Origin of the sequence: Flavonifractor sp. An112 (assembly GCF_904377885.1) — a bacterium.
Lineage (GTDB): Bacteria > Bacillota > Clostridia > Oscillospirales > Oscillospiraceae > Flavonifractor > Flavonifractor avicola.
The window spans coordinates 1-49,111 of the sequence record NZ_CAJFGT010000023.1; the positions used below are offsets into that span (position 1 = coordinate 1).

Genomic DNA, 49,111 nt, shown 5'->3' on the forward strand with positions numbered 1-49,111 from the left:
GGGTGCAGGCCGTGGACGTTGGTCTCGAAGACGGCCCGCTCGCCCTCGGCCTTGATGGTGGCGTCCACCTCCCGCTTGGCCTTCTCCACCATCTCCTCGATGCGGGTGGGATGGATGCGGCCGTCCTGGATCAGCTTCTCCAGGGCCAGCCGGGCGATCTCACGGCGGACGGGATCGAAGCAGGAGACGGTGATCACCTCGGGGGTGTCGTCAATGTTCAGGTCCACACCGGTCAGGGTCTCCAGGGTGCGGATGTTGCGGCCCTCGCGGCCGATGATGCGGCCCTTCATCTCATCGTTGGGCAGGGGTACCACAGAGACGGTGGCTTCCGCCACATGGTCCGCGGCGCAGCGCTGGATGGCCAGGGACAGGATCTCCTTGGCCCGCTGGTCGGCTTCTTCCTTGAACTGGGCCTCGATCTCCCGCACCTTCATGGCCGATTCGTGAGTCACTTCCTCGGCCAGCTGGTTGATCAGGTAGTCCTTGGCCTCCTCGGCGGTAAAGCCGGAGATGCGCTCCAGCACCTCCATCTGGGTCTTTTTGACGGTGGCCACCTCTTCCCGGGCCTCTTCCAGCTCGGCCAGCTTGCGCTGCAGGGTGTCCTCCTTCTTCTCCATGTTCTCGGTCTTGCGGTCCAGGTTCTCTTCCTTCTGCTGCAAGCGCCGCTCCTGCTTCTGCAGGTCGGCCCGGCGCTCTTTTACTTCCCGTTCGTACTCGTTGCGGGCCTGGAGGATCTCCTCCTTGGCCTCCACCAGGGCCTCGCGCTTCTTGCTCTCGGCGCTCTTGATGGACTCGTTGATGATGCGCTTGGCCTCCTCCTCCGCGCTGGAGATCTCCTTCTCTGCCACGCGGCGGCGGTACTGGATGCCGAGCACAAAAAACACCACAGCCGCGACCACGAACGCGATGACGGCTGCTAATATGACAGGCAACATGAGCCGGGTTTACACCTCCATCTGTTTTGATTTTTGTTTCAATCGTTTTGTTCAATTCCCGTGTGGGCGGCGGGCACGGATTTGTCCGACCCGCACAAAAATTTGAAGAGCGTACCCCTTGCTCTTCAAAAAATGCACCGAATCTATTTTAAGGCTGTCCGCCCCTTCTGTCAAGAAAATTCGTCTCCGGAAGAATCCATTCCTGCCTGATTTCCCGGGAAAAGGGAGGACGCGCCGCAATTTTGCAGCGCGTCCGTCAATTTTGTGCCATGGCGCCAGGGGCAGGGGGCTCCTCCCGCTGAAATTCCGTCATGGTGCCCCAGTAGCGTTTGGGCATCTGGGTCATGCGGCATTTGGGGTTATAGCGGCCCTCAATGGCGATGGTGTCGTAAAACCGCCGCCACAGGGCCCGGTAATCCAGTTCGCCCGCCCCGGGCGGGGCCAGGTCGAACCGGTCCAGAGGCACAATGGCCCACTTCCCCTTCTGGCAGAACAGGGCCTCCCGGTGGGTGCGGTCGTAGAGCACCAGGGTCTCGCCGGGGTAGCGGGCGGCAAAGTGGGGCCGCAGCAGGGGAAGCACCCGGTTTTTGGGCTCGATCTCTCCCACCAGGGCCCCGTCCTGGTCGGAGAAGCGGGTAAAGCCCTTGAGCAGGTGGGCCTCGTGGGTCAGGTGCTGGACCGCCTTGCCCAGCACAGCCACCCGGGGGTCGGTGAGATCCCGCACCACCGACGGCCCCCGCTCATAGCCCAGCCGGAGGAAGTCCCACAGGGCCAGCTCCCGCTCCTCCAGGCAGGTGAGAAAGCCGTAGGTCACCAGACGGCGGCCCTGCTGGCCCATGCTCCGGTCCAGAGATCGGTACACCCGCCGGGCCTTCTGGTCGTCGGTGTCCACCGTCCGCTGGGGCCACAGGGTCACCCGGCCGTCCCCGTAGGTGAGGAAACAGGCAGGCTCCTCCTTGTTGGCGTAGGCCATAAACACACAGGTAAGGAACCCGGCAAAACTGCCGTCATAAGAATAGGAAAACCTGGGCCAGTCCATGGGGACCTCCTTTCACACTGCTGTCATTGCCAGCCAGTGGGCACACTGGCTCGGCAATCCGTATTTCCCGCTCCTCAGAACAATGACAGCTGCTCCGGCTCGTAGCCCGCCAGGGCGGGCTTCTCCAGAGCCACCAGATGGCGGAGCACCCCGTCGGGGTTTACTCTTAACCCCTCCAGCATCTTCCCCGAGCAGGTGATGAAATACTGGGCCCGTTTCAACACCACCCCCAGGGTTTTCAGGCCCGAGAAGGTGAGGGGCCCCACCCGCCTGGCGGTAAGAATCCGCTTGGCGGACACCACCCCGATGCCGGGCACCCGCAGCAGAGTCTCGTAATTGGCCCTGTTCACCTCCACCGGGAACTGCTCCATATGCCCCAGGGCCCAGGCACACTTGGGGTCCACCCGGGTGTCGAAGTTGGGGTGGGCCTCGTCCAGCAGCTCCTCCGCCCGGAAGTGGTAGAACCGCAGCAGCCAGTCGGCCTGGTACAGCCGGTGCTCCCGCAGCAGGGGCGGCTTGAAGTCCTGCCGGGCGGGGAGGAGGGAACTGTCGGACACCGGCATATAGGCGGAGAAAAACACCCGTTTCAGCTTGTACTGGTCATATAAAGCCTGAGTCAGGGTCAAAATGTGCTTGTCACTCTCGGGCGTGGCGCCAATGATCATCTGGGTGGACTGGCCCGCCGGGGCAAACCGGGGAGCGTGCTTATACTTCACCAGCTCCCCCTTGGCCTGAGTGATGCCGTCCCGGATCTGGGCCATGGGGGCCAGAATGGCCTTTTTCTCCTTGTCGGGGCACAATTTATGGAGGCTGTCCTCGCTGGGCAGCTCAATATTCACCGAAAGCCGGTCGGCCAGCTGACCCAGCCGCTGGGTAAGGAGCGGGTCGGCCCCGGGGATGGCCTTGGCATGGATATAGCCATGAAAGCCGTACTCCTGCCTCAGCAGGGTGAGGGCAGATATCATCTCCTCGGTGGTGCGGTCGGGGCTGACCCACACCGCGGAGGAGAGAAACAGCCCCTCAATATAGTTGCGCCGGTAGAATCCGGTGGTCAGCTCCGCCAGCTCCCTTGGGGTGAAGGCCGCCCGGGGCAGGTCGTTGGACCGGCGGTTGACGCAGTAGGCGCAGTCGTAGATGCAGCGGTTGGTGTACAGTACCTTCAAAAGGGAGATACACCGGCCGTCGGCAGAGAAGGAGTGGCAGCACCCGGCGGCCATGGTGCTTCCCATGCCCTTGCCCCCCCGCCGGTCCACCCCGCTGGAGGTGCAGGCGGCATCATACTTGGCCGCGTCCGCCAAAATGGTCAGCTTATCCATCAGGTCCACCGTACTCCCCCCTTTGGCCCCATTATATATCGAACAAACGTACCAGTCAAGAGGATTGTTCTGGAACTTTTGTTCCTCACGCCGTTCTGCAATCCTCATTGCTTTTTCCTATTACAAGGTGTATAATTGCATAGATTAACCTTTCATAGGACCGAAAACTTTTACTTTCATCCGCTGTTAAGGAGGATCTGTTATGCACTATACCTTTGCGCAGTATCAGGAGAGCGCCGACTACATCCGCAGCAAGATCGGCACCTTTGCCCCCAAGGTGGCCATGATCCTGGGCTCCGGCCTGGGCTACATGGGGGATATTGTAGAGAACGCCGTGGCCGTGCCCTACGGGGAGATCCCCCACTTCAAGGCCTCCACCGCCCCCGGCCACAAGGGCCGCCTGGTGTTCGGCACCCTGGAGGGCCAGAGCGTGGCCGTCATGCAGGGTCGGATGCACCACTATGAGGGCTACTCCTATGAGGAGGTGGCCTACGCCGTCCGGGTGCTCAAGCTGCTGGGCTGCGACACCCTCATTGTCACCAACGCCGCCGGCTGCGTCAACACCAGCTGGAAGGCGGGCGACCTGATGCTCATCACCGACCAGATCAAGATCTTCATGGAGTCCCCCCTGCGGGGTGAGAACCTGCCCGAATTCGGCGTCCGGTTCCCCGACTCCTCCCACCTGTACACCCCCGCCCTCCAGGACGTGGCCCGGAAGGCCGCCGGGGAGCTGGGCATCGAGCTGAAGGAAGGGGTGTATATGTACTTCCCCGGTCCCCAGTACGAGACTCCCGCCGAGGTGCGCTTTGCCCGCATCGCCGGGGCCGACGCGGTGGGTATGTCCACCGCCCCCGAGGTCATCGTGGCCGGCCACTGCGGGATGCAGGTGCTGGGCTTCACCCTGCTCTCCAACATGGCCGCCGGCATCCTGGATCAGCCCCTCTCTGAGGAGGAGGTGCTGGAGGCCGCCGAGGCCTGCAAGGACAAGTTCTCCAAGCTGGTGCTGGCCTGCCTGAAGCAGATCGGGTAAGACGGGGCTTTCTTCTGTATCACAAACAAAGGAGATCAACAGTTTATGTCCATTCTCATTCACAACTGCACCGCCGTGCTGATGGACGAGGCGGGCACCGTAATGCCCGGCGCCTATGTGGCGGTGGAGGGGACCCGCATCGTCTCCGTGGGCACCGTCCGCCCCCAGGGGACCTTTGACCAGGAGATCGATGGCAAGGGCAACGTGCTCATGCCCGGCTTTGTCAACGCCCACACCCACGTGCCCATGACCGCCATGCGGGGCTACGGCGACGGCAACAACCTTCAGGACTGGCTGAACAACTACATCTTCCCGGTGGAGGCCAAGTGGGACGACCGGGCCGTCCGGTCCTGCACCGCCCTGGGTCTGGCGGAGATGATCGCCTCCGGCGTCACCACCATTGCCGATATGTATATGCATACCGACATCATCGCCCAGGAGGCTGCCTCCGCCGGCATCAGCGCCAACCTGAGCGTGGGCGGCGTCCTCTTCGGGGAGGGCTTTGATCCCGACACCAACCACGACTGCGTGGCCCAGCGGGAGCTCACCGAGAAGTGGCACAACTACAACGACGGCCAGATCCGCATCGACGCCTCCATCCACGGGGAGTACACCTCCCATAAGGAGCTGTGGCAGTGGATGGCCGGCTACGCCCACGACCACGGCCTGGGAATGCACGTCCACATCTCCGAGACAAAGGCGGAGCACGAGGCCTGCATGGCCCGCCACGGCAAGACCCCCATCCAGGTCCTCAACGACTACGGCGTGTGGGACACCCGGGCCATCGCCGCCCACTGTGTGTGGACCACCCCGGAGGACTGGGCCATCATGGCCGAGAAGGGGATCTCCGCCATCCACAACCCCATCTCCAACCTGAAGCTGGGCAGCGGCATCGCCCCGGTGCCCGCCATGAAGAAGGCGGGGGTCAACGTGTGTCTGGGCACCGACGGCGTGTCCTCCAACAACTGCACCGACTTCTTCAGCGACCTGAAGTTTGCCGCCATCCTCCACAACGGGGCGGGCTGCAACCCCCTGGCCCTGCTGCCTCTGGACGCTCTGAAGATGGCCACCCGGGACGGCGGCGTGGCTCTGGGCCGCCAGACCGGCGTCATCCAGGCCGGGTATGAGGCCGACCTGATTCTGGTGGACTTCTCCCACCTGAACCTGACCCCCTGCCACAGCGTCATCTCCAACCTGGCCTATGCCGCCCACGGCTCCGATGTGTGCATGAATATGGCCCGGGGCAAGGTCATATACAAGGATGGGGACTTCCTCACCATCGACCTGGAGCGGGTGAAGCGGGAAGTGGCGGACTACGCCCTGCCCCTGCTGTTCCAGAAAAACTAAGGGGGACTACCGTTGTCAAACCAGCAGAAAAAAAATACCTTCTACGGCGCGGCGGCCTTTTTGGCCATGACCACCATCATCGTCAAGGTCATCGGCGCCATCTACAAGATCCCGCTGACCGCCCTGCTGCCTGACGAGGCCTACGGCGACTTCAACGCCGCCTACAATATCTATACCTTCTTCCTCACCATCTCCACCGCCGGCCTGCCTGTGGCCCTGTCCAAGACGGTAAGCGAGTGCAACACCCTGGGCCGCCAGAACCAGAAGGCCAAGGTGTTCCAGGTGGCCTTCTTCGCCTTCCTGTTCATGGGCCTGTTCAGCTTCGTGTGTATGTCGGTGTTCTCTCCCATTGTGGCCAAGTATGTGCTGCAGAACGAGAAGGCCGTCTTTGCCGTGCTGGCCCTGTCCCCGTCGGTGCTGTGCACCTGCATCTGCTCCGCCTTCCGGGGCTACGCCCAGGGCCACATGAACATGGTGCCCACCGGCATCTCCCAGGTCATTGAAGCCCTGTCCAAGATGTTCCTGGGCCTGGCCCTGGCCTTCCTCATCCTCAACTCCACCATCCCCGACCAGGATCTGAAGAGCCGGCTGTCCGCCTCCGGCGCCCTGCTGGGTGTGTCCATCGGCTCCATTTTGTCGGTGGCCTTCCTGGCCTTTAACCACATCCGCACCAACAGGCGGGAACAGACTACCTCCAGCGATACGCCCGACACCTCCAAGCAGATCCTGTCCCGGCTGCTCAAGCTGGCCATTCCCATCACCCTCAGTTCCTGCACCCTGACCATCGTCAACCTCATCGACACCGGCCTGGTGCAGAGCCAGCTGCAGACCGTATTTATCGCCATTCAGGACGGCCTCACCGGCATCTCCAACAGTGTGCTGGACATCTTCCCCAAGGCGGTGGCGATCTTCCAGGACAACCTGGCCGCCTTCCAGGCGGAGGTGCTGGTCAATCCGGGCACCCAGCTGGACCCCATCCTGGACTCCGCCCGGGAGCTGTACGGCGTGTACAGCAAGACCATGAGCATCTACAACCTGCCCTTCAACCTGATGGTACCGCTGACCGCCTGCATCGTGCCCGCCGTGTCCGCCTGCATCGCCCGGCGGGACCGGCGGGGCGCCCAGCGCACCACCGAGTCCGCCATGCGCATCTCCGCCCTCATCGCCCTGCCCTGCGGCTTCGGCCTGTTCGCCCTGGGCACCCCTATCATCCAGCTGCTCACCGTGGGCAACGTGGATGAGACCATTGCCGGACCCCTGCTGTCCATCCTGGGCATTGCCGCCCTCTTCGTGTGTATCCAGGTGGTGGCTTCCGCCATCCTCCAGGCCAACGGCATCGTCAACCTGCCCATCATCACCATGGTGATCGGCGGCGTGGCCAAGGTCATCGTCAGCTACACCCTGGTGGGCAATCCCAAGTTCATGATCTTCGGCGCCCCCATCGGCACTCTGACCTGCTTCGTGATCGTGTCGGTGCTCAACCTCATCGTCATCAAGCGCATGGTGCCCAATCCCCCCCGGCTTATCCCCGTCTTTGTCAAGCCCCTCATCGCCTCGATCTTAATGGCGGCTGCCGCCTGGGGCTGCCAGGGCCTGCTGGCCCGGTATTTCTCCGGCTCCTTTATCAAGAACGCCATCTCCACCGGCGGCGGCATCCTGGCCGGCGTGGTGGTGTACGTCATCCTCATCGTGGTGCTGAAGGTGCTGTCCAAGGAGGACCTGGAAATGATGCCCAAGGGTGATAAGATTGCGAAACTCTTGCGGATTCGCTGACTTTTTTGAAAAAGAGGTTGCAGGAGGCTTTGAAATATGGTAGATTTTCAGTATAAAGATTTCTATGACGTTCGGGACCTGGAGGAGATCGTCCGCATTCTCCGCGCCCCCGGCGGCTGCCCCTGGGACGCGGAACAGACTCACGAGTCTATCCGCCGCAACTTCCTGGAGGAGGCCTATGAGGCCGTGGAGGCCATCGACGAGCAGAACCCCGACCACCTGAAGGAGGAGCTGGGGGACGTGCTGCTCCAGGTGCTCTTCCACGCCCGCATGGAGCAGGAGGCCGGCCGGTTTAATCTGGACGATGTGGCCGACGGCGTGTGCAAAAAGCTCATCTACCGCCACCCCCATGTGTTTGGGGACGTGAGCGTGTCGGGCACCGGCGAGGTGCTCACCAACTGGGAAGAGCTCAAGCGCAAGGAAAAGGGCCAGGCCACCAACACCGATGCCCTGGACGCCGTGGCCCGCTCTCTGCCCGCCCTGTGGCGGGCCGAGAAGGTGCAGAAAAAGGCCAAAAAGGCGGGCTTCGACTGGCCGGATATCTCCGGCGCTCTGGACAAGCTGTCCGAGGAGCTGGAGGAGCTGAAAACCGCCGTGGCTGAGGGCACCAACGTGGAGGAGGAGCTGGGCGACCTGCTCTTCTCCGCCGTCAATGTCTCCCGTTTTTTGAAGGTGGACCCGGAGGTGGCGCTGGGCAAGGCCACCGACAAGTTCATCGGCCGGTTTGCCAAGGTGGAGGAGCAGGCCGCCGCCCAGAATCAGTCCATGGAGGGCATGACTCTGGAAGAACTGGACAAGCTATGGGAGCACGCCAAGGAAACTTAAAGGCACACTGCCTTAAGTAAATATCAAGTACAACAGAGCAAAACAGGAGGAACGCACCAAATGAACAAGGCTGAACTGATCAATGCGGCCGCCGAGAAGGCCGGCCTGTCCAAGAAGGATACCGAGAACGCCATCAACGCCGCCATCGAGGTCATTTCCCAGTGCCTGGCCGAGGGTGATAAGGTCCAGCTGGTGGGCTTTGGCGCCTTTGAGGTGAAGTGCCGTGCCGAGCGCACCGGCCGCAACCCCAAGACCAAGGAGAGCATCAAGATCCCCGCCTCCAAGGTGCCCGTATTTAAGCCCGGCAAGGCCCTGAAGGACGTCGTGGCTCAGTAATCTGACCTGATAAAAAGTGCCAGTCCGGAAGGACTGGCACTTTTGTAATATTACGTTTTTATATAACAAGGAGGACTCAATATGCGCCTGGATAAATGGCTCAAGGTCTCCCGGCTCATCAAGCGCCGGACGGTGGCCAACGAGGCCTGCGACAACCAGCGGGTCACCGCCAACGGCCGGCCGGTAAAGGCCAGCTACGACGTGAAGGTAGGCGACGTGCTGGAGCTGCGCTTCGGCGAGCGCACCGTGAAAGTGGAGGTGCTGTCGGTGGCCGAGCACGTGGGCAAGGCCGATGCCCCCGCCCTGTACAAGGAGCTGCTCAGCTGAGGGGCTCCTCCAGCAGCCCCGCCAGCAGCAGGGCGTAATCCGCCAGCCCCGCCAGCGGCGCCCGCTCGTCCACCGAGTGGGCGTCCATGATATCCGGTCCCGTGGAGGCCATCACCAGTCCCGGCGCTTTCGCCCGGAACACCGAGGGCTCCAGCCCCACATGGACCATATTGATTTCCAGCCCCCGCCCGGTCTGGGCCCGGTACACCCGGTCCAGCACCTGGGCCAGGGGGTTGTTTTTATCTCCCGGCCAGCCGGGATAGCCGGTGACAGTGAGGGAGAAGCCGGCCTGTTCCGCCAACCGGCAGTTGTCCGCCGCCATAGCTCCCTCATCCTCCTCCCGGGCAGCCCGGAGGAAGAGGCGGACGGCGAAGGTATTTTCCTCCCGCCGGGCCACGCCCAGATTGACCGAGGCCCCCACCACGCCGGGGAACTGGGGGTCCATGGCAAACACACCGTGGCGCAGGGCGGTGAGCAGGTCCAGCACTTCCCGGCGGAAATGGGCCGTCCACACCGTCTCGGGCCGGGAGGCGGGGGACAGGTCCAGTTTCAGGTTGGGATCGGTGGTCCGAAAGGGGAGAAGGGCCTCCTCCAGCGCTCCCAGATCGGGCTTCTGACCCACCACCACAGCCTCTGCCCCGGCGGGGATGGCGTTGAAAGCGGAGCCGCCGGTGAAATCGGCCACCGCCAGGGCGGGCCGGTCCTTCAGATAAGCGGCCAGCACCTTGATAGGGTTGATGCGGCCCAGGTGGATGTCGTCGCCGGAGTGGCCGCCGGTGCCGCCGGTAATGGAGATGCGCCACGCCTCACCCGCCGGGGCAGGGCAGGTGTCCAGGGCCCGGGTCCAGCATTCCCGCCGCCCTCCGGCGGAGCCCACAATGGCTCTGCCCAGATGGAAGCCGTCGGTGTTGAGCAGCCAGGCCGCACCCGCCAGCCAGGCCGGGTCCACCACCTTGGCCCCCTCCAGGCCCATCTCCTCGCCTACGGTGAAGAGGAAGCGCAGGGGGCCGTGACTTATCCCCCGGCTCACCACCCACAGGGCGGCGGCATTGCCCAGGTTGTTGTCCGCCCCCAGGGATGAGCGGCGGTCGGTACACAGATATCCGTCCTGTTCCAGAATGGTCACCGGATCGGTGAGGGGATCGAACCCGCTGCCGGGAGAGACGGCGCACACCATGTCCATGTGGCCCTGGAGGATGAGCAGAGGCTCGTCCTCCCGGCCGGGGGTGGCGGGGCAGTCCGCCATCACGTTGCCCGCCTCATCCCGGACGGGGGAGAGGCCCAGGCCCCGGAGAAACTCCATGTAGTCCTGACCCACTGCCTCCTCGTGGTGAGAGGGGTGAGGATGGCGGGACAGGGTGCGGAAGGTAGTAATCACCCCGGCGGTGATGTCCGCCCGGGAACCGAGACGATCAGATAATGTCATATGCGTTCTCCCTTTTTCTCTGGCGTGTTTTCTTCATTGTACCACATTCCCCCAAAGGGGGCATCTTTTCCTTGACAAAATTTCTTCCCTCGTTATAATAATGTCTATTGAATAAACCGTAAATCGGTTTATTCGCGCGGCGATAGCCGCGCAATTCCATAAAAACGGCTTAAGAAAGCCGCTTTTATGGAATTCAGCCATTGTTACAATGCGTATTTCCGCTGGTGCGTCTCAACGCATCAGCGGAAGGTGCAAGGTTTTTGAAATATTTTGTCCAAAAACCTTGCACCTGAACAAAGCCAGGGCTTTGTTCAATACGCATTATAATAGTGCATTAAGGTGTCATGATACCTGTAATGACTTTTTGACAGAGGAACTGGTTATGGGACAGATTTCGGCATTTCTCAAAAAGAAAAACATTGTAATTTCCGCCAAGCGGTACGGCGTGGACGCCCTGGGAGCCATGGCTCAGGGTCTGTTCTGCTCCCTGCTCATCGGTACCATCCTGGACACCCTGGGCAAACAGCTGGGGCTGGCCTTCCTGGTGGAGGTGGGCGGTTACTGCTCGGCCATGAGCGGCGCGGCCATGGCGGTGGCCATTGGCTACGCCCTCCAGGCGCCCCCTCTGGTGCTTTTCTCCCTGGTGACGGTGGGCTATGCCGCCAACGCCCTGGGCTCCACCACCCTGGACGGCGGTAAGGGAGCCGGCGGACCTCTGGCGGTGCTCTTTATCGCTATCATCGCCGCTGAGCTGGGCAAGGTGGTAAGCAAAGAGACCAAGATTGATCTGCTGGTTACCCCTCTGGTGACCATTCTCTCCGGCGTGGGACTGTCCGCCCTGTGGGCCCCCGCCATCGGCACCGCGGCCTCCGCTCTGGGTGACTTCGTCAAGTGGGCCACCGTCCTCCAGCCCTTCTGGATGGGCATTCTGGTATCGGTGGTCATCGGCATCGCCCTCACCCTGCCCATCTCGTCGGCGGCCATCTGCGCCGCCATCGGCCTCACCGGACTGGCGGGCGGCGCCGCGGTGGCGGGCTGCTGCGCCAACATGGTAGGCTTTGCGGTGCTCTCCTTCCGGGAGAACCGCTGGGGCGGCCTGGTGAGTCAGGGCCTGGGCACCTCCATGCTCCAAATGGGCAACATCGTGAAAAACCCGAAAATCTGGCTGCCTGCCATTCTCACCTCCGCCATTACCGGGCCTCTGGCCACCTGTGTCTTTGGATTCCAGATGAACGACCCGGCCTCCGGCGTGGCCTCCGGCATGGGCACCTGCGGCATGGTGGGCCCCATCGGGGTATACACCGGCTGGGTCAACGACGTGGCCACCGGGGCCAAGGCCGCCATCACCGCCTTCGACTGGACGGGAATGATCCTGATCTGCTTTGTGCTCCCCGCCGTCCTCACCTGGCTGTTCGGCCTGTTCTTCCGCAGGATCGGCTGGATCAAAGAGGGAGATCTGAAGCTGGACTGACGTAAAGCCGAATTAGCCCTCATTAACACAAAAAGCGCGCCTTTCGGCGCGCTTTTTTCTTATTTTCGGCTTTTACCGCACATAATAGACGTAGTTGTCCTTACGGGCGGCGGGGGCGGGCTTCTCGTCGGCCCGGTAGCCCAGGATGCAGTGGCCGATGCCCTCGTAGTCGCCCTCAATGCCCCACTTTTTCAGCAGAGCCTTGCCCTCGGCGGACTCAAACTCCTCCTTGGCCCTGTGAATCCAGCAGGAGCCCAGCCCCACGGCCTCGGCGGCGTTGAGCAGGTTGTCCATGACGCAGCAGCCGTCATAGAACCAGGTGGGGAACTGCTTGTTGGCCAGCACAATGAGCACGGTAGGGGCGCCGTAGAAGGGGTCCATGTCCGGGTTGCCCATGATGGCGGCGTTCTGCTTGCTCAAAGCGGCGATGATCTCCTTGTCCTGCACGGCCACAATGATGGGGGACTGTCTGCCCATGCCGGTGGGGGCGTAGGTGCCCGCCTTCAGCACCGCCTGCAGCTCCTCCTCGGTGATCTGCTCCGGCTTGTAGGCCCGGCAGCTGCGCCGCTCTTCCAGTACCTTCAGCGCTTCCTGATTCATAATCCAACTTCCTTTCCGCCTCTGGGGCTGTGATTACTAAACTCAGTATACTCGTTTCCAGCCCCATCGTAAAGCAGGCGATTTTCACAGAATTTTCTAATTTGTACCCTGGGCCCTTTGTTTTTCGGCTGACAAGCCATTTCAGGTATGATATAATGTCGTGCAGGGCAATCTGAGGAGAGGAGCGGCACGGCATGAAAATGAAAGTCATCGGATACCTGGCCCTTGTCCTGGCGATCACCGGGGTGGTACTGCTCCTGATCGCCCTCCGGGGTTGATCCCCACACAAATGAATGTGAGGTCCTTTTGTTTGAAGTATGAAAAACGGACGCTCCCCAACGGGGTGCGTATTCTCACCGAGCAGGTGCCCGGTGTGCGCTCGGCCTGCCTGGGCATCTGGGTGGGCACCGGCTCCCGCCACGAAAAGCCGGGGGAGGGGGGCGCCGCCCACTTCATCGAGCATATGCTCTTCAAGGGCACGGCCACCCGCACCGCCGCCCAGCTGGCGGAGGAGATGGACGCCATCGGCGGGCAGGTCAACGCCTTCACCACCAAGGAGTGCACCTGCTTCCACGCCCGGGTGCTGGACACCCATCTGCCTATGGCCACCGACATCCTGTGCGATATGTTCTTCCACTCCAAATTTGACGACGGCGACGTGGAGACCGAGCGTGGGGTCATTTTGGAGGAAATCGGAATGTACGAGGACAACCCCGAGGACCTGTGCGCCGAACGGCTGGCCGGGGTGGTCTTTCAGGGTTCTCCTCTGGCCCGGCCCATTTTGGGCAAAAAAGCCACCCTGGAACAGATGGACGGGGCCTGGCTGCGGCAGTACAAGGACAGCCACTACGGCCCGGAGTCCATTGTGGTGGCCCTGTCGGGCCGGTTTACCCAGGCCGGCGTGGATGATCTGGCCGCCCGGTTCTCGGTGCTGGAGCCCCGCAAGCCCGTTGCCAGCAAGCCCGCCGCCTACCGCAGCGGCATTGTGGTCAAGAAGAAGGCCATTGAACAGAACCACCTGACTCTGGCCTTCCCGGGGCTGTCCTTCTCCGACCCCCGGCGGTTCACCCTCCAGCTGCTGTCCTCCATTCTGGGGGGCGGGATGTCCTCCCGGCTGTTCCAGCAGGTGCGGGAGCAGAAGGGGCTGTGCTACTCCGTCTATTCCTACGGCACCTGCCACGACGACGCGGGCTACTTCGGCATCTACACCGCCCTGGGCAAGGAGACCGAACGCCAGGCTCTGGACACCATTCTGGCCGTCATCCGGGATTTCAACGAACACGGCGTCACCCAGGAGGAGCTGGACCGGGCCAGGGAGCAGTCCAAGGCCAATGTGCTGATGGGGCTGGAATCCACCCAGGCCCACATGAGCAGCCTGGGCCGGGGAGAGATGCTGGTGGGCCGGGTACTGGACGAGGAGGAGATCATCGCCGCCTACGACGCCGTCACCCGGGAGGATGTGCGCGCCCTGGCGGAGGAGCTGATGGACCTGTCCAACGCCTCCCTGTCCGCCGTGGGCCGGGTGGGCAAGGCCGAGGAGTACCAGGCCCTGCTGAACTGATCATTGTGGAAAACCCTGTGGATAATGTGCAAAACTCTTTTCTTAGGTAAATAGAAGGGGCGCCGCTGCGCGGCGCCCCTTCTTTCTGTTTTTCTTTCAAACCTTTGTGCCCCAATGGGTTGGGGCAATCATGATCTGGCAGGTTGGAAAATGAGCCGGAGTTAACCCCGGCCCTTTCGCCGGTGGAAAAACGGCCCTGTGGAGGGACAGCTTTACACAAAGACGGCCTGGACCAGAACCATGTACAGGATGGTGCCGCCGAAGATACTCAGCAGGTTGTTGTGCTTCCACAGGTGGAGGACCACTACCGCCGCCACTGAGATGAGCTGGGGGACCCAGCCTCCCGCCTGGGCAAAGGAGATGTCCTTCAGGCAGTAGATGATGAGCATGGCAATGACGGCAGGGGGCAGCACCCGGCCCAGGTAGAGGATGATCTTGGGAGGCGCGCTCCCCCGGTCAAAGAGCAGGAAGGGGAGGGCCCGGGTGAGAAAGGTAACGACGGCCATAACCGCGATGGCGGCGATGGCCCCGGCAGTAGTCAGCATTTTTCTTCCTCCTTTTCCTCCAGCTTATCCCGCAGGATGAGCAGCAGCAGCACGATCACACCCAGGGAGACAATGAGCATCTGCTGCTGGCCGAAGATCTGGCCCAGAATGATGAGAAATACGATGGTAACCCCAAATCCAAGCAGGGCGGGCAGGTGCCTGCGGTAGGCCTTCCACTGGTCCACGGCGATGACCACAAAGAGGGCGGTCATGGCAAAGTCGATGCCCTTGGTGTCCACCGGGATGAGAGCCCCCGCCACGGCGCCGATCACCGAGCCGATGATCCAGTAGCTCTGATCCAGCAGGGCGATGGCAAAATAAAAGTTTCTGGGGTCCACCCCCACCGGGGCCTGGGCGGAGGAGAGCAGGGCGTAGGTCTCATCGGTGAGGGAGAAGATCATGTAAAATTTCCGCCAGCCCATGCCCCGGAATTTCTCCAGCATGGACAGGCCGTACACCAGATGGCGGAAATTGATGAGCAGGGTCATGAGGGCCACCGTGCCCAGGGAGGCGGCGGTGGCCAGCAGGGTCACCCCCAGGTACTGGCCCGACCCGGCATAGATGGTGAGGGACATGAAAAAGGCCCAGATAAAGTTATAGCCCACGGCCTGGAGCATGAAGCCGAAGGCCATGCCGATGGCCAGATAGCCCATCAGCACCGGCACCGTCACCGGAAAGGCGGCGGACAGGGCTTTGCGGTCCATAGCGTACACTTCCTTTGCGCTGAGATCGAATCCATATTTTACACACTTTAGCGCAGAAAAGCAAGTAGGGCCGGGAATTTTCCTGTTTTTGAAGGAATGCAGGCGGTTTCTCTGCAAAAGAGTTGTGTTTTCCCACTGTGGCGGTATATAATATGGAACAATGTTATGTTGGGACCCACCGGCGTCCCGTTTTGGAGCGAGAAAGATGAAAAAGCTGTTATTTATCTACAATCTGTACGCGGGCAAGGGCACCCTGCGGGGGCGGCTGGCCCCCATTCTGGACGCCCTGACGGAAAAGTGGGATGTGACCGTCCATCCCACCCGTGGGGCGGGGGACGCCACGGCGGTGGCCCGGGACCGGGCGGGGGAGTTTGACCGCATCGTATGCTCCGGCGGCGACGGCACCCTCCACGAGGTGGTGACCGGTCTGATGGAACTGCCTCCCGAGGCGCGGCCCACGGTGGGCTACATACCCGCCGGGTCCACCAACGACTTTGCCAAGAATCTGGAGCTGCCCCGCACCCTGGAGGAGCTGGCGGTAGTGGCGGCGGCAGGAAAGCCCAGGCCGGTGGATGTGGGGAAGTTCAACGATCAGGATTTCCTCTATGTGGCCGCCTTCGGGGCCTTTACCGACCTGTCTTACAACACCCCCCAGCAGTTCAAACACATCTTCGGCCACATGGCCTACCTGATGGGGGTGCTCTCCCGGCTGGGGTCCATCAAGCCTTACTCCATGACAGTGGAGCACGACGGCAAGGTGGAGCTGGGCAGCTACTGCCTGGGGTTTGTGTCCAACACCCACTCCATTGCCGGTATCCAGGCCAATCCCGCCCGGCCCATCGCCCTGGACGACGGCCTGTTTGAGGTGATGCTGGTGCGTCAGCCCAAGACCCTGCTCCAGCTCCAGCGGATCTTGAAGGCCCTCACCAATGTGGAGAGCGACGACAAGGGGCTGGTGACCTGCTTCCGGGCCAACAAATTGCGCATCATCAGCGACCAGGATCTGGCCTGGACCCTGGACGGGGAGTACGGCGGGGACCACCGGGTGGTGGAGGTGGCCAACTGCCACCAGGCGGTGACCATCGTATACGGGGCGTAACGCCTGTCCCCACGATTTTATTTTGGAATAAAAGGACTTGGACCTAATATGACGACTTACGACGCTGGAACCTTTGATATTGCTGTGATTGGAGCGGGCCACGCGGGCATTGAAGCTTCGCTGGCCGCCGCCCGGCTGGGCCTGCGTACCCTGTGCTTTACCGTCAATCTGGACGCGGTGGGCAATATGCCCTGCAACCCGGCCATCGGCGGCACCGGCAAGGGCCATCTGGTCCGGGAACTGGACGCCCTGGGCGGAGAGATGGCCAGAGCCGCCGACCAGGCCTGTATCCAGTACCGGCTCCTCAACCGGGGCAAAGGCCCGGCGGTGTGGTCCCTCCGGGCCCAGGCCGACCGCCGCCGGTACCAGGAGGTCATGAAGCACACCCTGGAAAACCAGGACAACCTGTGGGTCAAGCAGGCGGAGGTCACCGATATTCTGACGGAAAACGGCCAGGTCACCGGCGTGCGCACGGTGTACGGCGCAGAATATCAGGTCCGTGCGGTGGTGGTGGCCTCGGGTACCTTCCTGGGAGGCCGCACCATTATCGGCGAGGTGACCCGTGATTCCGGCCCCGACGGCCTGGCCGCCGCCCTGCCCCTGACCGACAGTCTGAAAGGGCTGGGGGTCACCCTCCGCCGGTTCAAGACGGGCACGCCTCCCCGCATCCACGCCCGCAGCGTGGACTTCTCCCAGCTGGAGGTCCAGCCGGGAGACCAGCAGGTGGTGCCCTTCTCCTTTGAGACCAAAACACCCCCGGAAAACAGGGCCATCTGCTGGCTGACCTACACCAATCAAAAAACTCACGACATCATCCGGGCCAACCTGGACCGCTCCCCCCTGTACGACGGCACCATCGAGGGGGTGGGCCCCCGGTACTGCCCCTCCATTGAGACCAAAATCGTCCGCTTCCCTGACAAGGAGCGGCACCAGCTCTTTCTGGAGCCCATGGGGCTGAACACGGAAGAACTGTACCTTCAGGGCTTTTCCTCCTCGCTGCCCGAAGACGTGCAGATCCAGATGCTCCACACCATTCCCGGCCTGGAGCACGCCGAAATGACCCGGCCCGCCTACGCCATCGAGTACGACTGCGTAGACCCCACCGAGCTGCTGCCCACCCTGGAGCACAAGAAGGTAAGGGGGCTTTACGGCGCGGGCCAGTTTAACGGCTCCTCCGGCTATGAGGAGGCCGCCGTCCAGGGCTTTGTGGCAGGTGTGAACGCCGCCCTGAAGCTGCTGGGGCGGGACCCCCTCATCCTGCGGCGGGACCAGGGGTACATCGGGGTGCTCATCGACGACCTGGTGACCAAGGGCACCAACGAGCCCTACCGGATGATGACCTCCCGCACCGAGTACCGGCTGCTCCACCGGCAGGACAACGCCGACCGGCGGCTGTGCCCCATCGGCCACGCCATCGGGAACGCATGGCGGCGGTGGAGGAGAAATACGCCGCCGTGGACCGTGAGATACGCCGCCTCACCCACACCGGCACGGCGGAGGGCCGTCTGGTGGACCTGCTGCGCCGACCGGAGAATACTTACCACAGTCTGGCCGCGGTGGACCCCAACCGCCCGGAGTTATCCACAGAAGTGACTGAGGCGGTGGAAATCTCGGTAAAATATCAGGGGTACATCGACCGGCAGCTGCGGCAGGTGGCCGAGCAGCGGAAGATGGAGGACAGGCCCCTGCCTGCCGACCTGGACTACCTGTCCATGGAGGGCCTGCGGCTGGAGGCCCGGCAGAAGCTGGACCAGATCCGGCCTTTGAACCTGGGCCAGGCCTCCCGCATTTCCGGCGTCAGCCCGGCGGATATCGCGGTGCTGATGGTGGCCCTGGAGAAATAAGGAGTTTATATGGAAAAAATCGTTCTGGGCCTGTCCGGCGGGGTGGACTCCGCCGTGGCGGCCAGCCTGTTGAAGGAGCAGGGCTTTGCCGTCACCGGCCTCTACCTGGACATCGGCCTGGGGGGCACCGGAGCTGAGGACGCCGCCGCGGTGGCGGAGCGCCTGTCCATCCCCTTTGAGGTGGCCGACATCCGGGCCGATCTGGAGGAGCAGGTGTGCGCCCCCTTTGCCGCCGCCTATCAGAGCGGCCGCACGCCCCTGCCCTGCGCCCTGTGCAACCCCACGGTGAAATTCCCCGCCCTCTTCCGGCTGGCTGACAAAATCGGGGCCCGCTATGTTTCCACCGGACACTACGCCAATGTGGAAAACGGGGTGCTGAAAAAGGGGAGACCCGCCAACGATCAGTCCTATATGCTGGCCCGATTGACCAGAGAACAATTACAGAGAGTTATTTTTCCGCTTGGAAATTACGAAAAGACAGAGGTTCGGGCCCTGGCCCACAACTTCGGCATTCCCGTGGCCGACAAACCGGACTCCATGGAGATCTGCTTCATCCCCGACGGAGACTACGCCGCCTGGCTGGACCGCCGTGGGTTTTCCACACCGGATGGCAATTTTGTGGACAAAGAGGGCAAGGTACTGGGCCGCCACAAGGGGGTCCACCACTACACCCTGGGCCAGGGGAGAGGGCTGGGTGTCTCCGGCCCCCACCGGTACTTCGTCACCGCCCTGCGGCCCGCTACCCGCGAGGTGGTACTGTCCGACGGCTCCGACCTGGGCAAGTCCACCGTGTTTGGCTCTTCCCCCAACTGGATCGGGGTGGAGGGGCTGACGGAACCTCTGGAGGTCACCGTCCGCCTGCGCCACTCCCGCACCCAGGCGGAGGGCATCCTCTATCCCCACGAAAACGGGGTACGCATCGAGATGAAGGACCCCGCTCGTGCCCCCACGCCAGGCCAGCTGGCGGTGTTCTATCTGGGGGACACGGTAGCCGGGTCCGCCTGGATCGAGGGGGCCATGTGATGATGCCCCACAAAGGAGGGAAACCCTGTGGAAAACACGCCGCTGTATGACGCCCTGACTTCTTTCGCGGCTCAAAATCCCCTGCGGATGCATATGCCCGGCCATAAGGGCAAGCCCCTGTTGGGGCTGGACAATCTGGCCGCCATCGACTTCACCGAACTGCCCCCCACCGGCAACCTGTTTGACGGAGGCGGGGCCATCGGGGAGGCTGAGGAACTGTGGGCAGAGGTATTCCACATGGACAGCTGCCTCTTTCTCACCGGCGGCTCCACCCAGGGAGTGCTGGCCGCCCTCACTCTGGCCTGCAACCCGGGGGACACCGTACTGCTGGACCGGGGAAGCCACCGCTCGGCCTACAATGCTCTGGCCCTGCTGGACTTAAAGCCGGTGTACCTGGACCGGCCCTGGCTGGACCAGGCGGGGGTGACCGGTCCCATTTCCCCGGAAAGGGTGGAGGAGCTGCTGGAGTCCAACCCGGAGATCAAGGCCTTGTGTCTCACCTCTCCTACTTACTACGGCGTTCTGTCCGACCTGCCCGCTCTGGCAGAAGTGATGCACCGCCGCGGTGGCGTGCTGGTGGTGGACGGAGCCCACGGGGCCCATCTGCCCTTTCTGGGGGATTACGGGCTGAATGCCGCCGATCTGCTGGTGGTGTCCGCCCACAAGACCCTGCCCGCCCCGGGACAGACCGCCCTGTTGTTCTCTAACGGCACCTTCTCTCACGCCGACCTGCGGCGGGCGGGAAGCATCTACGGCTCCTCCAGCCCCTCCTATGCCATGATGGCCGCACTGGACCTGTGCCGGGCCCATATGCTGGAGGGAGGGGCGGATGCCTACCGCAAAACGGCGGAGGAAGTGGACCGGCTGCGGAATACCTTCCCCGCCCTCACGGAGGAAGTGGCCCCTCTGGACCCCACCCGGCTGGTGGTGTGCGCCCCCGACGGCTACGCCGCCCAGGATGCTCTGGAGGGGCGCAACGTATGGCCCGAGATGGCCGACGGAGGCCATGTGGTGTTCATCCCCACCTGTGCCGACAGCCCTGAGGACTTTACAAGGCTGGAGGAGGCTCTGAGGCAGGTGGATCTGGGGCCATGCCCCGGTTATCCCGCCCCACCGGAGCCGCCGGAGATGGTGCTTACCCCCCGGCAGGCCCTCTTTGCACCCCGGAAAAGTCTCCCCCTGGAACAGGCGGAGGGACAGGTGGCCGCCTGCCAGGTAGCCCCTTATCCCCCAGGGGTTCCCGTCATTGCGCCGGGGGAGCGGGTGGACAAAAAAAGTATCGCATATTTGAAACAAATAGGTTATAATACACTGGAAGATGTTTCTGTGGCCGTCCTGTGAAAAGCGGCCTCAGCGCCGGACTTCCGGCATCTTTGAGCAGGAGGGATACCCATGAAACTGGTTCTGGCTATCATCAATCACGACGACGCCAACACTGTCACTCAGGCCCTGACCAAGAAGGGCTTTTCGTCCACCAAGCTGGCCACCACCGGCGGCTTTCTGATGGCGGGCAACGTAACCATCCTCATCGGCGTGGATGAGGAGAAGGTGCAGAACGTCATCGACATCATCAAGGAGCACTCCCACTCCCGCAAGCAGATGATCCCCACCACCACCGAGATGAGCTACGGCTACTATCCCAGTATGCCCGTGGAGGTTGTGGTAGGCGGCGCCACCATCTTTGTGGTGGACATCGAGCGATTCGAGCGGGTATAAGATGGACCTTTCCTTATTGGCAGGCAATTCCCCTCTCAAGCGGCAGCTCTCCCTGGAGACTGCCCGGCGGGGACTGTCCCACGCCTATATCATCAGCGGGCCGGCGGGGTCGGGCAAGCGCACCCTGGCCGGCCTGCTCTCCGCTGCCCTGGTATGCACCGGCGGCGGGGAGGTCCCCTGCATGGCCTGCTCCGGCTGTAAAAAGGCCCTGGGCCACATCCACCCCGACGTGATCCACGCCGGAGGGGAGGGGGACGAGCTCAACGTGGCCCGCATCCGGGCCATCCGCAACGACGCCTACATCAAGCCCAACGAGGCCCCCCGGAAGGTGTACATCCTGGAGGGGGCCCAGAACATGAAGGACCCCAGCCAGAACGCGCTGCTCAAGCTGCTGGAGGAGGGTCCGGCCTACGCCGCCTTTCTGCTGCTCACCGACAACGCCGCCGCCCTGCTGTCCACAGTGCGCTCCCGGTGCGAGGTACTGGCTCTCTCCCCGGTGACGGTACAGGATGCGGAGACCTGGCTGACCGCCCGGTACCCCGACCGCTCCCCGGCGGAGATTGCCAATGCCGCCGCCCGATGCGAGGGCATTCTGGGCCGGGCGGTGGACCAGCTGGAGGGCAAGGCCGCCGACGGCAAGGCTCTGGAGGGTGCGGCAGCCCTGCTGGAGCGCTTCTGTGCCAAGGACGAGCTGGCCCTGCTGGAGTTCTGCGCCGGACTGGAGCGGGACAAGTGGGACCGGGATTCCCTCAACGCTCTGCTGGATGAGTTTTTGCTGCTGGTGCGGGACTGCCTGGTGTGTGCCGCCGGGGCCCTCCATGAGAGCGACCCCCGCCGCCGGACGCTGGCAGAAAAGGGGGCCAAGGCCTTGTCCCCCAAGGCCCTGACTGGGGCCGCCGCCCTGACGGAGCAGCTGCGCACCGCCTGCGGCTTCTATGTGGGCCCCGGCCATATGGCCGGTTGGCTGGGGGCGGGACTGGCCCAGCTGTGCCGGTAAATCCGGCCCCAACATTTCCAATTTGGAGGTAACCATGACCGAGATCATCGGCGTCCGCTTCAAAAGCGGAGGCAAGCAATATTATTTCGATCCCCAGGGACAGCAGGTCGCGCCCGGTCAGGGGGTCATCATTGAGACCTCCCGGGGCCTGGAGTACGGCGAGTGCGCCCAGGGCAACACCATGGTGGAGGATGAAGAGGTGGTGCAGCCCCTCCGCCCCATGGTGCGCATCGCCACCGACAAGGACCTGGAGACGGTGGAGAAGAACCACGAGAAGGAGAAGAAGGCCTTCACCATCTGCCAGGAGAAGATCGCCGCCCACGGGCTGGACATGAAGCTGGTGGAGGTGGAGTACAACTTCGAGGGCAACAAGATCCTTTTCTTCTTTACCAGCGACGGCCGGGTGGACTTCCGTGCCCTGGTGAAGGATCTGGCCGGGGTGTTCCACGCCCGCATTGAACTGCGGCAGATCGGCGTCCGGGACGAGGCCAAAATGCTGGGCGGCCTGGGCATCTGCGGCCGGCCCCTGTGCTGCGCCTCCTTTTTGGACGAGTTCCAGCCGGTGTCCATCAAGATGGCCAAGACCCAGAACCTGTCCCTCAACCCCACCAAGATCTCGGGCACCTGCGGTCGGCTCATGTGCTGCCTGAAATACGAGCAGGAGGCCTATGAGGACGCGGTCCACCGGATGCCCAAGAACGAGTCCTTTGTGGAGACCCCCGAGGGAGCGGGCAACGTGTGTCAGGTGGACCTGCTGAAGGAGACGGTAAAGGTACGGCTGGACAGCGCCCCCGAGACCCCCAAGTGCTTCCACAACTGCGAGCTGCGGGTGATCCGCAACGGCAAGGGCAAGCGGCCGGAGGAGTATGTGGAGCCCCCCGCCCAGGAGCTGGCCAAGCTGCGGAAGGTGACCCCTGTGGAGGAACCCCGCATCCTGACCGGCAGCATCAGCGCCGCCCTGGCCGGACTGAGCGCGGCTGCTGAGGAGGAGGGTTCCTCCGCTCAGGAATCCCGCCGGAGCCGCAGCCGCCGCCGGAAGAGCGGCGGGGAGCAGCAGTCTCAGCCCCAGAACAGGAAAGAGGAGGCCAAGCCGGCCCAAAAGGCCGGCCAGCCCAAGGCTCCCAGGGGAGAGGGCAAGCCCCGGCCTGAGAGCAGGCCCAAGACCCAGGAGAAGCCTGCGCCTGAAAAACCCGCCGCCGAGGGCGGACAGGCCAACGCCGCTGGGGAGAAGAAGCGGCCCCGCCGCCGGTATCACCGCCGTCCCCGTGGGGACAAGCCCCAGAATCCCAATCCCCAATAAAACAGAACGGGCGGCCAAAAGGCCGCCCGTTTTTTGGAGGTATGCGCTATGACAGAACTGGAAAAGATGATTGCCGGTGAACTGTACAACGCCGAGGTCCCCGATCTGCAGGCCATGCGGACCCGGGCGGCTCAGCTGTGCCACCAGCTGGAACAGCTCTCCCCCACGGAAGGAGAGGCCCGCCTGGCCTTGCTGAAGGAGCTGCTGGGCAAGACCGGGGAGCATCTCACCATCAACCACGGCTTCAAGTGCGACTACGGCTCCAACATCACGGTAGGGGAGCACTTTTACGCCAACTACAATCTGGTAGTGCTGGACTGCGCCCCGGTGGTCTTTGGGGAGAACGTGTTCATCGCCCCCAACTGCGGGTTCTACACCGCCGGTCATCCGATGGACTGGCCCACCCGCAACAGCGGCCTGGAATTTGCCAAACCCATCACCGTGGAGGACAACGTATGGATTGGCGGCAACGTGACGGTACTGCCCGGCGTCACCATCGGCAGCGGATCGGTGATCGGCGCGGGCAGCGTGGTGGTCCATGACATTCCCTCCAATGTGGTGGCGGTGGGCAATCCCTGCAAGCCGGTGCGGGCCATTGAGAACCCCTCCGTCTGAGAATGCGGGCGACCATAAAGGTCGCCCCTACAAGCGAAAAAAGTCCCTGAGCCATAGGCTCAGGGACTTTTTTCAGCCTCGCAGAGTTCCACCGCCCGCAGGCGGTGGAATCAAATCAAAATTCGTCCTTTCCGGGGACATGAGCCTCGGAAAGGACTCTTCTCATGAGGAATGGGGTGACAATTTCGTCAGAAATCGAACCTCATTCCTCATGCAGCCCCCTGACGGGAAAGACCCGCAGGGTCTTTTTCGTCAAATTTTTTTACCGGTGCTCGCCCCGGCTGTAGGCCACCACGGTCCGGCGGTTGGGCTCGGTACCGATGGAGTAGGTGGTCACATCGGGGGTATCCTGCAGGGCGGTGTGGATCACATGGCGCTCGTAGGCGTTCATGGGCTCCAGGGTCACGTTGCGGCGGTACTTGACCACCTTGCCAGCCACCTTGTGGGCCAGACGGATGAGGGACTCCTCACGCTTGGCCCGGTAACCCTCGGCGTCCACGTGGATGCGGACACGCTTGGACTGGCCGTGGTTGACGGCGTAGCCGGTGAGCTGCTGGATGGCGTCCAGGGTCTCGCCCCGGCGGCCGATGAGACCGCCCAGGTCCTGGCCCACCAGCTCCACCTGATAGGTGCCGTTCTCGTCCATTTTGATCACCGGCTTGGCCTGGGCCCCCATGTGGGACAGCAGGCCGGTGAGGAAGGCGTCGATCTGCTCCGCCTTGTCCCCCTGAGCGGGGGCGGCAGCGGACTGGGCCGCGGGAGCCTCAGCCTCCACCACGGGGGCGGGCTTCTCCTCCTTGACAGGCTCGGCCACAGGAGCGGCGGGGACCTCCTCCACAGGGGCGGGGGTCTCGGGCTCGTCGGGAGCCTCGTAGGTTACTTTCACTTTAGCGGGACAGCTGCCGATCCCCAGGAAGCCGGACTTGGCCCGCTCCAGGACCTCCACAGATACCTCGTCCCGATCCATGCCCAGCTTCTGCAGGGCGGCCTCGATGGCGGCCTCCTCGCTCTTGCCGGTGCTCTCGATCCATTTCAGCATTTTGGGTATCTCTCCTTATGAATCCACGGCAGGTGCCGTTATTCCTTGGTCTCGCCGTCACCGGCGGCAGGGGTGTCAGCGGCAGAGGTGTCAACCTGGGGAGCGGCCTCCAGAGCGGGGGCCTCCTCCACCGCGGCAGTCTCCTGCACAGGGGCGGCCTTGTCCGGCTTTCTGCCGAAAATGGGGGCCTCGCCGGGATAGCAGGTGGGGCCGTCCTCACTGTAGCGGTAGGGATCATAGGCACGGCCGCGGGCATACTGACGCAGACCCACACAGCTGTACTCCTTCACGATGCCGGGGATCTTCTCCTCGTCCTCGTGCTTCTTCTCGGCCTTTTTCTTCTTGCCCTTGTTGAGCTTCTCTTCCTCGATGCGGCGGGCGCGCTCCTCGGCCTTGCGGCGGCGCTCCTCCTTCTCCTCTTCCTTCTCCTGCTGCTCGCGCTCGGCCTGCTTGCGGGCGGCCTCCTCGTAGTCCTTCTTCAGGATACGGCTGCACAGGAACTCCTGGATCATACTCAGCACGTTGTTGGCCACCCAGTAGAGACACAGGGCGGCAGGCATGGCAAAGCCGATCCACAGGGAGATCAGGGGGGAGATGATAAGCATGGTCTTGGCGGTGCCATTGTTGGCCGCCTGGGCGCTCTGCTTATTGATGGCGTTGGTCTTCATGGAGATCAGGGAGAAGAACACGCCGGACACAGCGGAGATCACCGGCAGCAGGAACAGGCCGAAGCCGCCGGCAATGGTCCAGAACTGAAGCTGAGGCACCTGGGACAGGTCCACCAGACCAAACAGGCTGAAGTTGATGGAGAACACGTTGGCGCCCACGCCGCCAGCGGCGGTGACCGCCTGCTGGACCGCGGCCAGATTGTCCGCATTGATGAGGGAGGCCAGGTACAGCTGGTTATAGCCGCTGTTGGTAAAGGTATCGGTGGCCTCCTTGATCCAGCCCATGTCCACGGCGTGGGTACTCCAACCCACGGCCTGGGCAATGGCATTGAGGGAATTGGCGTCGTTGATGCCCATCATGTAGTGGATGGGCTCGCGGATGATGGGGTAGAGGATCATCAGGATGATCAGGGGGATGAAGGACCACAGGCAGCCGCCCATGGGATTGACCTTCTCCTTCTGATACAGCTTCTGGACCTCCAGATTATAGCGCTGCCGGTCTTTGCCGTACTGCTTCTGCAGCTTCTGCATCTGGCCCTGGAGAATGTTCATCTGGATCATGCTGCGCTTGCCCTTCAGGGAGAGGGGGAAGAGCACCACCTTGACCACCAGGGCAAAGAACACCAGAGCCAGGCCATAGCTGCCGCAGAAGCTGTAAAAAGCCTTCAGCAGCCACGCAAAGGGGGTGAGGATAATTTCCATTTGTGCGCCTCCAAGTTACATTGTCTTGCCGTTACGGCACGGGGTCGTACTCGATGGATTCCTGCTTATGGAAGGGCTGACATTTGAGAATACGGCGAATGGCCAAAAAGCCCCCCTTGAGCGCACCGTATTTCTCCACCGCCTCCAGCGCATACTGGGAGCAGGTGGGGATAAAACGGCAGCAGGGGGGACGGGCAGGGGAGATATGCTTGCGGTAAAACCGAATGAGAGCGAGCAGAAGGCGCTTCAATTCAGGCCTCCTCCTTTCGGAGCAGACCCAGCTTGTCCGCCAGAGAGAGGAGACTGCGCTCCACCTCCCGGTACCGGCTGTGGCCGGCCCGGACACGGGCCACCACCACCAGGTCGTACCCCGGCAGAAAGCGGTCCTCATGGATGCGGTAGGCCTCCCGGATGCGGCGGCGGGTGCGGTTGCGCACCACCGCCTTGCCCACCTTCACCCCCACGGTGATGCCCAGACGGCTGCGGGGGGAGTTGTTCTTCCGGCAATAGAGTGCAAGACAGGGATTGACCGCGCTCTTACCCTTGCTGTAAAGGCGGCGGAACACATGATTTTGCTTCAGGGATACGGTGTGCTCCACGGCGGTCCTCCTTTCCCGGTCCAAACTTCCGTATGCTGCGCAGGGGCGGTGGGAAAAGCTCCCCCGCCCCTATGAAATGCCCTATTCCATTTGCGGACCCATCAGTGGGTCAGACGGGCGCGGCCCTTCGCGCGGCGGCGAGCCAGGACCTTGCGGCCGTTGGCGGTACGCATACGCTTACGGAACCCGTGCTCCTTGGAGCGCTGGCGCTTCTTGGGCTGATAGGTACGAACCATGTTGGGACACCTCCTGTACAAAAATCAAGCGGGTTGCCCCGCCCACCACAACAGCCTTTCGGCTGCGGTCGTCAAACAAAACTGCTTTACACCATAGCAGTTTACATGATGCACATGGTATTATAGCCTATTTCAAAATGGGCTGTCAACCACTAATTTGGTTTCTTTTTTGGTTTTTTTCTGGGTCCGGTAGGGAAATACCATATCTTGTGGCCCCTGTTGAGCACACCCCCACGCATAAGCCCTTCTGCCCTATTTTTTTGAGGCTCTGGGTAGAGGCGGCCGTTCCGGATGCCCGCCGGCCACCGTCAGACTGTGTGGAAACCTGTGTGGAAAAGTAGTTTCTTTTTATAATTGTATCGTTGCTTTCCACAGGGTGATTTGCTATAATGGTATGCGTTAAATTATCTGTACTCCCGCCGCTGGCGGCAGCATCCACGACCCAGGTCTTGAAAGCCCAGGCTTTCAAGGTCTTGTTTTGCTGCGCCCACAGCGGCCATCTATTCTACAAAAGAGGTGGTCTTTCCGTGAATCTACCGGCCGATCTCTGGGCCAAGGTCCTCTCCCTGATGGAGGGGGAGATGACAGCCACCGCCATCAACACCTGGTTTGACGACGCCACCCCCGTGGCGCTGGAGTCCAACCGGTTTGTGCTCCACACCCCCACCAACTTCAAGCGGGATATCATCAACTCCCGCTACATCCCCAACATCCAGAAGGCCCTCCATGAGCTGTTCTCCTCCGACTTTGAGGTTGTGGTGCTGGGAGAGGGGGAGCTGGAGGGCTACGGCAAGAAGAAGGTGGACGACGTCTTCCTCCCCGGCACCGAGGAATATACCTTCGAGCGCTTTGTGGTGGGCGCCTCCAACAAGTTTGCCCACGCCGCCGCCCTGGCGGTGGCCGAGCAGCCCGCCCAGACCTACAACCCCCTGTTCATCTACGGCGAGTCCGGCCTGGGCAAAACCCACCTGCTCTACGCCATCGCCCACAAGATCCATCAGTCCCACCCCGATTACCGCATCGTGTATATCAAGGGCGACTCCTTCACCAACGAGCTGATCCAGGCCATCCGGGAGGGCCGCAACCCGGAGTTCCGGGAAAAGTACCGCTCCGCCGACGTGTTCCTCATGGACGACGTGCAGTTTATTGCCGGCCGTGAGTCCACCCAGGAGGAGATGTTCCACACCTTCAACACCCTGTACGAGGCCAAGCGGCAGATCGTGTTCACCGCCGACCGCCCCCCCAAGGAGATGCTGCGGCTGGATGACCGGCTGCGTACCCGGTTCGAGTGGGGTCTGCCCGTGGACATCCAGCCCCCCGACTATGAGACCCGGGTGGCCATCATCAAGACCAAGGCCATCCGCCGGGGCATGAACCTGCCCGATCCCGTCCTCCAGTATATCGCCGAGAACATCACCTCCAATGTGCGGCAGATCGAGGGCACCGTCAACAAGATCCTGGCCTTCCAGGAGCTGATGGGGGAGAGCGTGGACGTGGACACCGTCACCCGGGCCGTCCGGGATATGTTCAAGGACAAGGCGGAGTTCCTCCCCTCGCCGGAGATCATCATTGATGAGGTCAGCAAGTTCTACAACATCGACGAGGAGGCCCTCCGGGGCCAGGGCCGCACCAAGGACACCGCGCTGGCCCGCCAAATCGCCATGTATCAGATCCGCCGCATGACCAACCTGTCTCTGAAGGAGATCGGCAAGGAGTTTGACAACCGGGACCACACCACTGTCATGCACTCCATTGACCGCATCGAGAAATTGACCAAGCAGAGCCCCGAAATTGCAGAAGTCATCAAGGACATCAACGCCAACATCAACGCCCGGTATGAATAAGGCTGAATGGCGTATGAATATTCCTGCATAAATATGAATGAAACTGGATTCCGACTGGAAATCCGGTTTCCAGACCGCCTTCCACATTTCCACCCTCTTTCGGGGATATGTGGAAAAGGGAATGTGGAAAACTTTTTTGCTCCTTTTCCCCTGTGGAAACCCCCTCTTTTTTGTCCACACCCCCTGTGGACGGGCCAAACCATGGGTCACAAGGAGTTTCGCCACTTTTCCACAATGTTTTCTCCTACGGCTTACTATTACGAACTATATCCCTCCTCTCTCCGGAGGAGCGCGAGAGATCCCGGGGAGCCCTTTCTCTCCCCACGAAACGGAGGACCGAACAAATATGAAATTTTCCTGCGAAAAAGCCCTGCTGCAATCCGCCATCTCCACCGCCTCCCGTGCCGTTTCCCCCAAGAGCTCCATTCCCGCTCTGGAGGGCATTCTGCTGGAGGCCGGACAGGAGCTGCGCCTCACCGGCTACAATCTGGACACCGGCATCCGCACCATCGTCCCTGCCGACATCAGCGAAACCGGCACCCTGGTGCTGGCCGCCCGGCTCTTCGGCGAGATCATCCGGAAGCTGCCTGACGACATCGTCACCTTCCAGACCGACAACTATATGGTCCACATCACCTGTGGACCCAGTGAGTTCAACATCCTGGGCACCGACCCGGAGGAGTTCCCCGAGCTGCCCACGGTGGAATATCAGAACTCCCTTACCCTGTCCCAGTCCAAGCTGAAATCCATGATTTCCCAGACCATTTTCGCCGTCAGCGACAACGAGAGCCGCCCGGTCCACACCGGTTCCCTCTTTGAGGCCGACGAAAACGGCCTCACCGTGGTGTCGGTGGATGGCTTCCGGCTGGCCCTCCGCCACGAGGCCATTGACAAGAAGGACGGCGCTCCGGAATTCTCCTTTGTTGTCCCCGGCTCCGCCCTGTCCGAGGTGGAAAAAATCTGCACCGACTGTGACGAGCCGGTGTCGGTGACCCAGGGCGCCCGGCACGTCATGTTCAAGGCCGGCTCCACCATGCTGGTGACCCGCCGGCTGGAGGGTGAGTTTTTGGCCTACCGCCAGGCCATCCCCCGCAGCAACGACATCTGTCTGGAGGGCGAGACCCGGGCGCTGCTGTCCTCCATTGAGCGCGTGTCCCTCATCATCACCGAAAAGCTGAAATGTCCCCTGCGGTGCGTGTTTGAGGACGGTTTGATGAAGATTTCCACCAAAACCGCCATCGGCGACGCCTACGACCAGTGCCCCGTCACCGGCGACGGCAAGGGTCTGGAGATCGGCTTCAACAACAAGTACCTGATGGACGCCCTCAAGGCCGCCCCCGCCGACAAGGTGCGGCTGGAGCTGTCCACCAGCGTGTCCCCCTGTGTCATCCTGCCCACAGAGGGGGAGGAGAATTTCCTGTATATGGTACTGCCCGTTCGCCTGAAGGCGGGGGAATAACGGGCGGGCGGCCATAAAGGCCGCCCCTACCGTAAAAAAGATCGTAGGGGCGACCCTTGTGGTCGCCCGTAAACCCTCAGAAAGTGAGGAAAAACACCTTGGAACTGCATCCTTACCTGCATAAGGTTCAATTTTATGAGACCGACGGCATGAGCATCGTCCACCATGAAAATTATATCCTTTGGATGGAGGAGGCCCGTACCGACTTTATGGACCAGATCGGCTGGAGCTACCATATGGCAGTGGACGCGGGCATCGACTTTGCCGTTACCGACGTGAGCTGCAAGTACCGCTCCATGACCCGGTTTGGGGAGACGGTAGCCATCCACATGGCGGTGGAGTCCCTGTCTCCCGCCAAAATGCAGCTGTCCTACAAGATGGTCAACGCCGACACCGGGGAGCTGCGGGCGGAGGGCACCTCCGGCCACTTCTTCTATGACCGGGCCAAGGCCCGGCCGGTGGCGCTGAAACGGGCCCTGCCCGACCTGTGGGAACTGCTGCAATCCCTGCACGAAGAAGGGAGAAATTCGGAAGTATGAAGACCATTCAGTCCAAAATCACAACGGAATTTATCAAACTGGAATCCCTGCTGAAATTTGAGGGTCTGGTGGAGACCGGCGGGGAGGCCAAGGAGCGCATCCAGGACGGAGAGGTCCAGGTCAACGGCGAGGTGTGCACCATGCGGGGCAAGAAGCTGCGCCCCGGCGACGTGGTCACCCTGGATGACCTGCGCGTAGAAGTTTTATGATCGTAAAGTCGGTCTGCCTGGACTTTTTTCGCAATTATCTTCACTTTGAGGGGAGCTTTTCTCCCAACGTCAATGTGATCTGGGGGGAGAATGCCCAGGGCAAGACCAATCTGCTGGAGGGCATCGCCTACCTGTCCACCGCCTCCTCCCACCGGGCCCGGTACGACCGGGAGCTGATCCAGATGGGGGTGGACCACGCCTTTGTGAAGGCGGAGGTCTTTTCCCGGGGGCGGGACTTCACCCTGGAGGCCAAGCTGGGCCGGGGGGTGCGGCGGCAGCTCTTCTCCAACGGCGTGAAATTAAAGACCGCCGGGGAGCTGGCGGGGGTACTCAACACCGTGCTCTTTTGCCCGGAAGATCTGTGGCTTATCCGGGAGGGGGCCGCGGTGCGCCGCCGGTTCCTGGACGACTGCATCTGTCAGCTGCGGCCCCGCTATGCCGAGGCTTTGGCGGAATACCGGCGTCTTTATGAACATAAGACCCGGATTCTGCGGGACTGGGAGGAGCATCCCTCGCTGCTGGACACTCTGGACGAGTTCAATCTGCGCATGGCCCAGACCGGGGCCATGCTCATCCACTACCGGGCCTACTTCATCAAGCGGCTCCGGGAGGTGACGCCTCCCATCCACCGGGATTTCTCCGGCGGACGGGAGGAGCTGGGGCTGAGCTACCAGACGGTGAGCACCATCGATGATCCATTGGCCCCCACCCGTACCCTGCTGGAGCAGCTGCTGAAACATCAGGACTCCCACCGGAAGGCGGAGCTGGAGGCCCGGCAGTGCCTGTCGGGGCCCCACAAGGACGATTTGGTGGTGGAACTGGACGGGGTGAGCGCCAAAACCTTCGCCTCCCAGGGCCAGACCCGGACGGCGGCATTGTCCCTCAAGCTGGCTTCCCGGGAAATCTTCTTTCAGGAGACGGGGGAGTGGCCGGTGCTGCTGCTGGACGACGTACTGTCCGAGCTGGACCACCGGCGGCAGGAGTTCGTTTTGAAGCGGATTACCGGCGGTCAAGTCTTTATCACCTGCTGCGAGGAAATGAGCCTGGACCGGCTGGGGGAGGGCAAGACCTTCCACATTCACAACGGCATACTGGTGGGATGACAAACCGGCCCGTGATACAGATCAGATTCAGGAGAACACTATGATACTTTTGATCCTTGCCCTGGTCCCCCTGGTGGGGGGCTTTCTGCTGGAATTTCTGGTGTGCCAGTTTACCCGGAAGGGAAGCAAGCTGTGGAAGCTGATCCCTCCGGTGGCTGCCGTTCTGGTGACAGCCGCCATTGTGGTCCACCGGCTCAACCTGTGGGAGGCGGATACCTCCCCGGTGACCCAGCTGCTCTTCATTCCCGGCCTGCCCGCCCTGGGCTTCTTTGTGGGGCTCTTTCTGGGCTGGAAGCTGTACCGCTGGCTGTGGCGGCCCAAAATCGTCCGGGACAAGAAGGAGGGCAAGTAGATGTATCTGCACATCGGTCAGAACGTGGTGGTGCCCTTTGGAGATGTGGTGGGGCTCTTCGATCTGGACAACACCTCCTCCTCCCACCTGACCCGGTCCTTTCTGGAGCGGGCGGAAAAGGAGGGGCGGCTGGTCAACGTGTCCGACGATCTGCCCCGCTCTTTTGTGCTGTGCGCCCGGCGGGAGGGGCCGCCGGTGGTTTACCTGTGCCAGCTCTCCGCCGCCACTCTGCTGCGCCGGGCGGAGAACAACAGTTTTGAATAAAAAAATTTGGGGTATGGCCGCTCTCACAGAGCCATACCCAACCTATGGTTAATCTAGCGGAGGTTATTATGTCTGACGAGTTAGAATTGGAACTGAACACCACCCAGGTGGAGCATGAGTACGGCGGCTCCGAGATCCAGGTGCTGGAGGGTCTGGAGGCCGTCCGCAAGCGCCCCGGTATGTATATCGGCTCCACCAGCGAGTCCGGCCTGCATCACCTGGTGTACGAGATCGTGGACAACTCCATCGACGAGGCCCTTGCCGGTTACTGTGATGAGATCACCGTCGCCATTGGGGAGGGTGACATCATCACCGTGGTGGACAACGGCCGCGGTATCCCCGTGGACATCCAGCCCCAGACCGGCCTGCCCGCCCTGGAGGTGGTATTCACCATCCTGCACGCCGGCGGCAAGTTCGGCGGCGGCGGCTACAAGGTGTCCGGCGGCCTCCACGGCGTGGGCGCCAGCGTGGTCAACGCCCTGTCCGAGTGGCTGGAGGTCCGGGTCCACAAGGAGGGCAAGATCTACGAGATGAAGTTCTCCCGGGGCAAGGTGACCCAGCCCATGCAGGTGGTGGGGGACACCGACCGCCACGGCACCGAGGTGGTGTTCAAGCCCGACCCCGAGATGTTCGAGGTCACCGAGTATAACTACGAGACCCTCCACACCCGGATGCGGGAGGAGGCCTTCCTCAACGCCGGCCTGAAGATCCACACCATCGACAACCGCCCCGGCAAGGAGCAGAGCGACACCATGCACTACGCCGGCGGTATCCGGGAGTTCGTGTCCTACATCAACCGCTCCAAGGACCCCATCCACCCCGACGTGATCTATATGGCGGGGCAGAAGGAGGACTCCATGGCGGAGGTGGCCTTCCAGTACAACGACGGCTACAACGAGACCATCGTCTCCTTCGCCAACAACGTCCACACCCCCGAAGGCGGTATGCACGAGGAGGGCTTCAAGCGTGCCCTCACCACCGTGCTCAACAACTACGGCAAAAAAATGAAGATCCTCAAGGACGAGGACAAGGTGTCCGGCGAGGACTGCCGGGAGGGCATCGCCTGCGTCATCTCCGTCAAGCTCACCGAGGCCCAGTTCGAGGGCCAGACCAAAGCCAAGCTGGGCAACGCCTCCATCCGTACCCTGGTGAACAACATCGTCACCGAGAAGCTGTCCGAGTACCTGGAGGAGAACCCCGCCGTGGGCAAGGCTATTCTGGAGAAGGCCCTCATGGCCAACCGGGCCCGTGAGGCCGCCCGCAAGGCCAGAGAGTCCATCCGCCGCAAGACCGCCCTGGGCGGCGCCGCCATGCCCGACAAGCTGCGGGACTGCAACGAGGTCAACCCCGAGCTCACCGAGCTGTACATCGTGGAGGGCGACTCCGCAGGCGGCTCGGCCACCCAGGGCCGGGACAGCCGCTTCCAGGCCATCCTCCCCCTGTGGGGCAAGATGCTCAACGTGGAGAAGGCCCGGGCCGACAAGGTGTACGGCAACGACAAGCTGACCCCCGTCATCACCGCCCTGGGCGCCGGCATCGGGGACGACTTCGACCTGGACAAGCTGCGCTATCACAAGATCATCATCATGGCCGATGCCGATGTGGACGGCTCCCACATCCGCACCCTGCTGCTGACCTTCTTCTTCCGCTTCATGCGGCCCCTCATTGAGCACGGCTACGTCTATGCCGCCGTGCCTCCGCTGTACAAGCTGACCCGGGGCAAGACCACCCGGGTGGCCTTTGACGATATCGAGCGGGAAAAGATCGCCGCCGAGCTCCGGGGCGACAACCCCAACGCCAAGGTGGATATCTCCCGGTATAAGGGCCTGGGCGAGATGAACCCCCATGAGCTGTGGGAGACCACCATGGACCCGGAGCGGCGCACCCTCAAGCGCATCGAGCTGGACGACGCCGTGCTGGCCGACCAGACCTTCACCGTCCTCATGGGAGAGAAGGTGGAGCCCCGGAAGGAGTTCATCGAACGCAACGCCAAGTACGCGGTGAATTTGGACTATTAAGGGATGGTCGGGCGACCATAAAGGTCGCCCCTACACGGCCCTGACGTAGGGGCGGCCCTTGCGGCCGCCCGCCGTGAACCACCCTATCATAAAGATTGAGAGGCAACAGCATGAGCAAAAAGCCACAGTACGATCCGGAGGAGATCCGGTACCCGGACCAGACCATCGTTACCTCACCTCTGGTGAAGGAGATGGAGCAGTCCTATATTGAGTACGCCATGAGCGTCATCAAGGGCCGCGCCCTGCCCGACGTGCGGGACGGCCTGAAGCCGGTCCACCGGCGCATCCTGTACGCCATGTACGAGGACAACCTGACCGCCGACAAGCCCTTCAAGAAGTCCGCTACCTGCGTGGGCGACGTGCTGGGCCGGTACCACCCCCACGGCGACGCCAGCGTGTACGACGCCCTGGTCCGTCTGGCCCAGGACTTCTCCATGCGTTATCCCCTGGTGGACGGCCACGGCAACTTCGGTTCCATCGATGGCGACCCCCCGGCCGCCTACCGTTACACCGAGGCCCGGATGTCCAAGATTTCGGACGAGATGCTCCGGGACATCGAGAAGGACACGGTGAACTGGGACCCCAACTTTGACGAGAGCCGCAAGGAGCCCCGTGTGCTCCCCTCCCGGTTCCCCAACCTGCTGGTCAACGGCTCGGCGGGTATTGCCGTAGGCATGGCCACCAACATCCCGCCCCACAACCTGCGGGAGGTCATCAACGCCACCATCTGCGTGCTGGACAATCCGGAGGCCACCCTGTCCGACCTGATGGAGCACGTGAAGGGCCCCGATTTCCCCACCAAGGGCATCATCATGGGCCGCTCCGGCATCCGGGCCGCCTACGCCACCGGCCGGGGGAGGGTGTGCGTCCGGGCCCGCACCGAGTTTGAGGAGTTCGGCCAGAACCGCACCCGCATCATCGTCACCGAAATCCCCTACCAGGTCAACAAGCGCCAGCTCATCAAGAACATGGCCGACCAGGTGGAGGACAAGCGTCTGGAGGGCATCTCCGACATCCGGGACGAGTCCGACCGCAACGGTATGCGGGTGGTCATTGAGCTCAAGCGGGACGCCAATCCCCAGGTGGTGCTCAACCGCCTGTTTGCCCAGACTCAGCTGCAGACCACCTTCGCCATCAATATGCTGGCCCTGGTGGACGACCAGTCCCAGCCCAAAATCCTGTCCCTGCGGCACATCCTGGACGAGTACATCGCCTTCCAGGAGGAGATCATCATCCGCCGCACCAAGTACGACCTGAAGAAGGCCCAGGAGCGGGCCCACCTGCTGGAAGGTCTGCTCATTGCCCAGGACAACATCGACGAGGTTATCCGCATCATCCGCCGGAGCTACGACAACGCCAAGGAGAACCTGATGAACCGGTTCGGCCTGGACGACGTGCAGGCCCAGGCTATCCTGGATATGCGCCTGAAAGCCCTCCAGGGCCTGGACCGGGAGAAGCTGGAGGCCGAGTACAAGGAGCTGGAGGAGCGCATTGCCTACTTCCAGCAGCTGCTGGGCTCCGAGGAGATGCTGCGTGGGGTGCTCAAGGACGAACTGTCCGCCATCCGGGACAAGTACGGCGACGACCGGGTCACCGAGATCCAGGACGTGGAGGACGAGATCGACATCGAGGACCTGATCGAGGAGGAGGAGTGCGTGTTCACCCTCACCGCCGGGGGCTACATCAAGCGCACCCCCGCCTCCACCTACCGCACCCAGCGCCGGGGCGGCAAGGGCATCACTGCCATGGCCACCAAGGAGGAGGACTATGTGGATACGGTGTTTACCGCTTCCACCCACGACTATATCCTCTTCTTCACCAATAAGGGCCGGGTCCACCGGAAGAAGGGCTACCAGATCCCCGAGGCCGGCCGCACCGCAAAGGGCACCAACCTGGTGAACGTGCTGCCCATCGAGCAGGACGAGAAGGTCACCGCCATGATCCACCTGCGGGAGTTCCCCGAGGACCGGTATCTGGTGATGGTCACCCGGGCGGGTACCGTCAAGCGGATTCAGCTCTCCTCCATCTTTACCGCCCGCAAGGCGGGCATCCGGGCCATCACCCTGGAGGAGGGAGACGAGCTCATCACCGTCCGGGAGACCGACGGGGAGCAGGCCATCCTCATCGTCACCCACGACGGTATGGCCATCTGCTTCAAGGAGACCGACGTGCGCTGCATGGGCCGTGACGCCTGCGGCGTCCGTGGCATCAGCCTGCGGGAGGGCGACTTCGTGGTAGGCGCCGCCCGGGCCAAGTACGACCATCAGGTGCTGATAATCACCGAGAACGGCTACGGCAAGCGCACCGAGATGGATGAGTATATCCGTGCCGACGGTCCCCAGAAGCGAGGCGGCTACGGTTTGAAGGGCTACAACGTCACCGAGAAGACCGGATGCGTGGTGGGCGTGAAGGTAGTGAGCGACAACGACGACGTGCTGGTCATCAACGACGCCGGCGTTATCATCCGCATGGCGGTGTCCGGCATCTCCACCTACGGCCGCACCGCCCAGGGCGTCAAGATCATGAACCTGGAGGAGGGTGTGAAGGTCATTTCCTTCGCCCGTACCGACCACGAGGAAGAAGAGGAGGACACCGGCGCCACCGAAGGGGAGGAATAAGCCATGTCCAGAAAAAGGGTAACTTACCGTCCCAGTAAGCCCGGCTCGGTGGCGGGGGGCGTGGTGGGCTGCGTCTTTGTGCTCATCGGCCTGTTCGTCGTCATTCCCCAGTTTGCCATGGTGGGGGGCTTTGGCCTCATCTTCGGCATCTTTTGGACCATCCTTGCCGCTGTCATCGCCGGTACCAACTTCTATTCTGCCTTCGGCAAGAAGTATATCGGCCCCGAGATCCGCATCGAGGAGGAGGGGGTGTCGGTGGACGATCCCAAGGGCACCCCGGAGCAGCGGCTGGAGCAGCTCCAGTCCCTCTATGACCGGCGGCTCATCACCAAAGAGGAGTATGAGCAGAAGCGGCAGGAGATTTTGAAGGAGCTGTAAAAAAGCCTTCCCCTGGGGGAAGGTGCCCCAGTGCGCACACTGGGGCGGATGAGGGGAAGAGGTGCGCCTATGGAAGATATCACCCGCATTCGCGCACAGAAACTGCGAAAAAATGCCACAAAAGAAGAGAATCATCTGTGGTATGATTTTTTGCGGACCTATCCCGTCCAATTTCTCCGACAAAAGCCATTTGGTCCTTATATTGTGGATTTTTATTGTTACAAAGCCAGGTTAGCCATTGAATTGGATGGTTCCCAGCATTATGAGGGAAATGGTCCAGAACTGGACGCCGCCAGAACGGCTTACTTGCAAGAAGTGGAAAAAATCAAGGTTTTGCGTTTTACAAATCTTGAGATCAAACAGAATTTTGAGGGTGTGTGTGCCGTCATTGACCGGCAGGTAAAGGCGGCGTTCCCCTCATCCGTCTGGCCTTCGGCCAGCCACCTTCCCCCAGGGGAAGGCTATAATAGGAGATCTATGAAAACAGTCACCATTTACACCGACGGGGCCTGCTCGGGCAATCCGGGCCCCGGCGGGTGGGGGGCCATTCTGCAATACGGGGAGTTCAAAAAGGAACTCTCCGGCGGGGAGGCCCACACCACCAACAACCGTATGGAGCTTACCGGCGTCATCACCGCCCTGAAGGCCCTGAAGGAGCCCTGCATCGTGGAGCTCTACTCCGACTCCAAGTACGTCATTGACGCCCTGGAGAAGGGCTGGGCCAGGGGCTGGAAGGCCAGAGGCTGGGTGAAGGGGGACAAGAAGCCCGCCCTCAACCCGGATCTGTGGGCCACCCTGCTGGACCTGTGCGACTACCACACCGTCCATCTCCACTGGGTCAAAGGCCACGCCGATAACCCGTTTAATAACCGCTGTGATGAATTAGCAGTAGCGGAGAGCCGGAAGTACAAGTAGGGGTGCGGTATGCGCCCGCCGTCCAAAGGAGGACCTATGAAAATCGCCATTGTATTCGACAGCCAGACCGGTAACACCGCCCAGGTGGCTCAGGCCATCCGGGAGGCCTGTGAGGGCCACGACATTGTGGCCTTCGGCCCGCCGCCCCAGAACGTGGACCAGGCGGAGCTGGTCTTTGCCGGGTCCTGGACCGACAAGGGTACCCTCACTCCGGCTATGCAGGAATTTTTACATAGCCTGTACGGCAAACGGGTGGCCATCTTCGGCACCGCCGGTTTCGGTATCTCCGAGCTGTACTTCGCCTCCCTGTCCGACCGCTTCAAGGCGGAGGTCCCCAAGGGCAACCAGGTGGTGAGCAGCTTCTTCTGCACCGGCAAGATGCCCCAGACGGTGAAGGACCGGTACGAGGCCCAGCTGAAGGCCGACCCGGACAACGCCAAGCTGAAATCCATGATCCAGGCTTTTGACCTGGCCCTGACCCACCCGGACCAGAACGACCTGAACCAGGCCGCCGACTTTGCCCGGGAGGCCATGAAGGCGTAATAAAAAAGCGTGCTGCATTTGCAGCACGCTTTTTTTATTTATGGGTTCAGGACTGCTCCTGAAGCTTGTTCAGATAGCGGTAAATACTGGTCTCCGTGGTTTTGAGGGCGGAGGCCAGCTCGGCAATGGCTCCCTTTACCAGGAAGATACCCTTTTCGTCCAAACGACGCACCATCTCCATCTTCTCCTGGTAGCTCAGGCGGGTGGGTTCCACCCCAAAGCTGTCCAGCTCTTCCCGGATAGAGGTGGATACCAGCCCCTCCACCGATACCTCAAAGCTGTTGTAGAAGGGGCTCTCGGCGGGAGCCTCATAGGGCCGATAGCCCGAAATCATTACATTGAGGGCATCCCGCAGCTCCACCAGCCGCTCCACGTTGATGTTGACGGTAATCATGCCCCGCAGCTGCCGCTCTGGGTTGTTTTTCAAAAAGAAGGTGGCGGATTTCAGCTTATGCTTGGAGCGGGAAAGTGCCCGGTAATTGACGATAAAATCTTCTTTTTCATAGATCTTCGAGTCCAGAAGGTTCCGCTCCAGCGAGCGCATCTCGCTGCCGGGTACCATCTCATCGTCCATGGGGTTGAGGACCTGATACACCACCCGGTCATCCACGTCGTATAAAATGATCTCAGCATCCGGTCCCAGCATTTCACCCAAAAAATGCATAAGAGGAAGGATAGACTCTAAATATTCCTGCTGATTCATAGTCAGTATCACCTCCGCCATAAAGGCGGTATCTCTAATATATATTAATTCTAGTTTACTCGAATGATAATGAATTGTCCAGTATCACAGTAAAATTTCACCTAAAAATAAGCGACTGTGCCGGAAAGGCACAGCCGCTTTGCGTGTCAGACAAGAGGGAAAGAGAAAAATTATCGGGAGGAATAAACCTGCTGACCTTTGTGAAATACCGTATGGGGGCCATATATATTTTGAATGTCCTCCATGGGGTTTTTATCCAGGATGATAAAGCTTGCCATCTTTCCAGGCTCCAGGGTGCCGTAATCTTGATCTACATCCATCAACTGAGCAGAGTTAATGGTAGATATGGTCAAAACATCCTGAGGGGAAATACCGGATTCGCAAAGAAAAATCAGCTCGCTGAGCGCATCCTCATAGTTATTTCCTGGAGTACCTTTATCGGTTCCCATGGCAAGAGTGACTCCCATATCAAAGGCCGTTTTAGCAATAGATCGGTGCTGCTGAATGATTTTTGCAGATTCTAGATGGTTTGAATTATTAGGATCTCGAGCAAGGCCCACTTTAGTGGCAAAGTAAGGGGCGGACAGAGTGGGTACCAGATATGTTCCCCGTTTCAACATTTCTTGAAGAATTTTATTATCGGAGAAGGTGCCATGTTCAATAGAATCCACACCCGCTTCCACACTTTGACGGATTGCAGTATTCCCATGAGTGTGTACACGAACCTTGCGGCCCTTCTTATGAGCTTCTCGTACCCCGGCGCTGATTTCCTCGAACTCCATTTCACAGGGAGCTTTTTCCGGACCAGGAGAACTAATATCGCTGGAAACCATCAGCTTGATACAGTCTGCGCCTGCCCGAATCTGCTGACGGACACCTTTGGCGACCTCATCGGCACCGTCGCATTCTTTGGATAAAATCCAACCATGTCCGCCGGTAATGCATATGCCCTCGCCGCTAGTCCTGAGTTCGGGGCCAAAAACCACACCTTTGCGGATAAGCTCTCTTAATTCCATTCCAGTTGTACTGGGGGAGCCTACATCACAGGCGCATACAATACCCTGCTCCAATAGAAGCCTAGCATTCTGGGCAGCAATACAGCCAAACTCCATAAGGTTATGTCCATTACCCATATAATCAGAAAAATCTCTTTTAGGATCCATAAAGATATGAATATGGGTATCAATTAGCCCAGGGATTACTGTACAGCAATCTGACTCCAGAATTTGAGTATCATCCGATGGAGTGTATTGGCTCCGTGAACCTACTTCCAAAATGCGGTTATCCTCAAAGAGCAGGAAAAAGTCATCAATTTTACTTTTTCCATTAAATAAGTGCTTGCCGAAGATAACTTTCTTCAAAATGAGCCCTCCTTTCTCAGAGTAATCCAGACACGATGCCGGCCATAATTACCGATGCAATTGAGACAGTAACAAAGCCGGCTGTTAACATTTTGGGCAACATGTAGTTACGCAGTGCGGTTTTTTCTTCGGGTGTACGGCCCATTGCCTCGGATACTTCATTAGCAATAAACATGGTAACCGGGAAACCGTAGGTGCAGGACATACCGATGGCAGCGGCCATGGGGAAACTGATTTTTAGCACCAGGCTGAGAATAAAGGCGGTGATAATTACGAAAATGGTGCCTAAAACCAGGCAGACCAACAGAGGAAGAAGCAGATCAAGCAGAGTCTTCGGGGTGGCATCGGAAAGCCCGGCATACATGAAGATGGTGGTGGCAAAGATCAGCAAGGGGACACTCTGCGTGCGCTCCAGACTGCCTGGCTCCAAAAAGCCCAACTGAGCTAGCAGAATACCCAGCAGCAGGCAAAAGACATAGGAATGAACAGCTCCACCGGTGAGCAGAGAAAGATAATGGCTTACTGTTGCTACAAGCCCCAGTTTCACCATAGTCCATTCTGGAGAATTAGCACCTGGAATTTCCAAAGGTTTGCGCTTTTTCGTATGACCAGCATTATCTTTTAAAGTGTCATGATTGGCGGAGAAAGCTACCAGATTTTCAGGATGCTTCAGAAATTGCTTAGCCTCTTGCCGCAGGAGGAAGGAGGAGACAGGAATGCCGATAAAACCTTGTGTGGTCAGCATCATTATACAGAAGACGCTCAGTGATTCCAGACCCTTTTCTGCGAGAGTGGAAATCATAATAATAGTGGCCGCACCACCGCCGGCAAAAATGGGAGCACCTGCAATTGCCAACTTTGGATTAACAATAAGACCACCAATTAAAATAATGCCAAAGGTCCCAGCAATAACGGCTAAAGTGCCGATCACAACTGTTTTCCACTGGCGCCGAAGTTCTGCCATATCTATGGTAGTACCAAGAGAGGTAATCACCAGACCGACCAAAATAGAACCGATACCATCGATTTTGGCGGTGGTCATAATATCCTTGGGAAGGCCAAGCCAAAAGGCGACCAATAAGATGATAGAAATGACCAATGGAGCAGATAAAATTGCTTTGGTTTTTTTGGCAACCACTTGACCAATTGAGTATATCAAAAATAGGATGGTTAAGGCAAATATTTCAGGCATACGTTATTCTCCCTTCTTTTCCTCCTTTAGGTTAACCTTTTATATGTAAAATAAAAATACAAAAACACAGAGTTAATTACAGCAGCTCGAAACCGGCGGTGAAGTGACGCAGGGCGGTGATGGGGCCCTCATAGACCAGCTTCATGCCCTTATACTCGTCGCGGTGCTGGTAGATGTACTCCAGAGCGTTGACGATGCAGTCCAGATGATTGTTGGTGTAGACGCGGCGGGACACGGAGATGCGCATCAGCTCCAGAGCGGGCCAGATGGGCTCGCCGGTGACGGGGTCCTTGCCGCCGAAGGCGCAGGCGCCCATCTCTACGGCGCGGATGCCGGCCTCCTCATAGAGGGCCACGACCAGACGCTGAGCGGGGAACTCGCACTGAGGAATGTGGGGGAAGAACCGGCGGGCGTCCACATAGATGCCGTGGCCGCCGCTGGGCTCCACGCAGGGGATGCCCTTCTCCTTCAGGCGGTCGCCCAGGTACTTGACCTGATTGATGCGGTACTCCAGGTACTCGTCGGTGGTAGCCTCTTTCAGACCAACCGCCAGAGCCTCCATGTCACGGCCGGACAGACCGCCGTAGGTGATGAAGCCCTCGTGCACGATGGCCTGGACGTTGGAGTACAGGTAGAAGTCGTGGTTGCGGGTGACGATCAGGCCGCCGATGTTGACCAGGCCGTCCTTCTTGGAGCTCATGGTAGCGGTCTCACAGTAGGAGAACATCTCGCGGGTGATCTCCTTGATGTCCTTATCCTGATAGCCGGGCTCGCGCTGCTTGATGAACCAGGCGTTCTCAGCCAGACGGGCGGAGTCGATGACCACGGGGATATTGTGGGCCTTGGCAAACTCGCTGACCGCCTTGATGTTGGCCATGGAGACGGGCTGGCCACCGTTGTTGTTGCAGGTGACGGTAATGATGATGACGGAGATGGAGTCCTCACCGTGCTCGTCGATGATCTTCTGGACCTTGTTCAGGTCGATGTTGCCCTTGAAGTCCTCGGCGGGGCTGGCAGCATCCAGACCGGCGTCGATGACGCAGTCCACAGCGTAGGCACCGATGATCTCGGCGTTGCCGTGGAAGGTGTCAAAGTGCATGTTGCCCACGGCGTACTTGCCGGGCTTGGCGTAGTACTGAGCCATGATGTAGTCGGCGCCGCGGCCCTGGTGGGTGGGCTGCACATAAGGCATGCCGAAGACTTCCTGAGCGGAGGCTTCCAGCTTGTAGAAGCTCTTGCAGCCGGCGTAGCTCTCGTCGCCCAGCATCATGGCGGACCACTGCTCGGTGCTCATGGCGGAGGTGCCGGAATCGGTCAGGCAGTCCACATACACGTCCTCGGCCTTTAGACGGAAGGCGTTGTACTGAGCATCCTTCAGAGCCTGGGTACGATAGGCCCGGGTGGTCTTCTTAATGGGCTCCACAACCTTGATGCGGAAGGGCTCGGCAGTCTGGAAATTGCGTTCCATAATTGACACTCCTTTAAAAATTTGTTTATTGTGTTTTATTTTTTCTCTTTGTGTAACAAATACTAACACCACATCACTGGAATGTCAATCATGTAATAATAAATCAAATTGTGTAAGAAAAATTGTACGATTTAGACAAATATACATCATGTAAGAAATTCTAACACGATAAATATGGCCAGGACAACAAAAAAAGTACCTGCCGCAAAACCCTGCGGCAGGTACTTTTTGAAATGCTATTCTAATATATGAGGGGGAAAAGGACAGAAATCAGAACTTTACGCGCTCAGCGATATAAGCCTTGACCTGATCCATGGGGATGCGCACCTGCTCCATGGAGTCGCGCTCACGGATGGTGACGCAGTTGTCGGCGGGAGTGTTCTCGTCGCCCACGGTTTGGAAGTCCAGGGTGATGCAGAAGGGGGTGCCGATCTCGTCCTGGCGGCGGTAGCGCTTGCCGATGGAGCCGGCGTCGTCGTAGTCCACCATGAACTCCTTGGCCAGCTCGTCACGCAGCTGCTGGGCGGGGCCGGACAGCACTTCCTTCTTGCTCAGGGGCAGCACGGCGCACTTGAAGGGGGCCAGAGCGGGGTGGAGGCGCAGCACGGTGCGGATGTCGTCGTTGCCCTTCTTGTCCTGGCCAACCACTTCCTGATCGAAGGCGTCCACCAGGAAGGCCAGGGTCACGCGGTCGGCGCCCAGGGAGGGCTCCACCACGTAGGGGATATAGTGCTCGCCGGTCTCCTGGTCGAAGTAGGTCATATCCTTGCCGGAGACGTTCTGGTGCTGGGTCAGGTCGTAGTCGGTACGGTCGGCCACGCCCCACAGCTCGCCCCAGCCGAAGGGGAAGAGGAACTCGAAGTCGGTGGTGCCCTTGGAGTAGAAGCACAGCTCCTCGGGGCTGTGGTCACGCAGCCGCAGGTTCTCCTCCTGCATACCCAGGCTCAGCAGCCACTCCTTGCAGAAGGAGCGCCAGTACTGGAACCACTCCATGTCGGTGCCCGGCTTGCAGAAGAACTCCAGCTCCATCTGCTCGAACTCACGGGTGCGGAAGGTGAAGTTGCCGGGGGTGATCTCGTTGCGGAAGGACTTGCCCACCTGGCACACGCCGAAGGGCAGCTTTTTGCGGGTGGTGCGCTGAATGTTCTGGAAGTTGACAAAAATGCCCTGGGCGGTCTCAGGCCGCAGGTACACGGTGTTCTTGGCATCCTCGGTGACGCCCTGGAAGGTCTTGAACATCAGGTTAAACTGACGGATGTCGGTGAAGTTGTGCTTGCCGCAGGTGGGGCAGGGGATGTTGTTCTCCTCGATGAAATTCTTCATCTCCTCCTGGGAGAAGGCGTCGATGGGCTTGGGCAGCTCCACGCTGTTCTCAGCGCACCAGTCCTCGATGAGCTTGTCGGCGCGGAAGCGCTCCTTACACTCCTTACAGTCCATCAGAGGATCGGAGAAGCCGCCCAGATGGCCGGAGGCCACCCAGGTCTGGGGGTTCATGAGGATGGCAGCGTCCAGACCCACGTTGTAGGGATTCTCCTGGACGAACTTCTTCCACCAGGCCTTCTTCACGTTGTTCTTCAGCTCCACACCCAGAGGGCCGTAGTCCCAGGTGTTGGCCAGGCCGCCGTAGATCTCGGAGCCGGAGAAGATGAAGCCCCGGCCCTTACACAGGGTGACGATCTGCTCCATGGTCTTTTCGGTGTTTTTCATGGTACAATCAAACTCCTTTTGTTTGTAATTTATACATATATGGTACCGTTTCCCTCATCCGCCCCAGTGTGCGCACTGGGGCACCTTCCCCCAGGGGAAGGCTAAGAAAAAACCGCCCTGAGCCTAAGCTCAGGGCGGAAAAATCCGTGGTACCACCTGAATTCGGACAAGTTGTCCGCACTCGAACCCGGTAACGGCGGGGGACCGGCGGGGCATTGCCTCCCCGCGGCTCACGGGCGCCTTCCCTCCACCTCCGCCGAAGCCTTGCACCGTCCGGCTCCTCTCTGGTGCGGAAACATGGGGGTACTCTTCCCGATCACTGCCTTATCGCGGGCTATTCTATCATTTTTTCCCCCTACCGTCAAGGCAAAAAGGGGGGAATCCTCACCGGCGGCCCATAATTTCGTCCAGCAGGGCGTGGGCGGCCTCCTCCTTGCTCATGAGGGGCAGTTCCTTGGCCCCGTCGGCGGCGATGAGGGTGAGCACGTTGGTATCCACCCCGAAGCCTGCACCCGCCTGCTTCAGGTTGTTGGCGGCAATGAGGTCGATGTGCTTTTTCTCCAGCTTCTTTTTGGAATTCTCCACCATGTCTTTTGTCTCCATGGAGAAGCCGCACAGGAACTGGCCGGGCACCCGGTGCTCACCCAGCCAGGCCAGGATGTCGCTGGTGCGGGCCAGGGGGAGGGAGAGGTCGGAATCATTGCCGCTCTTCTTGATCTTGTCCTCCGCCACGGAAGCGGGGCGGTAGTCGGCCACGGCGGCGGCCTTGATGATGATATCCTGCTCCGGCGCCCGGCTGGTCACCGCGTCAAACATATCCTGGGCGGACACAATGTCCACCACCTCCATGTAGGGGGGCTTTTTCAGGTTCACCGGCCCGGACACCAGGGTGACCTGGGCCCCCCGGGCGGCGGCGGCTTTGGCGATGGCGTAGCCCATCTTGCCGGTGGAGTGGTTGGTGAGATAGCGCACCGGGTCCAGAGCCTCCCGGGTGGGACCGGCAGTGACCAGCAACCGTAGGCCGGTCATGTCCTTCTCGTGGCTCAGGGCGTGGAGGACGGTCTCCAGCAGGTCCTCCGGCTCGGGCATCTTGCCCTTGCCCACGGCCCCGCAGGCCAGACGGCCGCTGGCGGGCTCCACGATCTCCCAGCCATACTTGCGCAAAATGTCCAGGTTGTCCTGGGTGACGGGGTTCTCGTACATTTTGGTGTTCATGGCGGGAGCGGCGATCTTGGGGCAGTTGCAGGCCAGAATAGTGGTGGTGAGCATATCGTCGGCCAGGCCGTGGGCCAGCTTGGCCAGCACGTTGGCGGTGGCGGGAGCCACCAGTACCAGGTCGGCCTGATCGGCCAGAGCGATGTGCTCCACCTGGAACTGGTAGTTGCGGTCGAAGGTGTCCACGCTCACCCGGTTGCCGGTGAGGGACTCAAAGGTGTGGGGACCGATGAACTCGGTGGCATTTTTGGTCATGAGCACCTGGACGTTGGCCCCCTGCTTCACCAGGGCGGAGGCCAGGTTGGCGGATTTGTAGCAGGCGATGCCGCCGGTGACCCCCAGCAGCACGGTTTTTCCTTTTAACTGCATAGCAAGAAGCTCCTTATGATCTGTAGGGACGGCCTTCCGCCGCCGTAATGTGTCTCTCAATTATAGCAGACACGAAGGAAGTTTTCCACATTCCCATTGCATTTTGGGGATAAAACCGCTATAATAGCTCCGGCTGTCCCCGTCCGGGGCCGCTGTACTCTCAGGAGACGGCAGGTCCCAGCCCATCGGTGGTCAGTCACCCAAAATATGCGCTGTATCCTCTTAAGAGGAACGGCAGCTGGAGGTAATTGAATATGAAAAAAGCGCTCACCCGGTCTCAGCGGAGCAAGCAGGTGCAGGGCATGGCCATTCTGGCTATGTTTACCGGCATCATCTTTTTGCTCACCTTTACACCCCTGGGTCTCATCGACCTGCCTGTGATCAAGGCCACCATTCTCCATGTGCCGGTCATCATCGGTTCCATTCTGCTGGGGCCCAAGAAGGGCGCGTTCCTGGGAGGAATGTTCGGTCTGTCCAGCATGATCAAAAATACGCTGGTACCCGGTCTTTCCTCCTTTGTGTTTTCCCCCTTCATTCCCGTGCCCGGCCTGGACCGGGGCAGCCCCTGGGCTCTGTTCATCTGCTTTGTGCCCCGTATCCTGGTGGGCGTCACCCCCTGGCTGGTGTACACCCTCATTAAGACCCTCTTCCGCAAGTCCAACGCCGGTATCCAGACGGTTGGCATGGTGATCGCCGGTATTGTGGGCGCTCTCACCAACACCGCCCTGGTCATGGGCTCCATCGGCGTCATCTTCACCGAGGCCTATGCCGCCGCCCAGGGCATCCCCGCCGACGCGGTGCTGGGCTTCATCCTGGGCATCGTGGCTGCCAACGGCGTGCCTGAGGCCATTGTGGCTGCCGTCATTACCCCCGCGGTGTGCGTGCCCATGGTGCGGGCTCTCAAGCTGGAGAAAGCTCCCGCTGCCGTTCAACCCGCCTGAGATGCTGCTCACCGTTGACATCGGCAACACCACCGTTGCCATCGCCAGCCTGCGGGGGGATCAGGTGGCCTTTGTAAAAAAGCTGCCCAGTGACCCCGCTCTGGACTGGACCGCCGCGCTCAAAGAGCTGCTGGATGGGGTGGAGGCCAAAGGGGCCGTCCTCTCCTCGGTGGTGCCCGCCCTTACCGGCCCGGTAGGGGAGGGGCTGAAGGCCATCACCGGAAAGCCTGTCCTGGTGGTGGACAAAACTACCCACACCGGTCTGGATCTCAGCGGCTACGATACCGCCAACCTGGGCATGGACCGGGTGGTGGACTGCGTGGCCGCTCTGGCCCGGTATACCCCCCCGGTGGCCGTCTTTGACATGGGCACCGCCACCACCCTGTCGGTGGTGGACAAGGGCGGCCTTTTCCGAGGCGGCATGATCCTGCCCGGCCTGGCTCTGGGCCTGGAGGCCCTGTCCGCCCGGGCTGCCCAGCTGCCCCCCATTACCCTGTCTACGCCGGAGGGGCTGCTGGGGACGGATACCGTGTCCTGCATGAAGTACGGCGCCCTCTACGGGGCTGCCGGCGCCATCGAGGGCATCGTCAGGCGGCTGGAGGAGGAGCTGGGTCCCCTGACGGTGGTGCTCACCGGCGGTAACAGCACTCTGGTACGACCCTTGCTCTCCATCTCCACCGCCTGGGAGCCTCACCTGACCTTCCTGGGATTAGCAGAGATCTGGAAACAAAATAACCGATAAAAAAGGGCCTGTTGCAAAATAGCTGTTTTGCACAAACCTGTCATTGCGAGCCAGTGCGCACACTGGCGTGGCAATCCGTTTCCCCGGCAAAAGGGACG

Annotated in this window: 47 protein-coding genes, 2 pseudogenes and 1 other annotated feature; of the genes and pseudogenes, 31 read left to right on the forward strand and 18 right to left on the reverse strand. The window is 60.9% G+C overall.

Annotation, left to right across the window (positions count from 1 at the left end):
• The 3 genes from IHN22_RS04975 to IHN22_RS04985 form a co-directional block, all read right to left on the reverse strand.
• Positions 1-935, reverse strand: a 935-nt coding sequence (locus IHN22_RS04975) for an Rnase Y domain-containing protein (RefSeq protein WP_191433869.1), incomplete at its 3' end; no start/stop codon positions are given.
• Between the two features lie 256 nt (positions 936-1,191).
• A complete protein-coding gene (locus IHN22_RS04980) occupies positions 1,192-1,974 on the reverse strand; it encodes a TIGR03915 family putative DNA repair protein (protein ID WP_191433871.1) in 783 nt (260 codons plus the stop codon).
• A 74-nt stretch (positions 1,975-2,048) separates the two neighbouring features.
• Positions 2,049-3,299: a putative DNA modification/repair radical SAM protein gene (locus IHN22_RS04985; protein ID WP_191433873.1), complete on the reverse strand. Its 1,251-nt coding sequence runs from the start codon at positions 3,297-3,299 to the stop codon at positions 2,049-2,051.
• Between the two features lie 193 nt (positions 3,300-3,492).
• Here IHN22_RS04985 and IHN22_RS04990 point away from each other — a divergent pair, with 193 nt between their 5' ends.
• The 6 genes from IHN22_RS04990 to IHN22_RS05015 all read left to right on the forward strand — a co-directional run bounded on the left by IHN22_RS04990 (position 3,493) and on the right by IHN22_RS05015 (position 8,928).
• Positions 3,493-4,320: a purine-nucleoside phosphorylase gene (locus tag IHN22_RS04990; RefSeq protein WP_191433875.1), complete on the forward strand. Its 828-nt coding sequence runs from the start codon at positions 3,493-3,495 to the stop codon at positions 4,318-4,320.
• A gap of 45 nt (positions 4,321-4,365) precedes the next feature.
• A complete protein-coding gene (locus IHN22_RS04995; protein WP_191433877.1) occupies positions 4,366-5,667 on the forward strand; it encodes an amidohydrolase family protein in 1,302 nt (433 codons plus the stop codon).
• Positions 5,668-5,679: 12 nt separating this feature from the next.
• Positions 5,680-7,440: a putative polysaccharide biosynthesis protein gene (locus tag IHN22_RS05000; protein WP_300985524.1), complete on the forward strand. Its 1,761-nt coding sequence runs from the start codon at positions 5,680-5,682 to the stop codon at positions 7,438-7,440.
• A gap of 36 nt (positions 7,441-7,476) precedes the next feature.
• Positions 7,477-8,265 (forward strand): nucleoside triphosphate pyrophosphohydrolase, encoded by a 789-nt coding sequence (gene mazG / locus IHN22_RS05005; protein ID WP_087329809.1) that lies wholly within the window; start codon positions 7,477-7,479, stop codon positions 8,263-8,265.
• A gap of 60 nt (positions 8,266-8,325) precedes the next feature.
• Positions 8,326-8,601: an HU family DNA-binding protein gene (locus IHN22_RS05010; protein ID WP_087187223.1), complete on the forward strand. Its 276-nt coding sequence runs from the start codon at positions 8,326-8,328 to the stop codon at positions 8,599-8,601.
• An 81-nt stretch (positions 8,602-8,682) separates the two neighbouring features.
• Positions 8,683-8,928 carry an RNA-binding S4 domain-containing protein gene (locus tag IHN22_RS05015; RefSeq protein WP_087267740.1) on the forward strand — a complete coding sequence of 82 codons (246 nt, stop codon included), beginning with the start codon at positions 8,683-8,685 and terminating at the stop codon, positions 8,926-8,928.
• Here IHN22_RS05015 and IHN22_RS05020 read toward each other — a convergent pair.
• On the reverse strand, positions 8,921-10,354 hold the full coding sequence (locus tag IHN22_RS05020) for a M20/M25/M40 family metallo-hydrolase (protein WP_191433879.1): 1,434 nt from the start codon (positions 10,352-10,354) through the stop codon (positions 8,921-8,923). The genes IHN22_RS05015 and IHN22_RS05020 overlap by 8 nt on opposite strands.
• A 382-nt stretch (positions 10,355-10,736) precedes the next feature.
• Between IHN22_RS05020 and IHN22_RS05025 the strand changes: the two genes are divergently transcribed.
• Complete coding sequence (locus tag IHN22_RS05025) at positions 10,737-11,825, forward strand: PTS transporter subunit IIC (protein WP_191433881.1); 1,089 nt, start codon at positions 10,737-10,739, stop codon at positions 11,823-11,825.
• A gap of 72 nt (positions 11,826-11,897) precedes the next feature.
• Here IHN22_RS05025 and IHN22_RS05030 read toward each other — a convergent pair whose 3' ends face one another.
• Positions 11,898-12,425 (reverse strand): nitroreductase, encoded by a 528-nt coding sequence (locus tag IHN22_RS05030; RefSeq protein ID WP_191433882.1) that lies wholly within the window; start codon positions 12,423-12,425, stop codon positions 11,898-11,900.
• Positions 12,426-12,735: 310 nt separating this feature from the next.
• Between IHN22_RS05030 and IHN22_RS05035 the strand changes: the two genes are divergently transcribed.
• Positions 12,736-13,986: a M16 family metallopeptidase gene (locus IHN22_RS05035; protein ID WP_300985530.1), complete on the forward strand. Its 1,251-nt coding sequence runs from the start codon at positions 12,736-12,738 to the stop codon at positions 13,984-13,986.
• 212 nt (positions 13,987-14,198) lie between these two features.
• On the opposite strand, the gene IHN22_RS05040 is transcribed toward IHN22_RS05035, so the two are convergent.
• Both IHN22_RS05040 and IHN22_RS05045 read right to left on the reverse strand, forming a co-directional pair.
• Positions 14,199-14,531: a branched-chain amino acid transporter permease gene (locus IHN22_RS05040; protein WP_191433886.1), complete on the reverse strand. Its 333-nt coding sequence runs from the start codon at positions 14,529-14,531 to the stop codon at positions 14,199-14,201.
• Positions 14,525-15,235: an AzlC family ABC transporter permease gene (locus IHN22_RS05045; protein WP_191433888.1), complete on the reverse strand. Its 711-nt coding sequence runs from the start codon at positions 15,233-15,235 to the stop codon at positions 14,525-14,527. The genes IHN22_RS05040 and IHN22_RS05045 overlap by 7 nt, the downstream gene beginning before the upstream one ends.
• 205 nt (positions 15,236-15,440) lie before the next feature.
• Between IHN22_RS05045 and IHN22_RS05050 the strand changes: the two genes are divergently transcribed.
• From IHN22_RS05050 to IHN22_RS05085, 8 genes and pseudogenes are all read left to right on the forward strand, one after another.
• On the forward strand, positions 15,441-16,334 hold the full coding sequence (locus IHN22_RS05050) for a diacylglycerol/lipid kinase family protein (RefSeq protein ID WP_191433890.1): 894 nt from the start codon (positions 15,441-15,443) through the stop codon (positions 16,332-16,334).
• A gap of 48 nt (positions 16,335-16,382) precedes the next feature.
• Positions 16,383-18,178 (forward strand): annotated as a pseudogene (gene mnmG, locus IHN22_RS05055) (tRNA uridine-5-carboxymethylaminomethyl(34) synthesis enzyme MnmG).
• Between the two features lie 9 nt (positions 18,179-18,187).
• The gene (gene mnmA / locus IHN22_RS05060) at positions 18,188-19,201 is read left to right on the forward strand and encodes a tRNA 2-thiouridine(34) synthase MnmA (protein ID WP_191433891.1); all 1,014 of its coding nucleotides are present in this window, start codon (positions 18,188-18,190) and stop codon (positions 19,199-19,201) included.
• A 27-nt stretch (positions 19,202-19,228) separates the two neighbouring features.
• Positions 19,229-20,542, forward strand: coding sequence for an aminotransferase class I/II-fold pyridoxal phosphate-dependent enzyme (locus IHN22_RS05065; protein WP_191433893.1), 1,314 nt, complete (start codon positions 19,229-19,231; stop codon positions 20,540-20,542).
• A 51-nt stretch (positions 20,543-20,593) separates the two neighbouring features.
• The gene (locus IHN22_RS05070) at positions 20,594-20,917 is read left to right on the forward strand and encodes a cyclic-di-AMP receptor (RefSeq protein ID WP_087187235.1); all 324 of its coding nucleotides are present in this window, start codon (positions 20,594-20,596) and stop codon (positions 20,915-20,917) included.
• A 1-nt stretch (position 20,918) separates the two neighbouring features.
• Positions 20,919-21,914 (forward strand): DNA polymerase III subunit, encoded by a 996-nt coding sequence (locus IHN22_RS05075; RefSeq protein ID WP_191433895.1) that lies wholly within the window; start codon positions 20,919-20,921, stop codon positions 21,912-21,914.
• A gap of 34 nt (positions 21,915-21,948) precedes the next feature.
• Positions 21,949-23,214: a PSP1 domain-containing protein gene (ricT, locus tag IHN22_RS05080; RefSeq protein ID WP_191433897.1), complete on the forward strand. Its 1,266-nt coding sequence runs from the start codon at positions 21,949-21,951 to the stop codon at positions 23,212-23,214.
• A 48-nt stretch (positions 23,215-23,262) separates the two neighbouring features.
• Positions 23,263-23,829, forward strand: a complete 567-nt coding sequence (locus IHN22_RS05085; RefSeq protein WP_191433899.1) for a sugar O-acetyltransferase — start codon at positions 23,263-23,265, stop codon at positions 23,827-23,829.
• Between the two features lie 262 nt (positions 23,830-24,091).
• Here the strand turns inward: IHN22_RS05085 and jag are convergent, their stop codons facing one another.
• The 5 genes from jag to rpmH form a co-directional block, all read right to left on the reverse strand.
• Positions 24,092-24,868: an RNA-binding cell elongation regulator Jag/EloR gene (gene jag / locus IHN22_RS05090; protein ID WP_191433901.1), complete on the reverse strand. Its 777-nt coding sequence runs from the start codon at positions 24,866-24,868 to the stop codon at positions 24,092-24,094.
• A 38-nt stretch (positions 24,869-24,906) separates the two neighbouring features.
• Entirely contained in the window at positions 24,907-26,238 is a 1,332-nt protein-coding gene (locus IHN22_RS05095) for a YidC/Oxa1 family membrane protein insertase (protein ID WP_191433903.1), read from the reverse strand.
• A 31-nt stretch (positions 26,239-26,269) separates the two neighbouring features.
• The gene (gene yidD, locus IHN22_RS12715) at positions 26,270-26,488 is read right to left on the reverse strand and encodes a membrane protein insertion efficiency factor YidD (RefSeq protein ID WP_204220704.1); all 219 of its coding nucleotides are present in this window, start codon (positions 26,486-26,488) and stop codon (positions 26,270-26,272) included.
• A gap of 1 nt (position 26,489) precedes the next feature.
• A complete protein-coding gene (rnpA, locus tag IHN22_RS05105; RefSeq protein ID WP_204220706.1) occupies positions 26,490-26,837 on the reverse strand; it encodes a ribonuclease P protein component in 348 nt (115 codons plus the stop codon).
• A gap of 101 nt (positions 26,838-26,938) precedes the next feature.
• Positions 26,939-27,073: a 50S ribosomal protein L34 gene (rpmH, locus tag IHN22_RS05110; protein WP_006570963.1), complete on the reverse strand. Its 135-nt coding sequence runs from the start codon at positions 27,071-27,073 to the stop codon at positions 26,939-26,941.
• Positions 27,074-27,600: 527 nt separating this feature from the next.
• On the opposite strand from rpmH, the gene dnaA reads away from it, so the two are divergent.
• The 13 genes and pseudogenes from dnaA (at position 27,601) to bilS (ending at position 39,315) form a co-directional block, all read left to right on the forward strand.
• Positions 27,601-28,917, forward strand: coding sequence for a chromosomal replication initiator protein DnaA (gene dnaA, locus IHN22_RS05115; protein WP_087267691.1), 1,317 nt, complete (start codon positions 27,601-27,603; stop codon positions 28,915-28,917).
• Positions 28,918-29,263: 346 nt separating this feature from the next.
• Entirely contained in the window at positions 29,264-30,376 is a 1,113-nt protein-coding gene (gene dnaN, locus IHN22_RS05120) for a DNA polymerase III subunit beta (RefSeq protein ID WP_087187243.1), read from the forward strand.
• 98 nt (positions 30,377-30,474) lie between these two features.
• Entirely contained in the window at positions 30,475-30,915 is a 441-nt protein-coding gene (locus IHN22_RS05125) for an acyl-CoA thioesterase (protein ID WP_191433905.1), read from the forward strand.
• Positions 30,912-31,124, forward strand: a complete 213-nt coding sequence (locus IHN22_RS05130) for an RNA-binding S4 domain-containing protein (protein WP_087187244.1) — start codon at positions 30,912-30,914, stop codon at positions 31,122-31,124. The genes IHN22_RS05125 and IHN22_RS05130 overlap by 4 nt, the downstream gene beginning before the upstream one ends.
• Complete coding sequence (gene recF, locus IHN22_RS05135) at positions 31,121-32,227, forward strand: DNA replication/repair protein RecF (protein ID WP_191433907.1); 1,107 nt, start codon at positions 31,121-31,123, stop codon at positions 32,225-32,227. The genes IHN22_RS05130 and recF overlap by 4 nt, the downstream gene beginning before the upstream one ends.
• A gap of 40 nt (positions 32,228-32,267) precedes the next feature.
• On the forward strand, positions 32,268-32,579 hold the full coding sequence (locus tag IHN22_RS05140) for a Tat pathway signal protein (RefSeq protein ID WP_191433909.1): 312 nt from the start codon (positions 32,268-32,270) through the stop codon (positions 32,577-32,579).
• On the forward strand, positions 32,580-32,843 hold the full coding sequence (remB, locus tag IHN22_RS05145; protein ID WP_087187247.1) for an extracellular matrix regulator RemB: 264 nt from the start codon (positions 32,580-32,582) through the stop codon (positions 32,841-32,843).
• Positions 32,844-32,911: 68 nt separating this feature from the next.
• Complete coding sequence (gene gyrB, locus IHN22_RS05150) at positions 32,912-34,861, forward strand: DNA topoisomerase (ATP-hydrolyzing) subunit B (protein ID WP_191433911.1); 1,950 nt, start codon at positions 32,912-32,914, stop codon at positions 34,859-34,861.
• A gap of 110 nt (positions 34,862-34,971) precedes the next feature.
• A complete protein-coding gene (gyrA, locus tag IHN22_RS05155) occupies positions 34,972-37,479 on the forward strand; it encodes a DNA gyrase subunit A (protein ID WP_191433913.1) in 2,508 nt (835 codons plus the stop codon).
• A gap of 3 nt (positions 37,480-37,482) precedes the next feature.
• Positions 37,483-37,857, forward strand: coding sequence for an SHOCT domain-containing protein (locus IHN22_RS05160; protein WP_191433915.1), 375 nt, complete (start codon positions 37,483-37,485; stop codon positions 37,855-37,857).
• Between the two features lie 69 nt (positions 37,858-37,926).
• A pseudogene (locus IHN22_RS12770) lies at positions 37,927-38,244 on the forward strand (endonuclease domain-containing protein); the annotation flags it as partial.
• Between the two features lie 90 nt (positions 38,245-38,334).
• The gene (gene rnhA, locus IHN22_RS12775; RefSeq protein WP_242958920.1) at positions 38,335-38,772 is read left to right on the forward strand and encodes a ribonuclease HI; all 438 of its coding nucleotides are present in this window, start codon (positions 38,335-38,337) and stop codon (positions 38,770-38,772) included.
• Positions 38,773-38,808: 36 nt separating this feature from the next.
• Positions 38,809-39,315: a flavodoxin family protein BilS gene (gene bilS, locus IHN22_RS05170; protein ID WP_191433919.1), complete on the forward strand. Its 507-nt coding sequence runs from the start codon at positions 38,809-38,811 to the stop codon at positions 39,313-39,315.
• 46 nt (positions 39,316-39,361) lie between these two features.
• Here bilS and IHN22_RS05175 read toward each other — a convergent pair whose 3' ends face one another.
• The 6 genes from IHN22_RS05175 to coaBC all read right to left on the reverse strand — a co-directional run bounded on the left by IHN22_RS05175 (position 39,362) and on the right by coaBC (position 47,330).
• Positions 39,362-40,039 carry a helix-turn-helix transcriptional regulator gene (locus tag IHN22_RS05175; RefSeq protein ID WP_365813821.1) on the reverse strand — a complete coding sequence of 226 codons (678 nt, stop codon included), beginning with the start codon at positions 40,037-40,039 and terminating at the stop codon, positions 39,362-39,364.
• Between the two features lie 149 nt (positions 40,040-40,188).
• Positions 40,189-41,379, reverse strand: coding sequence for a metal-dependent hydrolase family protein (locus tag IHN22_RS05180; RefSeq protein WP_191433922.1), 1,191 nt, complete (start codon positions 41,377-41,379; stop codon positions 40,189-40,191).
• Between the two features lie 16 nt (positions 41,380-41,395).
• The gene (locus IHN22_RS05185; RefSeq protein ID WP_191433924.1) at positions 41,396-42,571 is read right to left on the reverse strand and encodes a hypothetical protein; all 1,176 of its coding nucleotides are present in this window, start codon (positions 42,569-42,571) and stop codon (positions 41,396-41,398) included.
• A 76-nt stretch (positions 42,572-42,647) separates the two neighbouring features.
• The gene (locus tag IHN22_RS05190; protein ID WP_191433926.1) at positions 42,648-44,039 is read right to left on the reverse strand and encodes a tryptophanase; all 1,392 of its coding nucleotides are present in this window, start codon (positions 44,037-44,039) and stop codon (positions 42,648-42,650) included.
• Between the two features lie 270 nt (positions 44,040-44,309).
• Positions 44,310-45,746 carry a glycine--tRNA ligase gene (locus IHN22_RS05195; protein ID WP_191433928.1) on the reverse strand — a complete coding sequence of 479 codons (1,437 nt, stop codon included), beginning with the start codon at positions 45,744-45,746 and terminating at the stop codon, positions 44,310-44,312.
• A gap of 127 nt (positions 45,747-45,873) precedes the next feature.
• Positions 45,874-46,075, reverse strand: a binding site (T-box leader).
• A gap of 55 nt (positions 46,076-46,130) precedes the next feature.
• Positions 46,131-47,330 carry a bifunctional phosphopantothenoylcysteine decarboxylase/phosphopantothenate--cysteine ligase CoaBC gene (coaBC, locus tag IHN22_RS05200; protein WP_191433929.1) on the reverse strand — a complete coding sequence of 400 codons (1,200 nt, stop codon included), beginning with the start codon at positions 47,328-47,330 and terminating at the stop codon, positions 46,131-46,133.
• Between the two features lie 254 nt (positions 47,331-47,584).
• Here coaBC and IHN22_RS05205 point away from each other — a divergent pair, with 254 nt between their 5' ends.
• Both IHN22_RS05205 and IHN22_RS05210 read left to right on the forward strand, forming a co-directional pair.
• Entirely contained in the window at positions 47,585-48,271 is a 687-nt protein-coding gene (locus IHN22_RS05205; protein ID WP_087187258.1) for an ECF transporter S component, read from the forward strand.
• A gap of 1 nt (position 48,272) precedes the next feature.
• Positions 48,273-49,013, forward strand: a complete 741-nt coding sequence (locus IHN22_RS05210; protein ID WP_191433931.1) for a type III pantothenate kinase — start codon at positions 48,273-48,275, stop codon at positions 49,011-49,013.
• The last annotated feature ends 98 nt before the right edge of the window (positions 49,014-49,111 follow it).

Excerpts from the sequence above, each read along its gene's own strand:
- IHN22_RS04980 (WP_191433871.1), bottom strand. The coding sequence starts at position 1,974 with ATGGACTGGCCCAGGTTTTCCTATTCTTATGACGGCAGTTTTGCCGGG.
- IHN22_RS04990 (WP_191433875.1), top strand. The coding sequence starts at position 3,493 with ATGCACTATACCTTTGCGCAGTATCAGGAGAGCGCCGACTACATCCGC.
- IHN22_RS04995 (WP_191433877.1), top strand. The coding sequence starts at position 4,366 with ATGTCCATTCTCATTCACAACTGCACCGCCGTGCTGATGGACGAGGCG.
- mazG (WP_087329809.1), top strand. The coding sequence starts at position 7,477 with ATGGTAGATTTTCAGTATAAAGATTTCTATGACGTTCGGGACCTGGAG.
- IHN22_RS05010 (WP_087187223.1), top strand. The coding sequence starts at position 8,326 with ATGAACAAGGCTGAACTGATCAATGCGGCCGCCGAGAAGGCCGGCCTG.
- IHN22_RS05015 (WP_087267740.1), top strand. The coding sequence starts at position 8,683 with ATGCGCCTGGATAAATGGCTCAAGGTCTCCCGGCTCATCAAGCGCCGG.
- IHN22_RS05020 (WP_191433879.1), bottom strand. The coding sequence starts at position 10,354 with ATGACATTATCTGATCGTCTCGGTTCCCGGGCGGACATCACCGCCGGG.
- IHN22_RS05025 (WP_191433881.1), top strand. The coding sequence starts at position 10,737 with ATGGGACAGATTTCGGCATTTCTCAAAAAGAAAAACATTGTAATTTCC.
- IHN22_RS05030 (WP_191433882.1), bottom strand. The coding sequence starts at position 12,425 with ATGAATCAGGAAGCGCTGAAGGTACTGGAAGAGCGGCGCAGCTGCCGG.
- IHN22_RS05040 (WP_191433886.1), bottom strand. The coding sequence starts at position 14,531 with ATGCTGACTACTGCCGGGGCCATCGCCGCCATCGCGGTTATGGCCGTC.
- IHN22_RS05045 (WP_191433888.1), bottom strand. The coding sequence starts at position 15,235 with ATGGACCGCAAAGCCCTGTCCGCCGCCTTTCCGGTGACGGTGCCGGTG.
- IHN22_RS05050 (WP_191433890.1), top strand. The coding sequence starts at position 15,441 with ATGAAAAAGCTGTTATTTATCTACAATCTGTACGCGGGCAAGGGCACC.
- mnmA (WP_191433891.1), top strand. The coding sequence starts at position 18,188 with ATGGAAAAAATCGTTCTGGGCCTGTCCGGCGGGGTGGACTCCGCCGTG.
- IHN22_RS05070 (WP_087187235.1), top strand. The coding sequence starts at position 20,594 with ATGAAACTGGTTCTGGCTATCATCAATCACGACGACGCCAACACTGTC.
- IHN22_RS05075 (WP_191433895.1), top strand. The coding sequence starts at position 20,919 with ATGGACCTTTCCTTATTGGCAGGCAATTCCCCTCTCAAGCGGCAGCTC.
- ricT (WP_191433897.1), top strand. The coding sequence starts at position 21,949 with ATGACCGAGATCATCGGCGTCCGCTTCAAAAGCGGAGGCAAGCAATAT.
- IHN22_RS05085 (WP_191433899.1), top strand. The coding sequence starts at position 23,263 with ATGACAGAACTGGAAAAGATGATTGCCGGTGAACTGTACAACGCCGAG.
- jag (WP_191433901.1), bottom strand. The coding sequence starts at position 24,868 with ATGCTGAAATGGATCGAGAGCACCGGCAAGAGCGAGGAGGCCGCCATC.
- IHN22_RS05095 (WP_191433903.1), bottom strand. The coding sequence starts at position 26,238 with ATGGAAATTATCCTCACCCCCTTTGCGTGGCTGCTGAAGGCTTTTTAC.
- rpmH (WP_006570963.1), bottom strand. The coding sequence starts at position 27,073 with ATGGTTCGTACCTATCAGCCCAAGAAGCGCCAGCGCTCCAAGGAGCAC.
- dnaN (WP_087187243.1), top strand. The coding sequence starts at position 29,264 with ATGAAATTTTCCTGCGAAAAAGCCCTGCTGCAATCCGCCATCTCCACC.
- IHN22_RS05130 (WP_087187244.1), top strand. The coding sequence starts at position 30,912 with ATGAAGACCATTCAGTCCAAAATCACAACGGAATTTATCAAACTGGAA.
- recF (WP_191433907.1), top strand. The coding sequence starts at position 31,121 with ATGATCGTAAAGTCGGTCTGCCTGGACTTTTTTCGCAATTATCTTCAC.
- IHN22_RS05140 (WP_191433909.1), top strand. The coding sequence starts at position 32,268 with ATGATACTTTTGATCCTTGCCCTGGTCCCCCTGGTGGGGGGCTTTCTG.
- remB (WP_087187247.1), top strand. The coding sequence starts at position 32,580 with ATGTATCTGCACATCGGTCAGAACGTGGTGGTGCCCTTTGGAGATGTG.
- gyrB (WP_191433911.1), top strand. The coding sequence starts at position 32,912 with ATGTCTGACGAGTTAGAATTGGAACTGAACACCACCCAGGTGGAGCAT.
- gyrA (WP_191433913.1), top strand. The coding sequence starts at position 34,972 with ATGAGCAAAAAGCCACAGTACGATCCGGAGGAGATCCGGTACCCGGAC.
- IHN22_RS05160 (WP_191433915.1), top strand. The coding sequence starts at position 37,483 with ATGTCCAGAAAAAGGGTAACTTACCGTCCCAGTAAGCCCGGCTCGGTG.
- rnhA (WP_242958920.1), top strand. The coding sequence starts at position 38,335 with ATGAAAACAGTCACCATTTACACCGACGGGGCCTGCTCGGGCAATCCG.
- bilS (WP_191433919.1), top strand. The coding sequence starts at position 38,809 with ATGAAAATCGCCATTGTATTCGACAGCCAGACCGGTAACACCGCCCAG.
- IHN22_RS05175 (WP_365813821.1), bottom strand. The coding sequence starts at position 40,039 with ATGGCGGAGGTGATACTGACTATGAATCAGCAGGAATATTTAGAGTCT.
- IHN22_RS05185 (WP_191433924.1), bottom strand. The coding sequence starts at position 42,571 with ATGCCTGAAATATTTGCCTTAACCATCCTATTTTTGATATACTCAATT.
- IHN22_RS05190 (WP_191433926.1), bottom strand. The coding sequence starts at position 44,039 with ATGGAACGCAATTTCCAGACTGCCGAGCCCTTCCGCATCAAGGTTGTG.
- IHN22_RS05195 (WP_191433928.1), bottom strand. The coding sequence starts at position 45,746 with ATGAAAAACACCGAAAAGACCATGGAGCAGATCGTCACCCTGTGTAAG.
- coaBC (WP_191433929.1), bottom strand. The coding sequence starts at position 47,330 with ATGCAGTTAAAAGGAAAAACCGTGCTGCTGGGGGTCACCGGCGGCATC.
- IHN22_RS05205 (WP_087187258.1), top strand. The coding sequence starts at position 47,585 with ATGAAAAAAGCGCTCACCCGGTCTCAGCGGAGCAAGCAGGTGCAGGGC.
- IHN22_RS05210 (WP_191433931.1), top strand. The coding sequence starts at position 48,273 with ATGCTGCTCACCGTTGACATCGGCAACACCACCGTTGCCATCGCCAGC.